We start from the raw sequence: 57,671 nt of genomic DNA on the forward strand, positions 1-57,671 counted from the left end.
TTCTTTTTTTATAGGTTTATTTGTCATATGTTTTTATCCCGGGTTTATATTATACCGAATCGTAAAATACTATTTAGTAAAACAGTAACCCCCAAAGGTTAGCTGGGGCCATCCTACAAGGGGACACCCTATAATTGCGTTCCTAAAATACAAAAGGCAACCCCTTGTGAGAATTGCCTAAATCGCTATATGTTTACTTTACCCATAACCACATCCTTGTGGTAATGGATAGATGATACTCCTTTGGTATTTATATGTCAATTGTCTAAGTGGACACCGTGTTCAAAGATGCCATCCGGATAAATAGTTGGTAAAAATAGTAAAATTTTTCGTCTCTTGGCGCAGGCGGAACTTTTCGTGCCCGCCGAAGCAAAACATCTCTGAATAGCAAAAGCTGCGAAGGCGAGGACCCCTGCCTTCTCTCACCTTTGCAAAAATCTCATTGCGGCTTTTACGAACAGGCCGGGGTTTTCTATGTGTATGCAGTGGGCCGCGCCTTTTACGGATCGGAATACGCTACCGGGGATATTTTTGGCGAGAGCTTCGGCCTCTCTGGGGAGGATCAGCGCATCCTCCTCCCCTTCGATGATAAGTGTCCCGGCCTTTATCCTGCATAGTCGTTTACGCGTATCGAACGAGGCGATGGCGTCTATCTGGCCCTTGAAACCTTTTGCCTGCTGCGGATAGGGGTAGTTTGACCCGTTTTTGACGAACGCCTTTATGAACGCCTTACGGGCAAGGCATCTCTTGGAGAATAGCCAGCGGGCCCATCTGCGGATCCATGCCTCCAAGCTCTTCCCTCCTTTAAGATCTTTATAGAAATCGAGGAAGAGGGCATTATTTCTTTTTGAAGAGACGGAAGAAGTGCTCTCCAGGATGAGCTTATCGACGCGTCCGGGATAACATATAGCAAGTTCCTGGGCGATATAGCCGCCCATGGAGTGGCCTATGATGTGCGTCTTTTTTATCTTTAAATGATCGAGTAACCGCACGGCATCGTCTGCCATCCGTCGGACAGTATATTTCCTATCCGGGATCTCACTGCGGCCGGTCCCGCGGTTATCGAAAGCGATGACCTTAAAATGCGCCGAGAGCCCATCGATGACGCCCGCCCAGCTTGAAATATCGGACCCGAGGCCGGCTATCAATAGGACGGGACGGCCTTTACCGCGGACCTCGTAGTAGAGCGATATGCCGCCGATCTTGGTTTTAGGCATGGCTACATTCTAAACCAGGCAGAAATCCTATGCAACAACAAACGCGGACGGTTTTGCTACGCCTGCGCTATGCGGTGGAGGATCTCTGAAATTAATGTCTGATATTTCACACCCATCTGCCGGGCTTTCTCTTTCAGGCTATTCAGGTCATGGCTATTTACGCGAATATTCAAAACAGCATCTTTCTTTCTTGCTGCTATAGCATTAATGATCTCTTCATATTCCTGTTTATCGGCAGGAACAAAGCGTTCAATGCCGTCTTCGATCATCTGCTCTTCTTTCGTTAATTTAATCCTTCTCATACTTCATCTCCTCTTGTAAAGTTTCATCAATTTCCTGCTTGGATATATTGTTTTTAAAAATATCGCTTCTCCTGCTATTACATACGGCACAGCCCAAAGATAGCCTTTATGTTGGTAAATAAGGATCTTTTGGTTCTCTCTGTTCGGATGCTTACGTATATCGATCAGCTTAGAAGCAATGATCTCTTCAAACGAAACGCCGCGGATCTTCTTAAGGCGCCTGCTCTTTGTCTGGCTCCAACGTATCTCTTTCATATAGTATATACAATTGTATTACTTTGTCAAGTCCTTTTTATATTCTCTCCCCCTATATATAAAGATGCTAAAAACGGCAAAATTATTGCAAACTATTTTAAAATTTTTACGCATACCGCAAAATCCCTGAAAATTGTGCCAAAAATCGCGAAATTGAAAATATTTGAAAAAGCATTGGTGGTGTGCTACAATTCTCGTGGCTCTTTGAGTATTACACTCCCCTGTAGCTCAGTCGGTAGAGCACGTGGCTGTTGGATGAGCACGCGATTTACGGAACGAAGTGAACGTAAATCGCTGTGCGAATTCAATCTCGCCGAAGCATTTAGTCTATTATGCGTTGAATGCGAAGGCGGATGAAAGTTAGCAGCCTCAGGCGGCAACGCCGGAGTGAAAAGCGGGCTAAGTCAGGGAAACCGCACCGTAAAGTCGGCGGCAATCCTGAGCTAGGGCCTTATCGGCCCGAGTGCAGAGACTATACACCCGCCATCCCATTGGGATGAAGAGATAGTCCGACTCTCCGGGTAACCGGAGTCAGATCGTAACCACGCTGTCCGAGGTTCGAGTCCTCGCGGGGGAGCCAATTCATCCTCTTATCAAACCGATGAGAGGCAGAGCCACCAGAAGCAGCTTTACCAACTGATTTTGGTGGCTTCTGTATTTCTGGGGGATTATTGAAGGTTATATCAATCTTGGAAAGGTCGCCATTGTATACTATCTTCTTTATTAAGAGATGGAGGAGTTCAGATTGGCGGTCAGGTGGTAAACTATCAAAGACCTCGGCAAAGCTTCTAAATGCTGCAAGAACATCCACATCCTTGATTTGTTTTTGCCTCTCCTCGTTAATATCGTAATCGACTTTGGAGAGCTGTGCACTAATCTGGTCAAGTCTATCTTGAAGAGGCTTTAGATGCTCTTCAATCATTGCCAGCTTACTCTTCTTTATTGCCTCCATAAATGGAGCAGCCTCATCTCCAATCTTCCGTTTCTCTGCTTCTAAGTGGGCCCGGTCCCTTAATAGCTCGGTGAGGCGTTTCTTAGATGATGAAATAGCTCTTTCAACGAGCTTTGTTGTTAACGGCTGATTGTTTGAAAGGTATTTTATACGGTCAACAACAATATGCTCGAGCTCTCGTGCAGGCACGCTCTTTATCTTGCACGCTGTTTTGTCGCCGTGTGATACGCTTGTGCATTTGTAGTATAAATAAACTTTTCCTTTCTTAATGGATTGATTTGGCGACATCTGGCATCCGCAATGACTACACCATACGAGACCGGTTAAGAGAAGGTTATATTTATTTTCACTTATAGACGACCCACGGGCCCGGTAATTTTGATTTAACATTTGATTTGCCCTATGGAATGTTTTCTCGGATACAATGCCTTTCCATTGCGCTTTATGGAACTCTTTATTGCCACCTTTTCCCGTAGATGTTTTTCCAATGTATGCTATGTTTTTCAAGAGGTTAAGAAGGTTCCCCTTGTTAAATCGTGTACCTCCACGCCATTTACCTTGTTCTGTACGCCACTTCTTGGTTCGATATCCTTTGGAGTTTAGTTCCTGAGCAACTTTTTGGACAGAACCAATGCGGAGATACCGTTCGAAAATCCATTTCACCAGCCGTGCTTCCTTTTGGTTGATAACCAAGATGCCTTTTTCACCAGTCTTGAAATCATACCCGAGCGGCGGATATCCGCCGTGAAATAAACCCTTAGACGCTTGGTATTGCATCTTCTCTCGTGTACGGTCGCTTGCCAGTTCTCGCTCAAATTGGGCAAATCTTAAAACCATATCGAGGTGAAGACGACCGGTCGGAGATGTAGTGCTGAACTCTTGAGTGGCGGAGGCAAGCTCTATTTTATATGCTTGTAAGACTTCCCATAAGGCATAGAAATCTTTCAGGCTGCGTGTAAGTCTATCCAAAGCCTTTACGACTATAAGTGTGAACTTGCCTTCTTTGGCATCTTGAATTAAATGCTTGAGAGCTGGTCTATTAAGGTCTTTGCCAGAGTAGTTTCTGTCCTCGTATCGTGTATTAAATACCTTCCATCCTTCCTCTTCCTTGAGTCCGATATATCTTTTGCATACTTCGTGTTGAAATTCAATCGTATCATATTTTGATTTCTCACGGTCTTCTTGGTGGGAAATACGAGTGTAGATGGCACAGATATGTTTCTTAGGAGGTGTCTTGCTATCCGAAATAATCATAGGGTTATTCCTTCGTTGACTTCGATTATATAGCAAAGTATAATGTTTATCAACAATATATAACTTTACAGGAGGATGTTATATGGTTATGCACGAACCACTTATGACGATTAACGACGTGGCCCAATTCCTGAAGGTTACGACGACAACCGTCAGGAGATGGACCGACACGGGCCTACTCAAGTGCTATCGCATAGGCAAGCGTAACGAGCGCCGATTTGATAAGAAGGACGTAATGAAATATCTCCAGAGGGATAAATAATGCCGATTCCTATGCCAGATTGGAGCGAAGCCAGAACCCGCAAGCAACTCATAGATAAAGAATTATCTGCGAGCGGTTGGGCGCCAATCATTCCTTTTCAAGAAGGCAAAACATATTCTCAGGGCTCAGTCGAGGAGTATCCTACGACCTCCGGCCCGGCTGATTATGTGCTGTTCAACAAGGCACGTGCGATAGCTGCTGTCGAAGGCAAGAAGGTTGCCGTCGGCCCGCAGAATGTCCTGCAACAGGCCCAGCGATACGCAAGAACTATCCAGAATACCAAGTTCAATCTCGGCGAATATAAATTGCCTTTCATCTACTCCACTAACGGAAAGGTATTCTGGTTTCAGGACCTCAGGCATCCCCTTAATCGTTCACGTGAAGTCGCCAGTATTCATACTCCAAATGCTATCGAAGAGATGTTGAATAAAGATACGGAATCCGCAAAGCGTTGGCTTATAGAGAATCCTATTAACAATGACAGGCTGCGTCTCTATCAGCGAGAGGCCATACAGAGGATAGAGCAAGCCACGATTAACCACAAGCGCAATATGCTTATAGCAATGGCGACGGGCTGCGGTAAGACATTTACAATCGTGAACCTGATTTACCGTATTATGAAATCCGGGTACGCTAAGCGAATATTATTCCTTGTCGACCGAAAAGCTCTGGCTGCTCAGGCGGTGACTGAGCTGGCAAGCTTTGAGCCGGAACCCGGCTTAAAGTTCGACAAAATATATGAGGTTTACAGCCAACGCTTTAGGCGAGAAGATTTTGAAGAAGGCGAACGATTTGACCCGAAGGTCCTTCCTACAGAATATCTTACCAATCCTCAGAGCCGTAATGCCTTTGTGTATGTATGCACTATCCAGCGTATGCGTATCAATCTATTTGGAAGACAGACGCAGGAAGATGTTTATATGAGCGAAGAAGAGGATGCCGAGCGGCTGAATATACCAATTCACGCATTCGATGTTGTTATAGCTGATGAGTGTCATCGTGGATATACGGCTCAAGAAGATAGTAAGTGGCGGGAAGTATTGAACCATTTCGACGCTGTCCGCATTGGCCTTACGGCAACCCCGGCAGTTCATACAACAGCTTTCTTTAAGGAGATAGTTTACCGTTATGAGTATGAGCGAGCCGTAAGAGAAGGTTTCCTCGTAGACTACGATGCGATAGGCATTGATTCTAATATTACAGTCAACGGAACGTTCCTGAAGGAAGGCGAAGAAGTCGGGATTCGTAACACCGAGACCGGTCAACTTGTCTTTGACTCTCTGGAGGATGAGCGTCTGTTGGCGCCTGAAACTAATGAGTCGGAATGGACGGCGCCGGACAGGAATCGCAAGATAATCAAGGAGCTCAAGACCTATCTGCTCAAGCAGGAGCAAGAGTTTGGGCGTTTTCCCAAGACATTGATATTCGCAGATAATGATTTGGCTCATACCTCCCATTGCGATATTCTCGTTGATATGCTACGGGACGAGTTTGGCCGAGGAGATGCTTTTGTCCAGAAGATAACGGGTAGCCCTACGGTAGACCGGCCCTTACAGAAGATACGGGAATTCAGGAATCGCCAGAATCCCGGAATCGTGGTTACGGTCGATATGCTTTCAACGGGCGTCGACGTTCCCAAGATTGAAAATATCGTCTTCCTCCGCTCTGTGAAATCAAGAATACTCTTTGAGCAGATGATGGGCCGTGGCACTCGCCTTTGTCCAGAAATCGGTAAGACACATTTCACGGTCTTTGATTGTTTTGGAGGAACACTGCTTGATTATTTCAAACAGACAACGAGTATCACAGCAGATGCCCCTCTTCAGCCGACCGTGACGATTCGTGATATCGTTAAACGCATTGCAAATAATCAGGACAGAGAATATAACATCAAAGTCCTTTCTAAGCGCTTGCTCAGGATATCTAAGAACATTACTCAGGAAAGCAGAAATCAATTCAATCATATTTTGAGTTGTGATATAGCGGAGTTCGCTACGACTTTACATCAGCGCCTTAGTCAGAACTGGTCTGGGACTATGAAGATTCTCCAGAGCGAAACCTTCTTTGACCTCTGTGATAATTACGAGCGGCCCCAGCGGATATTTATCGAAGCTGTTGGCGCCGAAGACACGGTATCGTCTAAGGTCCTGTTCAGAGCCAGCGATGGAAGTGAACTTAAGCCGGACGATTATATCCAGCAGTTCGAGCGCTTTGTCCGTGAAAATCCAGACCATATTCAGGCCTTAGAGATTCTTCTCAATAGGCCAAAGGATTTTCGCACAAAAGAACTGAAAGAGCTTCGCCTTCAGCTTGAGACTTCTCCGATATCTTTGCGAGATAAGTTTAATGAGCGTAATCTGCGCAGGGCCTATCATCAGGAGCTTGCTGATATCGTCTCTATCATAAAGCACGCAGCATCCGGAGAAGAGTTGTTTACGGCTGAGACACGTGTCAATAGAGCCTTTGAAGTTGTTAAGAACCATCGACGATTTACCCAAGAACAAGAGAAGTGGCTCGAGTTAATCAGGCAGCATATGATAGCGAATCTCTTGGTTGAGAGTGATGATTTTGATACCCTACCAATCTTTACCCGAGGTGGCGCATCCTACAATCGTTTGAATAGGATATTTGACGGCGACTTAGACAAACTTATCAATGAACTTAATGAGGCGGTGTTATTATGAGTGATATTGTCCAAAAGCTATGGGGATTCTGTAATACCCTCAGGCACGATGGAGTTGATTACGGCGATTACATCGAGCAGCTGACCTATCTCCTTTTTCTAAAGATGGCCGAGGAGAAAGGCGCCGACATCCCAAAGGATTATGCGTGGAAGGTCTTGAAAGAGAAATCCGGAACTGACCTGACAGACTTTTACGCCGATACATTAAGAGGCCTCGGTAAACAGAAGGGTGTCTTAGGCGATATATATGGGGGAGCGGTCTCCCGATTTAGTAATCCGGTGAATTTGAAGTTTCTTATCAATCTAATAGATGAGACGGAATGGACAGCGCTTAATGTCGATGTGAAGGCAGCGGCTTATGAGGGCTTGCTCGAGAAATCGGCATCGGAAGGCAAGAAAGGCGCCGGTCAATACTTTACTCCTCGTATTTTGATTCAGTCTATCGTTCGATGTATGAAACCGGACCCGATAAAAGTTAAAGATTTCACGATACACGACCCGGCAGCAGGAACCGGAGGCTTCTTAGTAAGTGCATACGAATGGTTATACGCTCAGACGAAAGGCAAATTCGACCGTGATGATGCAAGGCGGATATTGACTAAGACCTATTCAGGGACAGAGCTTGTGGCAAGGCCCCGGCGCCTTTGCCTTATGAACCTATATCTTCACGGCATACACGGCGCTATATATCTCGGAGACGCAATTTATGAGCCTCTAAAGAGTGATAGATATAGTTGTGTCCTTACTAACCCGCCATTCGGGACCAAAGGGGCAAATCAGGCTCCGACTCGAGATGACTTTACTATCGAAACAAGTAATAAACAGCTCAACTTTGTTCAGCACGTAATGAATATTCTTAAACCCGGTGGCCGGGCCGCAATGGTCTTGCCGGATAACTGTCTCTTTGAAGATAAAGCTGGCGAGGTAATGGAAATCCTGATGCAGGACTGCAATCTACATACGATTTTACGACTCCCTCGAGGGACATTTACTCCATATAGTCAGGGTGTTAAAGCGAACGTCATCTTCTTTCAGAAGGGTCTTAAGACACAGGATGTCTGGATATTCGATGCTCGCTCAAACGTTCCCGGAATCACTAAGAAAGACCGGCCTCTATCTCCGAAGCACTTCGAGGAGTTTGAGGCTTGCTATGGCGCAAACCCGGACGGTCAGAGCAAACGTAAGGACTTAGGTGAAGAAGGTCGCTTCCGCAGTTTCTCCATCAAGGAAATTAAGGACCGTGGGTATAAGCTCGATATCACTTGGCTCAAAGATGACTCGCTTGAGGATAGCGCTGAGCTTCCTGAGCCTCAGGATTTGGCAAGCGAAGCAATAACAGAGCTCGAGGCAGTAGTTGATGACCTGCGTGAAATCGTCGAGCTGATTGAAAAAGAAGAAGGCATAGAAAAATGAGTATCGATTTTCCACAAGGCTGGTCCGAAGTAGAATTACATAATTGTGTAGACGTGCTCGATAGTCAGCGAGTTCCTGTTAATTCAGATGAGAGAACTAAACGACAAGGCAAGGTTCCTTACTACGGAGCAACAGGACAGGTCGGATGGATTGATGATTATCTATTTGATGAAGAATTACTGCTTATTGGCGAAGATGGGGCTCCTTTCTTCGATAAGACAAAGCCTATTGCATATATAATCAATGGCAAAAGTTGGGTTAATAATCACGCTCACGTTTTACGTGCGATATCTAACATTACGTCAAATATATATCTAAAATATTTCCTTGATTGGTTTGATTTCCACGATTATGTGAATGGAACAACCCGGCTTAAATTAACTCAAGGGTCAATGAATAATATTCCAGTTCGTCTTGCTCCTATCAATGAACAAAGGCGTATTCTTGCTAAGTTTGAAAAGCTATTAGACAAGGTATCTGCCTCGCAAAAGCGACTCGAGAAAATCCCTATCATCCTCAAGCGCTTTCGTCAATCCGTCCTTGCCGCCGCCTGCTCCGGGCGACTGACTACTGATTGGCGAAAACATTATCAAGAGAAGGATAGTCAGTGCGTAGATTCAGACAATAATAATGACTTGCCTGAAGGATGGACTGAGACAGTATTAGGAGAAATTGGTAAGTGGTGTTCGGGTGGAACACCATCTCGACGGAATACAGAATATTTTGGACAAGGGGTTCCGTGGGTGAAAAGCGGCGATTTGTTAGATGGTCCAATAATAAGAACTGACGAGCAGATAACAGAGCTTGGTTTGCAAAGCTCTTCCGCTAAACTGATGCCAACCGGAACGATTTCAATGGCTTTGTATGGCGCAACAATAGGCAAGCTTGGTATAATGACATTTCCGGCAGCTACAAATCAAGCCTGTGCAAATGTTATTTCTAACGAACACATCATTAAGCCAAAATACCTTTTCTATTATCTTTTTTCCGAACGGCAACGTTTTATTGAACGTGGGCAAGGAGGCGCTCAACCAAATATTAGTCAGGAAATTGTTCGTTCTCATCCCATAAGTTTGCCTTCTATTGATGAGCAGGAAGAAATCGTTCATAGAGTAGAGGCATTGTTTGCACTGGCTGACCAACTCGAGGTTCGATATAACAAAGCAAAGTCACAGGTTGATAAGCTCACGCAATCCATCCTCGCTAAGGCGTTCCGTGGTGAGCTGGTTCCTCAGGACCCGGCTGACGAACCGGTGGGTGCGTTACTTGAGAAGCTTAGGGTCTCGAAAGAATCAAAGCCAACAGTCCGAATGAGAGGTTAATATGGAACTGATACGAATATTCGTTGATAAGGATTTCAATATCCAATGGACATTGAATCCGTGGGTGGTCATAACGGTTCTCATAGGCATTTTGGTCTTTATAAGAATTAGGCAGGGCATCTTGCATAAGGACTATGAGATTGATGAAGCAGAGTTGGGAATTGGCTCTGCAAAGGTAAAAATAAAGCCCAACTATGAGGACTTGCAAATCGCCTATAAGTTATTAGTCGAACTAAGCACAAGAAAGATTGGCCTACTCATTGATATAGAGCACGATGTTATTGTTGAGGTATATGATTCTTGGTACAAGTTCTTCGGCGTGACCCGTGAGCTGATAAAAGACATACCGGCTTCGAAGATACGCAAGAGTGAAAGCACTCGTAACCTTGTCAATATCGCCATCGAAGTATTGAATGTGGGTATACGACCCCACTTAACCAAATGGCAGGCGAAGTTTCGTCGATGGTATGAGAATGAGTCAAAGGCTGGAAGTAACGCCGGTCTATCGCCGCAACAAATACAGAAAAAGTTCCCCGATTACAAATCTTTAGTTGAAGATATGCAGAACGTTAACAAGAATCTCATTAAATATAAAGACGCATTAGATAGAATTGTTATGGGTAAATAGGAGGAAATATGAACTTTCCATTTGAAACCCCTTTGGAACGCCTGATAAGAGAATCTCGGGAAAAGCAAGAAGCAGAGAACAGGAAAAAGCTTCTGAGCGGTTTTCTTGGGTTAGCAGCAGGGTATCAGAGCAATCCATACAGTACAATATTGGGCTCCGGTCTTCTGCCTACCAAAAGGAACGTCTTTATCTCATATCACCACGGTGACGATGCGGAAGTTAAGACGTTTATTAAGAGATGGACTGAGGCTGAGTCAGTGTTTACTCCTAAGGGATTAGGATTGAGGTTCACCGATGATATAATAAAGAGCGACAATCCGGAATATGTAATGTCACAGATAAGAGCGAAGTATATTCAGGATGCCAGCGTAACCATTGTGTTGCTCGGAACGTGCACACATAGTCGCAGATATGTTGACTGGGAAATCAAGGCGAGCTTACGTCAAGAGAAGAATGGATTACCTAATGGCCTATTGGGCATCATATTACCATCCCGTGGCAACACAGCCCATCTTCCTGAGCGATTCGCAGCTAACTGGACAGATGGGCACATTAACTGCTATGCTCGTTTCTGGGTCGCCCCAAGCTCTGCAACGGAACTACGAGGATGGATTGAAGATGCCTATTCCTCAAGAACAAAGAAGGCACATCTAATTAAGAACTCGGCGGATATGATGAAGAATAATGCAACGTGTCAGTCTTGCGGATATACGCATCCTGCATAAAACAATCCGGCTACCTACCGTTAGTTTTGTCTTGACCTGAACAATATATCAATGTATACTATTAGTAATTACTAAATAACTATGACATCCTATCATCAGGTCAAATTCCATACAGTAAAGGAGCTGCTTCAGCAGGCCGGTGGAAAGGTCAGCAAGAAGATGTTTGAGTATATGAGAGATACCGTTAAGTTACTCCCATCACCCATTAAGACAAGTCGAGGTCGTGGCTTGATTACATATTATCCACAGTCAGTAGCAAGCTTATTCCTGCGGGTATTGAACGAGCAAAAGGATGGCTTCACGCTTCGGGAAATCAAGGAGAAGTTGAAGACAGAGATATCTGAAGCATTTGATGAAACGGAGTTCTGGCGTCAGGAGTTCAGCGCAAAACCCATCTCAGTAGCAGAATATTTGAGAGCAGCTGACCATCCCGGTTCTTCTTTCAAAATAAAGTTAAAGAAGGATGATATATTGATTTCGCAGGGTAAAACAGAGAAGGATAAGATAAATACGGAGTTAAAATCACTTTGTCATTCTTGGGATGGTAAATCGATGGGTACTCTGAAAGCAATCAAAGAAAATATCGAGGCGTTAGAGAAGATTGAAATCGCTGAGCGTGTATTTGTGAATGTGAGGCCATCGTGAAACGGCAAGGGATTCGGTATCTTATAACCGAACAGAAGCAGCTGTTACTCAAGACCTTGAAAGTTCGTAGGGATGCTATCAGGCAATATATGATGTATAGCCTGATGCTGAACACAGGTTTGCGTTTGGGCGAGGTCGTCGGGCTTAATGTAGGAGATGTACAAGGCAGAACTGTTCTCGAGGTTGTTGGCAAAGGTTCTAAATCTCGTGAGATACCATTGAACAAGGCTACGAGAGAGCATATACAGGCCTTCTTGGATTGGAGGAGAAGGAATTATGGGTTACCGCTTTCTGACGACCCTCTCTTCACCAGTCGGCTCGGTAAGCGCATTAGCAAGCGAGCCGTTCAAAGAGACCTTACCAAATGGATAAAGAAGGCTGGTATTGAAGGGCATTTTACGCCACACGCCCTCAGGCATACGGTCGGTACAGAACTACTGAATAAGACCGGGAACCTACGGGTCGTGCAGGAATTTCTCGGCCACGCTGATATATCTACGACCCAGATATATACACACGTCAGCCGGGAACAGATACAGCAGGCTGCGGAGCTGCTCGTATCGTAACGACGCTTTATATAGAAATAGCGGCGTTGTGATTCATCCGCAAGCTTGGAAATAAGCCAAAATTGCGGTATAAAGCGGCGTTCGAATCAATCCGAGGTGGACAAAGTGGACAATAATGGCCCGGTATGGAGACGTGATGAGAGCGGGATTGCCATTGATGTTGAGTTTGGCCCCATCGAAGTTGATGTCGAGTTCCCCATATCGGAACGTGAGTATGGATGCCATATCGATAGCTTTCTTGAATTAAGGGCCAAGCGGATTCAGAAGGAGCTTGGATATTACTTTGCTGAGCGTAAGCCTATCAGAGAAGTGGCCCGGATAGTCGGTGTATCGAAGTCGCAGGTCTTCAATGATATCTCATCGTATCGCAAGCGAATCGTTGGGGAAATCAAGGACGATGTTCGTTCAAATCGGGTAGCTATTAAGTTCTTGGTTGAGCTAATAGCTCAGGTCAATAGGCGAATAGAGATGCTCTTTGACCAGTATTACTATTTCGCAGACTGTATAACCCTTGAGAAGATACCGGTGGCAAAGGCAGCTCAAAGGATAAGGCAGAATCCGCAGGCCAGAATCCGAAATCGGGATGAGATTAGAGAGAGCTCTCGCTCTGTTCGTGTCTTTATGGATTCGCAGCGTAATATCGTTGCACAGCTTCGAGCAGAAACTCAACAGCTCCTCGATATATATAGCTCGTTCGGTTTGTGCTCTGGGGATGCGTTCGCTGAAATTCTGAAGGACGATTTGAACTTTGAAAAGAAGATTGAACAGTTCCGGGCCTTCTTCGCCAACGCAGCCGAGATAATCAAGGAAGAGGTTACGGATGCCGAGCAGAGACGGAGAATATTTAATCGCTATGCTCTGGCCGTTGATGACGTTATCAGGAAGACCAATACTGTAAAAGAGGAGCACGAGGAAGATGATGCTGGATTATTCGCCTAAGGAGCGCTTCGATAAAATAGTCGAGATATTAGCCGAAGGTACTATCAATCTCATCAGATACAAGGCTAAGCTATCTTTAACGATGAGACAGAGTATGCAGGAATGGCTGGGAAAGGTTATGGGGATAATGGCTAAGAACAAGTTCATCAAATCCTGCACCATTACCACCTCATTTGCTGAGACCAATATCGAGAAGAATAGGCAGAGACGCTATGTAGAGCCGACCGGTAAGACTTATTCCCTTTCCCAAACGATTGTTCGTGACTAAGATGAAGAATTTGATATTGTATGGGCTTATAATAACACTGCTGGTAACTGGAGGACTTGCTATGGCTACAACCATTCCATCTCAAGTTAAAGACATCGTCACTTTCATATTTATTAAGGCCCCTAACGGCCAACTCGTCCCTAATGGCACTGGATTTTTCGTAGGTGTCAAAAGCGAACAAGATACGGCAAAATCTTTTGTCTATCTTGTCACAGCAAAGCACGTATTACAGGACAGTAGTAAACAGTATTACGATTCAGTATATATTCGTCTGAATAAGAAGGATAGTGGCTCTGAATTTATCCAGATACCGGTGAAGGAGAACACGACCGTATTCTTACATCAAGACCCAACCGTTGACATTGCGGTCATCCCGGCCCTCCCAGACCAGAAAATATTCGATTTCAAAATGCTTCCAGAAGAAATGCTGACTACAAAAGAACTATTTGAAAAGAACCATATCAAAGAGGGTGATGAAGTGTTCTTCACGGGACTCTTTACTGGTCACGTAGGTGCAAAGAAGAATTATCCGATTGTGCGTTTCGGGCGTGTCGCAATGCTCACAGACGAAAAGATTGAGTGGGAAGGAGAGTTGGTCGACCTGTACTTAGTGGAAACACAGTCGTTTGGCGGGAATAGCGGGGCACCGGTCTTCTTTTATCTCGGAGCGATACGAGACCCCGGCGTTATAAGGGTGGGTACGCCTAAACTATTTCTTGCCGGTGTGATGAAGGGTAGTTTCAATAAAGGTAACCCCATAAGCGTGGTGCAAACCAACACAATCCCAATTGCGTATGAAAATCTGGGGATAGCCGCTGTTGTTCCGGCGTATAATCTGCACGAGATACTCTTTTCAGACAAGCTCAGGGCGATAAGGAAATCGGCGCAACCCGTACCTGATGCTCAAGACCCCTCAAAAGCCCCTACCGTTACAGATACGGCAAAGGAAACAACCTCTTCAGGTAAGTAGCCGGGATACGGTCCCTAATAACGTCTGGAAGGTCATTTGGGACGTGATACGTAGGTCTCAGGACCAGACGCTTCTGACCGTGAGCAGTCCTCAGGATATCGAACTCAAATTCATCCGTAAAAGCAGTTTGAATAGAGAACGTCTCGGGGAGCCATAAATTAAAATGCCCATTGTGTAAACAGTGGGCATTTTAATTACATCGGACCATGGCGAGACAAATTCCGAAGGAATTTGGCCGCCGCTTATGGTCCGATGGAACATAACCCTATGTAAGTAAAATACTTGCGTAGGGTTTTGTTTTGGAGTATTATAAAAATATGAGAATATGGGATATCGCTCCAAAAAAATTATGTCGTAATCATCTATTGGGAGAACACCGAGAATTACATGCAATATGGTCTGTTTTGACAAGGAATAAAAAGGGGTATTCTCGGCATCCGGAAACATTAAGATGGAAAGGCAAATTGGCAGCTCTATATGCAAGGCACAAGATGCTTACCAGTGAAATGAATCGTAGAGGATATAATCATTATAGCAATCTTAATCGTGGGCTTGCAACCGGCATCAGAAAACAATATATATTTGTAGATTCTCGTAAAAAACAAATAGAAATCTTACGGGATAAGAATTGCAGTTGCAAGGTTTAATTCACTAATCATTTTCTCCGCCTCCTCCGTATACAAAAACCTTATAGTCTCCTCACCATCCACAAAATACCCGCAAGTCGTAGCCGCCGTTTCAACGTCGGCTACTCTGTGGATAACTTCCCGGCTCGATCAAATACTAGAGGACAGCGGCCGTTTTTTGATGTAAAATGGCGATACAGTATAACGGAGGGTAAGATGGCCAATGTCAATGCCAGGAGAGAGATATCCGTCCTGAGCGTATCGCTCTGGCTCACCGTAGGGTTCACATTTTTAAGCGTCGCGGTAGCGCTGCTGAGCGATTCACAGACCCTGATGCTTGACGGCGTATACGGCGTCGTGGACGTCATACTCTACATATTCGCCATATTCGTCGCGAAGAAGATATACGAACCGCCTAACGAGAAGTATCACTTCGGTTACGCTAAATTCGAGCCTTTCATGACCGCGGTGGAAGGCGTATTGATCGTCTCCATATGCATAGCGAGCATCATGTCAAGCCTGCAGGATATAGCCCACCCCGACCCCATCAACAACAGCCGCGCGGTAATACTCTATGCGCTCGTCAGTTTCTTCATATGCGTCGGGTTCGGCAAATATATGCGGATGGTGGCGAAGAGGTGGCATTCCCAGATCCTTATGGTCGACAGCGAATTCTGGGTCCAGTCGGGCATCATAAGCGGCATCATATTCCTGGCGTTCGGGGTGACGCACTTCCTTTCAAAGACGACCCTGGCGGTATACGAGGACTATGTGGACCCGGTCCTCTGCATACTCTTTTCCCTCTTCCTCCTGACCAAACCTTTAAGCATCATCAGGGAGAGCTTCTTCGACCTTGTGGACGCGAACCCCGGCAAGGAAATGACCGCGACCATCAGGGATTTTATAAACGAAAGCAACAAAAGATACGACCTCGGGGGCGTCAAATGGGTAAAGATCAGGAAGGCCGGCCGTAAGGCATTCGCCATCGTCTCATTCAAGGCAGACGATAATAAGAGCGTAAAAGAGCTCGATCTTATACGGCTCAATATATGTAATGACGCCTCAAGGGTCAACCAGGCCCTGGAGATCATCATCCTCTTTAACCGCCATATATGAGATCGATACGCGTTTTGACATCGGCCGCGGCGGCGGTCATCTTCTTGTCCCTTCTCACGCCGGGGGCAGTCCCCGCGGAGGATAGATCCCCCGCCGACCTTCTACTATTACACGGCCGCATCTACACATCCGACCCGGGCACACCCTGGGTCGAGGCACTCGCGGTCCGGGGCGGCGTAATACAGGCGATGGGCGCGGACCGCCAGATCGAAAGATACCGCGGCCCGCATACCGGGGTGATCGACCTGGGCGGACGCATGGCCATGCCCGGGATCATCGACAGCCATACACACTTTCTACAGGGAAGCAGGGGCCTCTCATGGGCGCATCTCGACGGTGTCCGCTCGCCGGGTGAGATGAAAGAGCGCATACGCGGCTATGCCGCCGGCCATCCGCAGGAGAGCTGGATCCGCGGCGCCGGATGGACATACGACGTCCCCTACCCCTCCGGGCTGCCCGCAAGAGAGCTGCTCGACGAGGCCGTGCCGGACCGGCCCGCGGTGATGGAGTCGTGCGACATGCACAGTTACTGGGTGAACTCGCGGGCGCTCGAGATGGCGAAGATAACGCGCGATACGCCCGACCCCCGGGAGAACGGGACCGTCACCGGCCGGATAGTGCGGGACCCCAAAACCGGCGAACCGACGGGCGTGCTGAAAGAGGCGGCCATGGTGCTGATGCGTAATGTAATGCCCGAGCCTTCGAAAGAAGACGACCTCGCGTCTCTCCGCAACGGGATGGCGTATGCCAACCGTCACGGCGTTACGACCGTCGTCAACGCGAGCGGTGACATACGCGAGATGGAACTATACGATGAGCTTCACCGGCGCGGCGAGCTTACGCTCCGCATAAAGGCGGCCATGGGAGAGATCGCCGGCGCCAGACACCGCCTTACCCCGGAAACGATGGCGGCATTCGAAGAGACGAGGCGCCGCTTCCGTGATGATTGGGTGATGACGGGCCTTATTAAATTCTTCCTCGACGGCGTGGTAGAGACGCACACAGCCGCAATGCTCAAGCCGTATTCCGACGACCCCTCGCAATCGGGCGGCACAAATTACTCAAAAGAGGAATTCGACGCGATCGTCACGGAGCTGGACCGGCGCGGCCTCCAGGTGATGACGCATGCTATAGGCGACGCCGCGGTGCGGATGGCGCTCGATGCCTATGGAGCGGCTGAAAAGAAGAACGGGCCGCGCGACAGGCGGTTCCGCATCGAACATATCGAAGTGCTCGATCCGGCCGACCTGCCGAGGTTCGGCGGACAGGGCGTGATCGCCAGCATGCAGCCGCTCCATTTTGCCGGTGGCGCGGATTCGGAGCAGTGGCGGCGGAATATCGGCCCGGGGCGCCTGCAGGAAGGGTTTGTGTGGTACGACCTGGCCTCTGCGGGAGGCAGGCCGGTATTCGGCAGCGATTGGCCGATAGTGACGATCGACGCGTTCCAGTCGATGCAGACGGCCGTAACGCGGCAGACCGTTGAAGGGGACCCGGAAGGCGGATGGTTCCCCGCACAGCGCCTCTCCCTCGACCAGGCCCTCTCGGGCTATACATGCAGGGCGGCCTATGCCGCTTTCCTCGAAGACCGTACCGGCACAATCGGGCCGGGTAAGCTTGCCGACATCATCGTGCTGTCACAGAACCTCTTCGAGATACCCGCGCGCGATATCGGGAAGACAAAAGTCATGCTGACGATGGTCAACGGAAAAGTCGTGTGGCGCGATGGAATATAGGAAAGACCTGGGACTTTACCATAAAATTCTCTTCGCATCCTTTGCCGTCCTCGTCTTCGCCGCCAAGTTCGGCGTCCTGAATACGCCCTTCCACTGGGACGAGATCGGATGGGTGAACGCCGCCCACTGGTTCAGCGAGAACGGCCTCTACCGCTCCATGCCCGGGCTCTACCCAAAGGGCCTAATCTTTGGTCATCCGCCGCTCCTTTCCCTCACCGCGGCCGCCCTATATAAGGTATTCGGAGAATCGGTATGGCTGACCCATCTTTCCATATTGCCGTTCTCATTCATCGGCATGCTCTTCACGTATCTCATCGGCGAACATTTCTACGGGCGGCGTACGGGGATCCTGGCGGCCCTCTTCCTATTCTTCTCCCCCGTCTACTTTGCCCAGTCGGGCATGTTCCTCGGGGACCTGCCGGTAGCGGCGCTCGGGGCGGCAAGCGTATACTTCATGTTGAAGAAGAGATACGGATATTACCTCGCGGCCTCTCTCCCGATGGTCCTCATAAAGGAGACGGGGATAACCATCGTCATCGCGATCCTCGCATATATGCTCCTTGCGGAAAGGAAGAAGGCGAAAGCCATCCTGCCCGAGATACTGAAATACGGCGTGCCGCTCCTGGTCATCGCGATCTTCTTTGTGATACAGAAGGCCGCCGCAGGAAGACCGTTCTTCATAGTGTGGGATAAATTCAAATTCTTCGTCTTCGGCCTGAGGAACATAAAGCTCTTCTTCATGATAACAGAATGGATATTCTTCTCCCAGCTCCGTTTTGTCTTCACCATACTCATATGCCTTAACCTCTTCCTGCATGACGGGTCGGAGCGCAGGAAGGAGCTCCTCCTCTTCTCGCTCATCATATTATTCTCCGGATACTCATTCTCTTTCCTATTCTTCCTGCCAAGGTACCTGATGTCTGTACTCCCTTTCATATCTATAATGGGGGCGTGGTCGTTCACGGAACTGGTAAGGACGCGGGCGCTCCGGGATATTGCCGGGGCCGCCATGGTCATCATGCTGGCCCTGTCTATGGATAAAGCTGAGGACCCCGGTACGGGCGAATGCACCATGAAGTACCTCGACATAGTCAACGTACAGAAGGCGATCTCCCGATTTATAGAAGAAGGGTTCCCCGGTTCGGCCGTCCTGACCGCCTGGCCGCAGGCGGAAGAGCTTTCCAATCCTTACCTGGGGTATGTGGACAAACCGGTAAAGACCGTGAGATCGGCCGGGCAGGACGGCTTTGACCTCATACTCTATTCAGCCCCTTCGAGCGACGGGAAGGCCGCGTTAAGAAAGTACGCTTTGAAGAACGGATTTTCCCTGATCAGGCGCCTGGAAGGGCGCGGTGGTATAGTCGCGGAACTATACGGCAGAAATTATATTGCGGACGGGTCCTCTTTAAAGTAAAATGGATAGACGTTAAGGAGACGCTTGATGCTGGTAGGTATAATTGCGTTCATCAGCGAATATCTCGATTCCGGCCTCGGCATGGGTTACGGGACGGCGCTCGCCCCGATACTCATAATCATGGGTTACGATCCGATCAGGGTGGTCCCAGCCATACTCATATCTCAGCTCTTCACCGATATAGCGGCCTGCATATCCCATCACAGCTTATCCAATGTCGATCTCAATATAAGGTCTAAGGACTTCAGGATCGCCCTGACCCTCGGCCTGATAAGCTCCGTAGGTGTCATATTGTCGGTCGCGATAGCCGTGAAGATCCCAAAATGGCTCCTGACGCTCTATATAGGACTGCTGGTCCTCTCGATGGGCATACTGATCCTGGCCACCGCGGACAGGCCGATGAGCTTCTCCTGGCGGAAGATCATGGGTATCAGTTTTCTCGCCTCCTTCAATAAAGGGATATCCGGCGGAGGATACGGCCCGCTCGTCATGGGAGGCCAGATGCTCTCCGGTGTATGCGCCAGGAATGCCGTGGGGATAACGGCATTCGCGGAGGCGGTGACGTGTCTCGTCGGTTTCATCATATATCTGATAATGGGTAAGGCGATGGACTGGAAGCTCATAGGGCTCCTCATCGTCTGGGCTACATGCGCGGTCCCCGTAGCCGCCCTGACCGTAAAGAACGTCGATTCCGAGCGTCTGAAGAAGTATATAGGTGTGCTCGTGACGATCCTGGGCATCTTCACCCTGATGAAGATAAGCCAGGGGGCATAATAGATGACCGGGGGCGGGTGACCATGAAGAGCAAAGTATATTTCATCGGGGCGGCCGAAACGAAACTGGAGCCGAGGATATCCGACCTGGAGAAGGAACTCAAAACGGCTGACCCTTTCTCCCGCTATCAGAAGGGCGAGATCATACCGGTAAAGCTGACCATAGGCGATGCGCCCTGCATATATAACGTCAACCCGGAACTTGTCAGGACCGTCGTGTCGGGGATAAGGGCGGGCGGCGCCAAACCGTTCCTATTCGACACCTCCGTCATATACAGGGGCGAGCGCCAGAACGCCGTGGACCACCTGGCGCTGGCCAAAAATAAGGGGTTCTCTTACGCGAGGGTGGGCGCGCCGTTCATCGTGGCCGACGGCGTATTCGGACAGGACGGTAAAGAGTACGAGATCGGCTCAGCCGATCTGCCGAAGATAAAGATCCCTTCTTTCGTCGGCATGCTCGACAACCTCGTAGTCCTTTCCCACGTCACCGGACATATCGTGTCGCGTTATGCCGGCGCCATTAAGAACGTGGCCATGGGCATGGCCTGCCGTCCCACGAAACTGGCCCAGCACCATACGATAACGCCCTCCGTCAGGGCGGAGGCGTGCACGGCATGCGGGCGGTGCATAGCGATATGCCCCGTGAAGGCGATATCGTTCGTCAAGGGAAAGGCGCATATCGACAAAGAGACGTGCATAGGATGCGGGGAGTGCCTGTGCGCCTGTAAATTCAACGCGATATCGATAGACTGGACGATAGAGCCGGCCGTCTTCTGCAGGAGGATGGTCGACGTCGCCTCATTCATACTCTCGAAATTCAAGAAGGCCTTCTTCGTGACGTTCGCGTTCGACATAACGGAGGAGTGCGACTGCATATCAACGGAAGACGACAAGATGGTGGCCGGGAACATCGGGATCCTCGCCTCGAGCGACCCCGTAGCCGTCGATAAGGCGGCCGTAGACCTCGTGCTGGAGAAGGAGCGCGACTCTTTCTTCAGCAGAGACGCAAAACTGTACGACTCGATGCTCAAATATGCCCGCGATAAGGGTCTTGGAAATACGGATTATGACCTGGTAAAGGGCTGTTAACTTTTTATTACATTTACATTTTTTGCTTGCCATCTCCCATTTTCGATGGTATACTTTATAGGCGTATAAAAACGACATTAAGACGTATTTTAGAACAAAGGAGACATTTATGGCGGAACCGATCCCCGGAAAGAACAGAAGAGAATTCCTCAGATACAGATACGAAAAGCCGATCCATTACAGTATCGTCACCTCGAGTAAAGACCTGCAGCCGATCGCTTCCTCCGTAATGAAGGCCGTCTCGAAAAATCTGAGCGCCTGCGGCATACTCTTCAGCACCAAAGACGCGCCGGATATGTCGAGCGTCCTCATCCTCGACCTGGACCACAGGACGAGCAGGATCTGCCAGGAGATAGAAGAGAACGCCCTCATCATAAACAACAAACTGCTGGGTAAGGTCGTGCGCATAGAAGAGTGCAGCGACGGCATGCGCGACGTCGGGGTGGCATTCATCAAAAAATCGACAGACCTCTCCAAGGACCTGGTCAAATAAATCATAGATAATACGGCATTTGACACGAAGTCCGCCGAAGCAAAGCTCCTTTGAATGACAAAAGCTGCGAAGGCGGATAGATCCCGGGCGATTTTGCTTGGGATTTATCATTTCTGACGATATAATAAATACGATGAAAGATAGAGATATTGAAAAGAGGGCGTCCGTGCTCGGGGTCACGTTCCGGGCGCTCGGTTACAGGAACTTCCGCCTCTTCTTCATAGGACAGGGCATCTCCCTGGTCGGCACATGGGTACAACAGATCGCGATGGGATGGCTCGTCTACCGCCTAACCCACTCGGCATTCATCCTGGGGATAGTCGCCTTCGCGAGCCAGATACCCACATTCCTGCTCGGGCCGCTCGCGGGCGTGGCCAGCGACCGGCTGAACCGGCACCGCCTTATCATAACGACCCAGACGCTGGCCATGGTCCAGGCGTTCATAATGACCGGCCTCATGCTCACGGGCGCCATAAGGGTCTGGCATATAATAGCCCTCGGCACGGCGCTCGGGTGCATAAATGCCATGGATACGCCGGCGCGCCAGGCGTTCATAATCGACATGGTAGAAAAGAAAGAGACGCTCGGTAACGCCATAGCCCTGAATTCCATGATGTTCAATCTGGCCCGGCTGATCGGCCCTTCGATCGCGGGCATAATAATCTCGCTCACCGGAGAGACATGGTGTTTCTTCCTGAACGGGATAAGTTTCCTGGCGGTGATACTCTGTCTCCTTGCCATGAAGATCAGGCGCCGCGAGCTCCCCGCGAAGAGACAGCATATACTGAAAGACCTGAAAGAGGGTTTCGACTACGCCTTCGGGTTCGCCCCCATAAAGTTCATCCTCTTCCTCATAAGCGTATTGAGTTTGACCGGCATGTCGTATGTGGTGCTCATGCCGGTATACGCCAAGGACATACTCGGCGGCGGGCCGCGCACTTTCGGATTTCTCATGGCCTCGGTCGGCATAGGCGCGGTGATAGGTACGGTGTATCTGGCTTCGCGCAAACATGTCCTGCGGCTCGGGCCGCTCATCCCTTTCTCTTCATTCCTTTTCGGCGCGGGGCTCTTCGCCTTTGCCTTCTCGCGCAACCTTACGGCATCGCTCGTCATACTCGGCATCATCGGGTTCGGGTTCATGGTGCAGATGGCATCCTGTAACACGGTGATCCAGACGATAGTCGATGACGATAAGCGCGGGCGGGTGATGAGCTTATACACGATGGCATTCCTGGGGATGGCGCCGGTAGGAAGCCTGCTGGCCGGCATGATCGCATCGCGCTGGGGCGCGGCGAACGCCGTTGCCATGGGAGGCATATTTTCGATAGCCGTGGCCGCCGTCTTTGCCTCTCAGCTGGAGAACCTGCGGAAGATCGTCAACCCCATATACGAAAATATCCATAAAGGAGGAGCTCATGAAAAGAGAGACCAATAGGGGCAAGGTCCAGAAGATAGGCATATTGACTGCCGGGGGCGACTGCCCGGGGCTTAACGTCGTCATACGGGCCGTGACGAAGATCGCCATACACAGCTACGGCATACACGTCCTCGGTTTCAAGGACGGCTACGACGGGCTTGTCAAAGATAACTTCATGGCGCTAAAGAGCCCGGACGTATCGGGCATACTGACCCTCGGGGGGACGATACTCGGGACCTCTAACGTCGCCGACCCTTACAGGTACGCGGTGGCGGAAGGAGAGAAGACCGTAATAAAAGACATGTCGCGGGATGCGATAGCCACATACAGGAGGCACAACCTTGACGCGCTCATCGTGGTGGGCGGTGACGGCACGCTCAGCGTGGCGTCTAAACTCATTAAAGACGGTCTCAATATAATCGGGGTGCCCAAGACGATAGATAACGACCTCTCCGAGACGGACTTCACGTTCGGTTTCGAGTCGGCCGTGGTGACGGCTACGGAGGCGATCGATAAGCTCCACTCGACCGCCCAGTCGCACCACAGGGTGATGATAGTGGAGGTGATGGGCCGTTACGCGGGGTGGATCGCCCTCTATTCGGGCGTGGCGGGCGGCGGCGACGTGATACTGATACCCGAGATACCCTACGACATAAAGAAGGTCTGCCAGAAGCTGGAAGAGCGCCACAGGTACGGGAAACGCTTCAGCATAATCGTCGTTGCCGAGGGCGCAAAGCCGAAAGGCGGGAAGCTCACCGTGCGCAAGGTCATAGAGAACTCTCCTGAAAAGATACGCCTGGGAGGCGTCGCGAACTCGCTTGCCGATGCGATCGAGAAGGCGACCGGGATCGAGACGCGCGCCACGATACTCGGCCACGTCCAGAGGGGCGGGACCCCCACCCCGTTCGACCGAAATCTCGCCACGACCTACGGTGCCGGGGCGATCTACATGGCGGTCAGGAAGAAGTTCGGCCGGATGGTGGCCTTCAAGAAAGGCAGGATGACGGCCGTCCCCATACAGAGGGCCATCGCGAAATTGAAACTCGTCAAGCCGGGGAACGCCCTCGTAAGGGCTTCGAGGGCGATGGGCATAAGCTTCGGCGATTGAGCTAGGCCTTCAATACGCGCGCGAGCGACCTGAAGCAGAGATTGAATACCGGATTCGTGTGCCTGACATAGGCGTGCAGCGGGACTATCCTACCCCCCAGCCTCACCTTGGGATCATAATCGGTCTGCCCCGTCTGGTAATACGGTATCGAGTTCTTAAGGCATGTCTCCACATTGTGGAACCAGCTCAGGAAATAGAGGTTGTACCTGCGGGAGAGGTCGAAATCGAACCCGATGAACTTGTCTATGAAGAGGTCCTTGTGCACGAAACAGAGGTTGAAGGCGGCGAGCTTGCCGTTCACGTAATATAGAAAATACTTCGCGTGCGGAGAGAGATTTTTAGAGACGCTTATAAAAAACTCCTTCGTCAACTTCTCGAACTTTATCTCCCCCGCCTCATATGTCTTCAGGTACAACCTGTACACGTCGTCTATTATATGCGTTACGTCATCCGCTATCTTCACCTCGACATCAGCGTTCGCGCGCGCCTTCTTCACCTTGCGCCTGAGGTCTTTCCTCGTAGAGTAGCTGAGGGTCCCGAGATATTCATCCATCGAACCGAACTTCACGTCGGTGATGACCGAGGGTAAACTCTTCACCCTGAAGAAGCCGCCCTTACCGAGCGACTCGAGCATCGAGGCGTCGTCTTTCGAAAAGTCCTTGAATATTATGAAATGTATCCTGTTGCGCCTGCAGAATATCCGTATTATCTTGGAGATGCGGCTTATCATAAGGCGTTCGGATGAGACGCCCTTCCTTATCCCGACGAGGCCCTTCTCTCCGAACGGCGATCCGCAGAAGAGCGTCTTCTGTATGAGGAAACCCGGGAATACCCTGCGCATCGACCTGATGGCGTTCCTGGCCGCTCCGTCGAGAGTCGTGTCGAGGCCGAAGTCGGCGGTGAATAACGGCGCTATCGCCGCTATGCCCGAGGCGTTATACAGCAGTATATAATGAAAGGAATACTCCGGGAAGTTCGATTCCTCGAGGGTCTTGTAAAAATCATACCCTTCGGGCGTGAAGCCGAAGACGGTATCCCAATCCTGGCGCTTCACGTGGGCGATCGAATCTACGATCTTATATCTCATAGGACCTCTTTAACATGTCGCCGACCATTTTAGCTATAGAAAGGGATGCTGTCAAGCCGGGAGATTCTATGCCTATGAGGTTTATGAACCCGGGGACGCCGCGCGGCCCTTCGTCCTTTATTATGAAATCGCGGAACGGCTCCCCTTCGCCCTGCAGCTTGGGGCGTATGCCGGAGGTGTCCGGCGAAAGGTCACCGGCCGATATGAACGGCAGGAAACGCCTGACGCTCTCGTAAAATATCTTCTTCTTCGTCTCGTCTATATCGTAGCGTATCGAATCTATATACTCATCATCCGGGCCGAGACGCAGTCCTCCTCCGAGGTCGGGCGTAGCATGTACGCCCAGGCCCCCCTTCTTCTCCCCGGGGACGGGATAGACGAGACGTCTTATCATGGAGGCCTTATTGCCGTGGACACGGAAATAGTCGCCCTTGCAGTACTTCAGCCGGTAGCTCTCGTCGCGTACCCCGGCGAGCTCCGATACCCTGTCCGAACCAAGGCCCGCGGCATTGATCAGGCACCCGGTAAGAAAAGTGAACTCTCCTTCCTTCTTGTCATTAACCGTCACCTCGAAGGCGTCCGCCTTCCTCGCCGCCCTTATGAATTCCGTATTATAAACTATGGTGCCGCCCCGGGAGGCGATATCCAGGGTGAGCCGTTTCATGAAGCCGTGGGAGTCGAATATGCCGGTGGACGGGGAATATACGGCGCCTTCGGCCGCAACGTGCCCTTCCATGCGCCTGACCTCGTCTTTGGATAGATACCTGAGGTCGGAGACGCCGTTCTCCAGCCCCCTCCTGAGGAGCGCCTCCGCGTCTTTCGTCTCGGAGGCATCCGCGGCGACTATGAGCTTCCCGGTCTTCCTGTGGTTTATGCCGTTCCTTCCGCAAAAATCGTAAAGGAGCTCCCTGCCCTCGACGCACAACCGCGCCTTCAGCGAACCTTTCGGGTAGTAGATGCCGGCGTGGATGACCTCGCTGTTCCTCGAGCTCGTCTCCTGGCCGAATGAGGGGTTCCTTTCGATGACAAATATATTTTTGCGCCTCTTCGACAACTCCCCGGCTACCGCAAGGCCTACCGCGCCTGCCCCTATGACGGTTATATCCGTTTTATGCATATGCGATACGCCTCATTTGCGCTTACGGGGAGAAGAAGACGACTTTCTGCGAAACGATATCGGCCACCAGGCGGGCCTTCCCGGGTCCGGCATCAGCGACACGCACGACATCCTTATACTTCGCGTACTCGCCGGCCAGCTCCGGCAATATGTTGGGCATGGAGGATATGAGCTTCCTGTTGAAGACCGTGCCCTTCTCCCCGGGAAAGATGGCCGTATAGAATATATCCGACTCCACCAGGTCCTGGAAAAAATGGGTGCCGAAGGAGAGCTCCGGGATGCAGTTTGCCGTGGCGAACGCGAGTTCGCACAGCACCGCCATATTATCTATCTCCGAGAACGAGACCGGGACCCCCATGGAGGGCGTGGTCGTGCCCCATCGGCCCGGGCCGATCAATATGGCCGGGGTGTCGTCCCTCTCTTTGATCTCACGGTTAAGGACCCCTATGAGCCGGGCGATGTCATATTTTGACGAAAGCGAAAGTTTACTGTACCTTTCGGGCTCTACATATATGATACGCCTTATCGGCTGTGATATATTTCCTCCCATAAAATGGCCTATCGACTCGAAGAATATCTTATTCCTCCTGACCCCTTTCGGCATCCCCACCTTCCTGCCTATACCCTTCGTCTGGTGGGGCCTGCACTGCAGGAGGTTTATCTGGAATATGCCGCTCCCTTTGAAGTTGACCGTAAATTCTATATCTACGGGATAATCGTAGGCATCTTCCAGCACCCCAAGCATCTCTTTCATATATTTTACGAAAGGCCCTTCGCCCAGGAGTTTATCGAACGTTATCACCCACTTCTCTCTCTCCTCATCTTCCTGCCTCCGGGACGCCTCCGCGTCGCCGTAATCCCTCACGGCTATGAGGTCCATCGCCATATCCGCCCCGGCCGAGACCAGCGTCTCAAAGGGGACCGTCTGTAATACATTCTCCTTTATATTTATCAGGTCGACATAGTGCTGGAAAAAACGCCCGATCTCCTTCATGTCGGCGTGCGGCTTCAGGAGCGGCGCATCCAGGGCGACTATCCTCGGATAATCCCCCTCGACGCGGTTGACCGCCCTCGTCCCAAGGCCCGCCACGATCCGCAGGGCGCCGGCGGACGGGTCCATATCGCTCTTCCATACGAATGTATTATATGATATCCCGACACCGGAGACGTCCGGGAAGAAGAAATGCTTCCGGTACGACCCCGAGACGCGCTGGACCAATAAGGCCATCTGCTCGTCCTGTTTGTCAAGCCCCCGCTGGAGCCGGTAGTTGAGGGCGTCCTCGTTCATGGTGCTCGCGTATATCCTCCGCACCGCCTGGATGAACTCCTGGTAACGCTTTTCCGGGCTCCCCTGGTTGGCGCAGAATATGCTCTCATACTTGCCGGCAAAGGCATTGCCGAAACTGTCTTCCAGGAGGCTGCTCGACCTGACGATCATGGGGGACTGGCCGAAATACTCTATTATCTCCCTGAACTGTTCCTTTATCTCATCGGGGAAGTCGCCTTTTAATAAGAGGTCCTTCATGCCGGCGGCCACGGTGAAATAGAGTTCCTCCGTCTTCTGGTCCATGCGCAATTTCCACCAGCCGTTCTGCACTATGTACGTGTAGAAGACGTCCGAACCTATGTAAAAGGAATCGTGCGGCTCAAGCCGCTCCTTCCAGCCCTGGGAAGCTCTATCGAGCAGTATCTTGCGCGACAGCAGCATGCCGACCGCCTTGCCGCCTATGAAGCCGGTCCCTATGAGGCGGGAGTTTATCTCTATAAGGTCCTCGAGCGTGAGATATCTCTTCGCAAGCGCCCGCATCTTTTCGTCGCGGGCGATCATGATACTACAGAGACGTTCGGTCATCTCCTCCCTCTCGCGGGGAGACGGCTTCTTCTTCAGGAGCTCTTCCGCCTCCAGGAATATCAGGTCCCAGTAGTCGAGGTTGCGGCTCGCGTCCTTCTGGCCCTTACGGCCCATATATGCGAAGAGCTTCGAAGCATCGACGCTGTTCGTGAGAGGCACGAACCGCTCGCCTTTCCTGATGTGAGGCAGGAACATGGTCGGCGAATACCTGTTCCAGACCTTCAGCGGATGTATGAAACGGCTCCCCTCATGGTCATATACGTCTATCAGGAGCTGCGTCGTCTCGCGTATGCGCGCTACGGTCTTGAACGAATGTTTATTACGTATTATGGAAAAGTACGCTATGGTATTCAAGGCGAAGAGGTACGGGCAGATGATCCTGAAGAAGTTCCCTATCATGAGGTCTGTCGCCCAGGGCTTCAGGAGGTAAGAAAGGCAGTCGAAGACGTAATATATCCCTTCGCCCTTATGCTCGATTATCTTGTTCAGGGCGGTGGAGAACGATTCGAACCCGCTGTATGGGTCCAGCTTGTGGATGACGACGTTCTTCCCGGGTTTCACGAGAGGCTCGTGGCCTGCAAACCGTATATATACGACCTTCTTATCGTCCCTTACTGCCCTCTTCACAAAAGGCGCGACAAAAGAACGGTACTCCTCTATGGCGTCTATCTGCCATACGACGTTATCGCCTATCTGAAGGCCGTTCAGGACGGCATCGAGGCCGGGTATGCCCGTACTCACGTTACTCATATAGACCCCTCTGTCTGGCTACAATTATACCGCGCGGCGGGCCAAAATCCAAATGGGAATAAAAACGCCCCGATAATATATCAGGGCGTTTTTTTGGAACGGTATTTTTCCGCGGGAGATTACACCAGACCCTGGTCCACCATCGCGTGGGCCACCTTGATGAACCCGGCGATATTGGCGCCTTTTACGTAATCGATGTAATCGCCCTGTTTCCCGTACTTCACGCACGATTCGTGTATGCTTACCATTATCCTCTGGAGCTTCTCGTCGACCTCTTCCCTCGACCACGCGAAGCGCTGGCTGTTCTGGGACATCTCGAGGCCGCTCGTCGCCACGCCGCCCGCGTTTGACGCCTTGCCCGGCGCGTACAGTATCTTCGCCTTCTGGAATACCTCGATCGCCTCGGGCGTGGAAGGCATGTTGGCGCCCTCCCCTATGCATATGCAGCCGTTCTTCACCAGTTTCTTTGCGTCGGCTTCGCTTATCTCGTTCTGCGTCGCGGACGGGAAGGCCATATCGCACTTCACTTCCCACGGCCGCTTGCCCGGGAAGAACTTGCAGTTGTACTTATCCGCGTATTCCTTTATGCGGCCGCGCCTCTCGTTCTTCAGCTCCATGACGAAGGCGAGCTTCTGTTCATTTATGCCGTCCGGGTCATAGATGTATCCGTCGGAATCAGAGAGCGTGACGCATACGGCGCCGAAATGTATCAGTTTCTCTACTGTGTACTGAGCGACGTTGCCGGACCCGGATATGGCGCAGATCTTCCCTTTGAGCGACTGGCCCCTCGTCTTCATCATCTCCTGGGTGAAGTAGACACAGCCGTAACCGGTCGCCTCCGGCCTTATGAGGCTCCCGCCCCATGCCAGGGCCTTCCCGGTGAGTACGCCCGTGAACTCATTGCGCAGCTTCTTGTACTGGCCGAAGAGGAAACCTATCTCGCGGCCGCCGGTGCCTATGTCGCCTGCCGGGACGTCCGTATCCGGGCCTATGTGCCTGAAAAGTTCGTTCATGAAACTCTGGCAGAACCTCATCACCTCGTTGTCCGATTTTCCCTTCGGGTCGAAGTCGGAACCGCCCTTGGCGCCGCCCATCGGAAGCGTCGTGAGGCTGTTCTTGAACACCTGCTCGAACGCCAGGAACTTCAGTATGCCGAGGTTGACGCTCGGGTGGAGACGGATCCCGCCTTTATACGGCCCGAGGGCGCTGTTCATCTGTATGCGGTAACCCCTGTTTATCTGCACCTCTCCCTTGTCATCGAACCAGGGAACGCGGAACATTATCACCCGCTCCGGCTCCACCATGCGCTCGAGCACCTTATGTTTGGCATACTTCATGTTCTTTTCGATGTACGGCATTACAGATTCCACCACCTCACGCACCGCCTGGTGGAACTCGGTCTCGCCGGGGTTCTTCTGTATGACCTTTGTCATGAACTCTTCCACTCTCTTCGCCGACATATCCCCTCCTTTTTTATTTCTTCTTAAGATATTCTATGATCGCGCGGGATGCCGACTTCGCCATCCCCATAGCCTCGATCACCGTGCCTTCGCCGCCCACTATATCACCGCCCGCATAGACGCCCTTTATCGATGTCTCCATCGTCTCCGGGTCGACAACGACATCGCCGTACTTGTCCGTCTTGATCTGCGGCGTCACCTTCGTAAGTATCTCGTTCGCCTTGAGACCTATGGCTATTATGGCCATATCGCAATCGGCCTCAAAATCGCTCCCTTCTACCGGGACCGGGCGCGGCCTGCCGGATGAGTCCGGCTCGCCCAGGCGGCATTCCTTGCATATTATCCCGGTGACAAGACCCTTTTCATCGCCGGTGAACTTTTCCGGCTTGACCAGGAACCTGAACTTGACCCCCTCCTCTTTGGCGTGCTCTATCTCGAGGCGCCTTGCGGGCATCTCCGTCTCGGTACGCCTGTAGAATATGCTCGCGTCCGGGGTCAGGCCGTTCATCCGCTGCAGCCGCAGGGCCGCCCTTACCGCATCCATCGCCGTATTGCCCCCGCCTATAACCACGACGTGCTTACCTATATTGACCGGCGTGTGGAACTCCGGGAACCTGTAGGCAGACATGAGGTTCACCCTCGTCAGGAACTCGTTGGCGGAATATATATTACAGAGGTTCTCTCCGGGTATCCCCATAAAAGAGGGTATCCCCGCGCCGAGGCCGAGGAATACCGCCGAGAAACCTTCCCCGAACAGCTCCTCGATCGTCCTGACCCTCCCTACGATGAAATTGTCCGCTATCTCCACCCCCATGCTCTTCAGGGACTCTATCTCAAAGTCGAGGATCTCCCTCGGGAGACGGAACGGCGGTATGCCGTATCTCAGGACTCCGCCGGGCCTGTGGAGACCCTCGAAGACGGTGACGCGCACCCCGTGCCTGGCCAGCTCGCCCGCGCACGAGAGCCCTGCCGGACCCGATCCTACGACCGCGACTTTGAATTTCGAGAGCTTCGCGTCTTTTGCGGGAGAGGCGAGCGCCGTCTCCTTCATGCCGTAATCGCCGGCGAACCTTTCAAGAAAATGTATGTTTATCGCTTCGGGAGACGCGAACGGGAGGCCCTTCTTCGTCAGGACGCAGGCCAGACGGCACTGGTATTCGGCCGGGCAGACCCTGCCGCATATGGACGGGAAGTTATTCTTCTCCCTTATGGTGGAATACGCGCTCCTGTAATCCTTGAGCGTTATATGGCGAATGAACGTCTTTATGTCTATACCTACGGGGCATCCTGCTATGCAGAGCGGCTTCTTGCACTGGAGGCAACGCGCCGCTTCCAGGAGCGCCTCTTCTTCGCCGTATCCCGAGACGACCTCGCGGAAGTTTGCGGCGCGCTCGGAGGCGGGGACTTCCTTTGCCTTTACGGGTATCTTCTTCATAGGTTATTGAGTTTACAGATGTGTTTCTCTTTGTCGCAGTATACGGCGTTCCTCTTGGCCAGCTCATCCCAGTCGACCAGAGCGGCGTCGAATTCCGGGCCGTCGACGCAGCTGAATTGCGTACGGCCTCCTACGGTGACCCTGCAGCAACCGCACATGCCGGTGGCATCGACCATCAGGGCATTCAGCGACACGATCGTCTTAACCCCGGAACCGGCCGCGGTCACGGCGACCTTCCTCATCATGGGGATAGGGCCTACCGCGTATATGAGATCATAGCCGCCTTTTGCCAGGAGCTCTTTAAGGACGTCTGTCGTAAATCCCTTCCTGCCTGCTGTGCCGTCGTCTGTGGTAACATAAAATTCTTTGGAATGTCTCTTAAGTTCCTTCTCGAGTATCAGGAGCCCTTTGGTCCTCGCCCCCAGTATGGTAGCGACATGGCAGCCTGCGGCTTCGAACGCCTTTACCACAGGGTATATCTCCGCCGCGCCGACGCCTCCGCCGATGATTATGACCTTGCCGTGGTCCATGATCCCGGTCGCGTGGCCGAGGGGTCCGACCAGGGCATAGAGGGTCTCCCCCTTCTCCATCTTTCCCAGGAGCCGCGTGCTGAGCCCCGCCTCCTGGAATATTATGGTGACGGTGCCCTCCCGGCTGTCGCTCTCGACTATGGTGAGCGGTATCCTCTCCCCCTTGTCCGAGACCATCAGCACGACGAACTGCCCGGGCCGCGCCCGGCGCGCTATGTCCGGCGAGGATATGGACATCCTTACGACGCGGACCTGGCCGTCCGTGCTCAGGACTTCCTTCTCCGTTATCTTCATACCTGTATTTGTCGGCATAATTATTGGACAGATTCTGCCCATTTTATGAGCATTGTTCAGGAAAAATAAAAAAGCGTCCACACATAGCAAAGCTTTTGTGGACGCCTTTGTCCGTTCTATATCTTCAGACCCATCATATCACAGAAAGGACTATTGTCAAGAATTTTTCCCCCGTATCACCCGGGAAGGTTCTTGAGCGCCGTATCCACCTCTTTCTGTGAATATTCGAAATCCTCGAGCTTCCCGGCAAGGTAATTATCATAAGCGGCCATATCGAGATACCCGTGGCCGCTCAGGTTGAAGAGTATCACCTTCTCCTCGCCGGCATGTTTTGCCTTCGCGGCCTCGTCTATGACGCACTTTATGGCGTGCGCGGATTCGGGGGCCGGGACTATACCCTCCGCCTTGGCAAAGGTGAGCGCTGCGTCGAATACCGGTATCTGATTGTACGAAACGGCATCGATGATCCGCTCTTTGAATAAGAGGCTTATTATGGGGGACATGCCGTGGTACCTGAGGCCCCCCGCGTGTATGCCCGCCGGTATGAAATCATGGCCCAATGTATACATCTTGAGGAGCGGCGTCATCCTGGCGACATCGCCGAAATCGTAGACATACTTCCCCTTGGTGAGCGTAGGGCACGCGGACGGCTCTACCGCGATGAATTTTGTCTTTTTGCCGCTGATCTTATCGGCTATAAAAGGGAACGCTATGCCGGCAAAGTTACTGCCTCCGCCGACGCAGCCTATGACGGTGTCCGGATAGTCGCCTACGAGGGCGAACTGTTTCTTCGCCTCCTCGCCTATGACCGTCTGGTGCAGTAGTACGTGGTTCAGGACGCTGCCGAGCGCGTATTTCGCTTCTCCGCCCGACTTGACCGCCTCCTCTATGGCCTCGCTTATGGCTATGCCCAAGCTCCCCGGCGTATCCGGGTGGGCCTTCAATACACCCCTTCCGGCATCGGTGAGGTTACTGGGGCTCGCTATGACCTTGGCGCCCCAGAGGTTCATCGCGGACTTCCTGTAAGGTTTCTGCGTAAAACTGACCTTCACCATGTAGACGGTGCAGCCCAGGCCGAAGAAATTGCATGCCAGGGCGAGCGCCATCCCCCACTGGCCGGCGCCCGTCTCGGTGGTGAGCCGTTTCACGCCTTCCTTCTTATTATAGTAGGCCTGGGCGATAGACGTATTCAGCTTGTGGCTGCCTACCGGGGAGGTGCCTTCGTATTTATAGTATATCCTGGCGGGCGTATCTATGGCCGCCTCGAGACGGCGCGCCCTGAAGAGCGGCGTAGGCCTCCAGAGCCGGTATATATCGACGATCTCGTCCGGTATCCTTATGAAGCGCTCCGAAGAGACCTCCTGCTCTATCAGGCCCATCGGGAATATGGGGGCCAGGTCCTGCGGTCCCACCGGATCTTTGGTCCCCGGGTGCAGAGGAGGCGGCAGCGGCACAGGCAGGTCTGCCAGGATGTTGTACCAGCACTGCGGCATGTCTCTCTCTTCCAAAAGGATCTTCGTCCTGTCCATAGAACCCCCCTTTGATTTCCCATTAGTATATAGCATCGATTTTTGTTATTCAAGATTAAAATTTGACCTGTTAATTTCCAATGCCAAATGTCAAATTCCAAATTAATTCCCAATGACAAATGTCAAATGGGAGATTATAATAGGAACACTATGAAGAAGGTCCCGGCGATCGATTGGAAGTGGGTGAAAGAGGAATTATTCCGGCAGGAGCGGATAAGGGGCTCCAAAGAGATAAGCGCGCATGCGGGTGAGTGCCTTGATAAGGCGAAGGCGCTGGCCAGGCCGCGCGTCATATCCCTGGAGAGAAAGATCATCTCGCTCTCTCCGGGATCGTTCACGATAGACGGCCCTATCACATTCAAAAGCCCCAGGGTCTCCTCGCATATCGCGGGGGCCGTCCGGCTCTATATCTTCCTGGCGACGATCGGTCCGGACCTTGAGCGGCAGGCAGGCGCATGGATGTCCGGAGGAGAGGAGCTGCGCGGGTATATGCTCGACAGGACCGGCTCGATAGCGGTCGAATCGCTCGCCGAAGATACGGAAAGAGCGCTCAGGTCCGGCCGCGCCGGGCAGGGCGAAAGCGTCTCGATGCGTTTCTCACCCGGCTATTGCGATTGGCCCCTGGAGGAGCAGCGCACGATGGATACGGCCCTCGATTTCTCGAAGGCGGGCGTCAGTTTGACCGGAGCATATATGATGGTGCCGCGGAAATCTGTGTCGGCCGTAATGGCCATAGGTCCCGGGGGGTTATTTAAAGAAGATCTATCGCCTTGCGCGGTCTGCGGAAAAGGAGATTGCGATTACCGGAGGGGACTTACCTGATATAACCTAGGCCTTCGGCGCGCCCTGGGGCACGCTGGCGGCCGGCGTCATACCTTCCTTCTTCAGAAGGCCTTCCCAATTCTTATCTACGAAACCCTGCAGGTCATCCACTATCGGCTTGTTCTCCGCCTTGAGGAGGTGGCGGAACCGGCCCTGGGCATTGATCCATTCCGTTATGGGTTTCTTGACCTTAGGCTTATAGGTGATCTTATACTGGCCGTTCACCACTTCGTACAGAGGCCATACGCAGGTATCGGCCGAGAGGCGTCCCAGCTCGCATGTGAGCTCCGGCTTATAGCTCCACCCGAGCCGGCAAGGCTGGAAGACGTTGATGAACTTGGGCCCTTCTATGGCGAGCGCCTTTTCGACCTTAGACATCAGGTCGCGCCAGTTCCCGATCACCGACTGTGCCGCATACGGTATTTTGTGGGCCACCATGATCTCTGTGAGGTCTTTCCTGTACTGCTCCTTGCCCTGTTTCACCTTTCCCGCCGGGGCCGTCGTAGTATCTGCCCCCCTGGGCGTGGCGCCGGAGCGCTGTACGCCGGTATTCATGTACGCCTCATTATTATAACAGACGTACAGTATATTATGGCCGCGCTCGAGGGCCCCGGAGAGCGACTGCAGGCCTATGTCGTATGTGCCGCCGTCACCGCCGAACGCTATGAAATTGATCTTCTTATTGATCCGCCCCTGCTTCTTCCATGCCTTATACAACGACTCTACGCCGCTTATGGTTGCGCCGGCGTTCTCGAAAGCGCTGTGGAGGAACGGGACGTTCCAGGCGGTATACGGGAATATGGTCGATACCACCTCGAGGCATCCCGTGGCATTCACGACTATCGTATCGGGCCCTGCGGCCATTATGACCTGGCGCGCTATGACCACGGCGCCGCATCCGGCGCAGGCCCTGTGGCCGCCCGTGAATAACTCTTTACCCTTTGAAAGTTCCTTAAGATTGGCCATATTTATTCTCTCACACCCAGATAAGTGATCCGCTCTTTCTTCTTCCCTTTTACCGCGTCAAACAGGTCATTATATACGGACTCTATATCATCCATCTTTATCTCGCGGCCGCCGAGGCCGTAGATGTAATTGAGGAGCGCCTTGTTGATGCCGTTATCGTAAAGCGCCGCCTTTATCTCCACGCAGAGCGGCCCTTCCTGGCCGTTCATGGAATCGGACCTGTCCATCACCGCTACCGCCTTCACACCCTTGAGGGCCGAGGCGATCTCATCCTTGGGGAACGGCCTGAAGACCCTCGGTTTGAGGAGCCCCGCCTTCAGCCCCTTCTCTCTCAGGTTGTCCACAACGGCCTTCGTGGTGCCCGCGGTCGAACCCATCGCCACTATGGCGCATTCGGCGTCGTCCATCTTATAATTCTCAAAGAGTGAGTATGAGCGGCCTGTCAGTTTGCCGTACTCCTTACCTATATCTATGATGTGCGGGACGGATTTCTTCATCGCCTCGATCTCCTGCATCTTATGCTCAAAATAGTAATCTGTGAGGTCGAGGGCGCCGACGGTTATCGGCTTTTCGGTGTTAAGGAGATAATATTGCGGCCTGTATGCGCCAAGGAAATCTTTGGCATCCTTATCGTCGACTATCTCGATACGCTCCATGCCGTGGCTTATTATAAAACCGTCCGTGGTGACTACTACGGGGAGGCGGACCGTCTCGGCTATACGTACGGCCTGCAGCATATTATCATATGCCTCCTGGGCGTTCTCCGAGAAGATCTGTATCCATCCGGCATCCTTCACCATCATCGTATCGGAATGGTCGCAGTGTATATTTATAGGTGAGGACAGGGCCCTGTTGACATCGGCCAGCACTATCGGTAAACGGAGACCCGCGGCGATATAGAGCATCTCTGCCATAAGGGCCAGCCCCTGGCTTGAGGTGCCCGTCATCACCCTGCCGCCTGCGGCCGAGGCGCCTATACAGGCCGACATGGCCGAATGTTCGCTCTCCACAGGGATGAACTCCGTGGAGACGATGCCGTCCGCTACATAACCGGCAAATATCTGCACCACTTCCGTGGCCGGCGTTATGGGATAGGCCGCGACGACGTCCGGATCCACCTGACGCATCGCCTCTGCCATCGCCTCGTTACCGGTCCTCGCTACTATGTTCGATTTCGCCATATTACTTTTTTGCCTTCGCTTCCCGCTCCGATACCATCTTTATCGCCTTGCCCTTGACCGGGCATTCGTGAGCGCAGATGCCGCAACCCTTGCAGTGATCATAGTCGAACCCGACGACCTTGCCGTCCTTGACGATGACCGCTGAGTCCGGGCAGTATATCCAGCAGGTGAGGCAGTGTATGCACTTCTCCGGGATATGGACCGGCCGCTCACTCCTCCAGTCGCCTGTCTTGAACTCCCTGGCGGTGCCGCCCCCTATTATGAGGTCGCCCTCGGGAAGCGTCTTCCAGCCCGGTTTTATCTCTTTTTTTGCGCGCATTTCCATCTATGCCTTAACCTCGTTATATGCCCGCTCTATCGCTTTCAGGTTGCCCTCGATAACTTCCGGCTTCGACTTGAACTTCTTCTGCAGCTTCTTCTTTGTGTCCTCAAGCATCTCTTTAAAATCCAGGAGGCCCGTCGCCTTTATGAGGGCTCCGAGCATCGGTGTATTTGGGATATCTCTTCCTATCGTCTCTTTGGATATGGTGGAGGCATCGACCGTGAATACCTTTATCCCGCCGGGGACCTTCAGCTCATCCTTTATCAGGGAGGGCGCCTTATCGGTATTTATGAGCAGGACCCCGCCTGCGGGCATGCCTTCGGTCACATCGACGGCCTCCGTCAATGTCGGGTCGAGTACTACGACGACATCCGGGCTGAGTACGCCTGAGTGGAGCACTATGGGCTTCGATGATAGGCGGTTAAAGGACGTGACCGGCGCCCCCATCCTCTCGGGGCCGTATTCCGGGAATGCCTGTATGTACTTTCCTGAAGTGAGGGCCGCATCGGCAAGCAAAAGAGCGGCCGTCTTCGCACCCTGGCCGCCCCTGCCATGCCAGCGGATCTCTATCAAATCTTTCATTTTAAAATTTAAAATACTTTCTGCGCAGCTACCTTCTCTTTTCCCGCAAGCGCGAGATATATCGTCATGAAGCTGGCCATCATAACAACTCCCAGATAGCCGTTGAAGGCGCTATTGATAACACCTATGACGACCTGGCTTACCTTTACGGGCATCGCCGCGGTCGTTATCCCGATAACGAACCCGATAAGGAAACCTATGCCGAGCGATATCAGTATGAGGACGACCAGGAGCAGCAGCACCCTCCCTATCGCCTTCCTTACGACCTCCATGCTCCTCTTCATCGAGGCTACCACACCGGACTCCTCGCATACGAGGACATACGGGGACATCATAAGAAGCAGTATACAATACAGCCCCACGGCGCCTATCGTTATGGCTATTATGGCGGCTACGGCCGTCACGACCGGGTTATTGATGGGGGTGGTCGCCGCTATGATTATGGTCGCGATCAGCGCAAAGACGGCTATGACCAATATTATAAGGAGCCCCAGGCCAAAGAGCTTTATGTAATACTTTAAGCCGTAGGAAGCGAACTTGCCCAGTTTCGCCGACCCTTCCTTTATAGAATCCCTTACGATACCCAGGGACCCACCCTGGACGAATATGCTCGCAAGGATAAATACTATGCTTAGAGCCATCGCTGACGCGGTGGCCTGCGGGGTGACCGTAGTACCGGGCGCCTGGGCGAACGGTATGCTTGCCAGGTTCCATATCAGGTTAAACGCAAATATGACCAAAACAAGGCCTAAATTCTTAGTAGCTACCGAAAAACCCTTCTTAACAGCCTCGATAGTCCCCATGATCCCTCCATTTTTATTATGGCGCAGGAAACGCCCTGGGCCATACATACATCGGAATTATATCACAGGATAGCGGTGAGGTCAAGGTTATTTGTCTTTTGCCTCGCGGCGCCCCTCGAATGCCTTCGTTATCGTCGCCTGGTCTGCGTATTCGAGGTCGCTCCCTACCGGTATGCCGTAGGCGACCCGCGTAAGCCGGGCGCCGGACCCCTTGAGGACCTTTATAAGGTAGAGGGCGGTCGCCTCACCTTCCGTATTGAAGTCCGTCGCTATCACTATCTCCCTGAAACGCTCTTTTTTGACCCTCTCGAGCAGCTCCTTTATCTTCAGGTCTTCCGGTCCTATACCGTCCAGGGGTGACAGGGAGCCCAGGAGCACATGGTATATGCCGTTGAACGTCCCGGAACGCTCTACCGCGACGATATCGTTCGGCTCTTCCACTATGCAGAGGAACGACTTATCCCGCGACCTGGCAGAGCATATATCGCATATATCGCCGTCGCTCAGGTTATTGCATATCCCGCAGAACCTTACCGACTCCTTGACCTTTATGACCGCCTTTGCCAGCGCATCGGCGTCGGCCCTGGTGGATCTCAGTATGTGGAATGCGAGCCGCTGGGCGGTCTTGGGGCCGATCCCCGGCATCTTTGAGAATTCGCCTATAAGCACCTTCATGGAAGGCGGGAAACCGCTCAACGCGCCCTCCCCTTATTAGGCCTGGGCTCCGATACCTCTCCGCCGAATATCTCAAGGGCCGTCTCTATGATAGGGTCAACCCCTCTCTTTGGGCCGTCACCGGACGGCGCGCCGCCACCCTCACCGTCATCCGTTGACCTTTCGCCGTTATGCGCCCGGTCCCTGCCCTGGCTTGGTTCCGCCAGCGTAAGGGATATCTTCAGGTCATTGTTCAGCACGTACTTCAGGGCCTCCTCTATCAGGCGCCTGTTCTCGGGCGACTCCAATACCTCTTTATGGAACTGGCATTCTTTCGGAAAACCTACCGAAAGGGTGCGGCCTTCTACGGCCACCGGGTACCCTTCCTGGAGGTAGGAAGCGACCGATATCTTACGCGACTTTATGTAGTCGATGACACCGTTCCAATAGCTCAATATCTCGTCTATCGCGACGGCATGGCCGGGTGACGGCGGAGGGTTCTCCGGCCGCCGCTCCTGCTTCTTCTCTCTCTCCTGAACGGGCGCCTGCTCTGCCCGCGCGGGCGGGGTACGTATCTCTTTAGGCTGATGCGGCTGATCGGCGGCCATCGGCCGGGCGCAGCCGAGCTTCTCTTCGAGGCGGCCGATCCGCTCCATGATATCCGAGATCCGGATGCCGGGGCCGCGTCTTGTGAGCTTCACCAGGGCGATCTCGAGAGGTATCCTCGCCATATTCGACTTCCTCATGAGGTCTATCGTATTTGACAGCGTATATAATATATAGAGGATGTCCTCTATCGTGAAATTCTGGCCCTGGTCCCTGTAACGCTTTATCTTGTCGGGACCCGCCTCTATAAGCAGGTCCGGCTTTTCGCTTATCCTGGTGACCGAGATATTACGGAAATGCTCTATGAGCCCCGAGACCACCTGGAAAGGGTCCCTGCCGTCGTCTATCAGGCGGTCTATCATACCGAGCGCGCCGGATGCGTCCCGTTTTTCGATGCAGCCGGCAAGGCCGAAGAGCATCTCTTCATCCACGCCGCCCAGGATCTTCAGGACATCTGCGGTATCGGCCTTCCCCTCGGTAAAAGAGATTATCTGGTCAAGTATCACCTGGGCGTCCCTCATACCGCCGTCTGCGTATTTCGAGATGAGCATCAGGACGTCGTCTTTGACGGAGAGCCGTTCGTCCTTCGCTATGGCCTTTAAGCTCCCGAATATCTCTTTGGTGGAGATACGCTTAAAATCGAACCTCTGGCACCGCGACAGTATCGTCGGCGGGATCTTATACGCCTGGGTCGTGGCAAATATGAATATCGTGTGCGGCGGCGGCTCTTCGAGCGTCTTCAGCAGGGCATTGAAGGCGGGCTCGGTGAGCATGTGGACTTCGTCTATTATATATACCTTGAACTTGCCTTTGGACGGCGCGAACCTTACATTATCGCGCAGGTTCCTTATCTCATCTATCCCCCTGTTCGATGCGCCGTCTATCTCGAGTATATCGAGGCTCGTCCCGTCCGTTATCTCGTTACAGGAAGGGCACGAGTTGCACGGTTCCGGGCCCTTCGGCTTCGCGCAGTTGAGCGACTTGGCGAGTATACGCGCGGTCGTCGTCTTCCCCACACCGCGCGGCCCCGAGAAGATGTACGCGTGGGCGACGCGGTCCTGGGCTATGGCATTCCTGAGCGTGGCCGTTATATGCGTCTGGCCGATTATCTCATCGAATGTCTTCGGCCTGTACTTTCTTGCGAATACTATATAGCTCATTTTTTGTATTTGTTCAGGACGGCCAGTACCCTGTCGGCGGATTTAGGCATCTGGGCCTTCTTCCCGATAAGTATCTCCTGGGCGGACAAGCTCTTGCCGTACATCTCCTTATTCCCGTCCCAGTGCTGTGCGAGCGCGGCGCCCTCGAGCTTCACCCCGGCGAAAAGGCCGCGGCTCCTCGAATATGACAGGATCCCGCCTTTTAACTGGGCATCGGTAGAGGCCTCGGCGGCCCTGCCGACCGGCCCTCCGGCTACGGAGGCATCGGCCCCTAGCTTGAACTTGCCCTGCAATATCCCGTCGACGCTGCGCCTGTTCATCACCAGCAGCACAAAATCGGTCGCCTGGCCGCCTATCTGCCAGCCGAGGCTGCCGCCCACTATGGTGAATATGGCGGGGGCTGACCAGCCGCTGCCCTTTTCGTCCCTGACCATGATGATCCCCTGGCCGTACTTGCCGCCTATCCCGAACCCGGCGGATATGGTGGAAGGGAATATCGCGATCGCCGAACAGTCCCTCATAAGGTCTTCCGGTATGCTCTGGTCGGGCATCTGCTGGATCTCGTCGAGCACCTTACCCGATTCATCCACCAGCGCCGTCCACTTGTTCTCCACGGCATTGCCCTGCGGGGCCGACATTAAGCCCGCCAGCAATATGATAGCGGTCAATATACTTATCTTCCTCATATACACTCTCCTTTTTTTGGATTTTTTCCTCTGCCTGAGCATGTTACACCCGCCATTATTTTTTGTCAATAAGTTAAGGGACCGCGGCCTCTACCCCATGCTCTTGCGGAATTTGGAAGCGCTGAGCGTTATTATAAATAGCCCCATTATAAGGAGCGGCAGGAGCTGTATCCATAGGACTTCGATGCCAACCCCCTTCAAAAATATGCTCCTTATGACGACCATGAAATATCTCAGGGGATTTAAAAAGGTGAACCACTGGATGATGGGCGGCATGTTGGCGATCGGATACGCGAACCCGGAGAGGAGCATCGTCGGCATGAAGAAGAGGAATACCGACATCATCGCCTCCTGCTGGGTCGAGGATATTGTGGATATGAAGAGCCCTATGCCTAAAGTGGTGAAGAGGTATATGCATGTGGAGAAGAGCAATAATACGATGCTCCCCCGGAGAGGCAGATGGAACCAGAAGACCCCGAGCAGCGTGATCAGGGTGATCTGGACAAGGGCGATTATCGCAAAAGGGAGGAGCTTCCCCATGATGAGTTCGATCGGTTTGAGCGGGCTCACGATAAGCTGTTCCATGGTGCCTATCTCCTTCTCTTTGACTATGGCCATGGCCGTCAGGAGAAGGGACATCATAGTGACTATGATAGATATGACACCGGGGAGGTAATAGTCCCTGGATATGAGGTTGCCGTTGAACCACGGGCGGTCCCTCAATTCTATGCTCGGCACGTTGCTCACTTCCCCGCTCGCGGCGGCCTTATTCTTCATAAGCTCATAAGAGTAATCGCTTATGACGGTATCCGCATAACCCATGACGACCATCGCCGTATTCGAGTCGGTGCCGTCGAATGCCAGCTGGACCTGGGCGTCCTTGCCTGCCTTGAGGTCACGGCCGAAGCCGCGGTCGATCTTTATGACTATGCTCGCCTGCCCCTTGTCAAGGAGCAGGTCCTCTTCTTTTGAGCTCGATATATAATGTTCGGGCACGAAATATCTTGAATACGTGAACCTCCGCAGCAATTCCCGGCTTTCGACGGTGTTGTCCCGGTCATATATCGCCGTCGGGACGTAGTTGATGTCTTTATTGGCGGCGTAGCCGAAGAGGATTATCTGGACGAGCGGGGTAACGAATATGACCGTCTTCATCCGCGGATCGCGGAAGACCTGTTTGAATTCTTTTATGAGTATCGCCAGGGCCCTCTCGAACATTATTATGTCACCTTCTTCTTGAATTTCCGCACCGCGAGGGTCAGCATCAGCGCGGCGAACATGACCAGGAAGACCGCCTCATCCCACACGACATCTATGCCTCCGCCTTTAAGGAAGAGGTCCCTCAATATGGTGATGTAATAACGCGCGGGGATAAAGTAAGTCACCGTCTGGAGCGCCTTGGGCATATTAAAGATAGGATATATGAACCCCGACAGTATCATGGTCGGTATCATGGTGGTCAGGGTCGCCAGCTGGCTTGCCATGAGCTGAGTCCTGGCCACCGTGGAGATCAATATGCCCTGCGACAGGGCCCCCGTCAAAAAGAGGAAGCTCAGGGTGACAAGTAAAAAGTAACTGCCCCTGAAAGGGACGCCGAACAAAAATATGGCCATCAGCACCCCGACGGAGAGGTCGAAAAAACCGATCGCGAAATAAGGCAGGAACTTTCCTATGACGAGCTCCTTCCCTTTTACCGGGGTTGAGATGAGCTGTTCCATGGTGCCCCTCTCCCACTCCCTGGCTATGCAGATCGACGTCAGGAGCGCCGCGATTATCATGATGATCATCGCTATGACGCCCGGGGCGATGAACCACGTGCTGGTGAGGCCCATGTTATACCAGATCCTGGAGCGGGCATCGAGCGATTTGGAGGGCTCGAGGCCGCGTGACGCAAGCGCCCCGGTCAGGAGCTTCACGTTGTAGCCGGAGACGACTGCCCGCACATAACCCCTGGCTATCGTAGCGGTGTTGGCGTCGCTCCCGTCCATCAGGAGCTGTAACGGCGCGGTGGCGCCGGCCTTTATATACCGGGAGAAGTCCTTCGGTATGACGAGCGCCATGATCACCTTGCCGCTGTTTATCATCCGCTCTATGTCCCGGTAGTTATCGGTATATCCGACTATCTTGAAGTACCTGGAATTCCTGAAATTGAGCAGGAAATCGCGGGAGAGCTCCGAAGAGGCGTCCTGGTTCCAGATGACGGTCGGCACCTTATCTATATCCAGGGATAGGCCGTAGCCGAAGATCAAAAGGAGGAATACGGGGATCCCGAGGGCCAGGGTGAGCGAGCGCGGGTCCCGCTTTATCTGGATCAACTCCTTCCAGGCTATGGCCTTAATTCTTCTTAAGCTCTCTTTTGTCATATTCTTCTATAGAGGAGACGAATACGTCTTCGAGCGAAGGCATGATCTTATCGACCGAAAAATCCCCGATCTTCGCGCCTTCCAGGGACCTCTTTATCGCCGGTATCGCCTTTGAACTGTCATAGACGACCGCGTGTATGGCCGCCCCGAAAAGGGCCGCTTCCTTGACGCCGTCTATCCTGCTGATCCTGTCGAGCCAGTCCTGGGAATCTGCCAGCGTTATCTCAAGCACCTCGTCCTTCATGCACTTCGTCTTCATCTCCTGCGGCGTGCCCGCGGCGATGATGGTGCCGTGGTATATGAGGACCATGCGGTTACAGTTCTCCGCCTCGTCCATATAATGGGTGGTCACGAAGACGGTCACCCCGTCGGCGGCCAGGGCCTTTATGACGTCCCAGAAATTGGCGCGGGTTATGGGGTCGACCCCCGAGGTCGGCTCGTCGAGGAATATGATCCGGGGCTTATGGATGAGAGCGCATCCCAGGGCGAGACGCTGCTTCCATCCGCCCGCGAGCGTCGAGGTGAGGCTCGAGGCCATCCCTTCCAGGCCCGCGGTGCGTATGGTGGCCTCGAAACGCTCCTTCTTCTCGCCGGCCGGTATCCTGTATATGCCGCTGTAAAAGTTGATATTCTCTTCCACCGTCAGGTCATTGTAGAGAGAGAATTTCTGCGACATGTATCCGATATTCTCTTTTATCCTGGCCTGCTCTTTTATTATATCGTAACCTCCCACGCGGCCCGTGCCCGAAGTGGGGCTTATTATGCCGCAGAGCATCCTTATGGTGGTCGATTTACCGGCGCCGTTCGGGCCGAGGAATCCGAATATCTCGCCCCGGTTGACCTCAAAATTGATCCGGTTCACGGCGGTGAAATCGCCGAACTTCTTCTCGAGGTCCTTCACGCTGACCGCGATATTATCGGGGGTTTGTCCGCTCATATTCCTTCACTATTATCACGAACGCCTCTTCCAGCGTCTTTACGTTGCACTCCTTCTTGATCGCCTCCGGAGGGTCGCAGCGGAGGAGCTTCCCCTTGTGCATCAGGCCGACCCTGCGGCAGCGCTCGGCCTCGTCAAGGTAGCAGGTGGAACAGAATATGGTGACCTTCTCCTTCAGGAGATCGTACAGGATATTCCAGAAGTCCCTTCTCGAGACCGGGTCGACGCCGTTGGTGGGCTCGTCGAGAAAAAGGACGCGGGGGGTGTGGATGAGGGCGCATGCCAGGCCGAGCTTCTGTTTCATGCCTCCGGATAACTTGCCGGCGAAACGAGCCTTGAAAGGCAGGAGGCCGGAGAAGCCGAGGAGGCGGTCTATCGTCTCGGTCCTATGCTCTTTGCCCACCCCGTAAACATCTGCGTAAAAATTTATATTCTCCAGGACGCTCAGTTCCTCGTAAAGCCCGAAGCGCTGGGACATGTAGGCGATATTATCCTTGAGCGTCTCCGCCTCTTTCACTATATGTTTGCCATATACCCACCCCTCCCCGGAAGTGGGATCGAGGATGCCGGTGAGTAGGCGCATAGTCGTCGTCTTCCCCGCCCCGTCGGGACCGACGAGGCCGAAGATCTCGCCTTCGGGTATATCGAGGTTGAGGTTGTCTACGGCTGTGAGCGGTCCGAATTTGCGGGTGAGGTTTGTCGCTTTTATTACGGACATCGTCATTCAACCATAATGTAGGCGTCGGCAGGCATGCCCGGTTTCAGGTCGAGAGAGGAGTTGTCCGCTTTGACCTTGATCCGGTAGACGTACTTCACGCGCTCTTCGTTCGTCTGGATATATTTGGGAGTGAATTCCGTCTGCTGCGATATAAAAGAGACCCGGCCGTCATATCTCTTGCCCGGGTAGGTGTCGGTCATGATATATGCCTTCTGGTTGTACTTCACCCTCCCCAGGTCCCGCTCCTCTACATAGGCGGTCACCCAGACATTGTTCAGGTCTATGGCGGTGAAGACCGGCGCGCCCGGCTGCACCACTTCGCCCTGCAGGGCGCTCTTCACTATGACGTAACCGTTGAGCGGTGATGCGAGGTCCGCCCAGCCGAGCTTCGTGTCCGCCAGCTCCAGAGACGCCTTCAGCTGCTCGACGTTCGCATTGTCGGTATCGGACCTTGTCTTCGCCGCGTCGCGCTCCTGGGCGGAGATGGCGCCTTCCTTAAAGAGGTTCTCCGCCCTTATGTAATCCAGTTTGTCGAGGGCATACTGGTATTCCGCCAGCTTCAGCGCCGCCTCCGCCTCGGCCTTCACCTTGCCCAGCTCGTCCTTATTGAGCCGCGCTACGATATCGCCTGTCCTGAGGACGGTCCCCTCATCGGCGATCAGCTCTTCTATCTGGCCGTTCACCCTGAAAGATATGCGGACGTCATCCCCCTCGATCGAGCCGGATACCTTTATGACCCGCGACTTCTCATACGCGTTGTACGTGAAATACAGGACGAGCGCGAGGCCTGCAAATATGACGAGCGCGAGGCCTGCCATGACGGCCTTCTTCCTCTTATTCACCAGGGCGGTGACCTTCTCTTTCATTTTGGGATCTATATTCACTTTCATATCTATTCTCCTTTGAATTCTCTGCCCATAGTCCTGTCGAGCTCGGCCTTTGCCATTATATGATCGTATATGCCCTGGGCCAGGCTCTGTTCCACCTGGGCCAGCGAAACCTGGGAATCGAAGACATCGAGGTTTATCCCTACCCCGTTCACGTACCGCACCTCGGACAGCCGCAGGGCCTCTTTCGCGTCATCTATGGAATCCTTTTCGGCGTCTATTATCGCTTTCGCCTCGCGGAGGTCAAGGCAGGCGGTCTTTATATCGACGGCTATCTGCTCTATGATGTCCTCTTTCTGGAGGAACGCCTGCGTATACCGGGCCTTCGCCTCGTCGACCTTCGCCTTGGTGGCGAAACCGTCGAAGAGGGCTATCGTCGCCTTTATGCCGATATTCCAGTTGTTGTGCCTGGGGTTGACCATATCGCTTACATCGCCGGAGCGGTAACTGTAATCGGCTGTGGCGCTCACCTGCGGAAGCCACCCTGCCTTCGCGAACTCTATCGCCCATCTGTTTATATCTATGCCCAGTAATTTCAGGACCATGCCGGGGTTCTTCTGGTAGGCCTCATGCAGAAAATCGTCCTCTTTTATCTCTACGGGCGAATATGACAGGACGCCTTCGACCCTGACCGTCTCGGACATGTTGATGCTGAGCAGCTTCTTCAATTCCGCCATTATCAGGTCTATCGAATTATCGGCGTTCACGAGCTGCGGGATGAGGCGCGACACCTGTGTCTTCGACTGGAGTACATCGAACTTCGAGGAGGTCCCCTGTTCGAACCTGGCGAGCACCTCTTCGTAGTGGGCCTTTGCCTGGTCTACCAGGTCCTGCGCTATACGTCTCGTCTCGTACGCCAGGAGCAGCCCGTAGAAGAGGCGCTTCGTCTCGAACTCCACCTCGAGCCGCGCGGCGCGCAGCGTCTCCTGCTGGGCCTTAAGCTGCAGCTTCGCCTGTCTCAGCGTGGCGATATTGGCGCCGCCGTTATAGATCGATTCGTCCAGGGATAGGTCGAAAAGGTTATCGTTCTTATACCCGGAGAATATGCCCGGGTCTTTCCTGCTGGCGGCCGGCTGGGACAGCGCAAGGGTGGCGTCGTTAAGCGTATAGCCAAAGCCGGCGTTCACCTGCGGCAGGAAGAGGCTCCTTGCGTACATGATATCGGACCTGGCGAACGCGACCTCCTCTTCCTGTATCTGTATGGACTTGTTGTTGAGCATGGCTACCTGTATGGCGTCCTTTATAGTAAGGGACCTTACACTGCCCCCTCCCGCGGAAAGTTCGGTTTCGCAGCGCGGCGAGACGGGCGCGCATACGCAGAGAGCTATGAGCGGTACGGCTGCGATAAGGACCTTCCCCGGATATATCTTCGGCACCGCTTGTTTTGTCATGGGCATTCTATCTTCCGCAGGAATCCCGCGCTCTCTTCCGGCAGAGCTACATTCACGAATATGCCGGACCCAAGCTCAAAACCGGCAGGGTTCGTTATGCGGGGTATTATGCTCAGGTACCAGTGAAAATACTTGACCTCTTTTTCGCTCACGGGGATCGACCGTATCGTATAATTGAAGTCCGGGTTCTTCAGGCCGTGATAGAGCTTGGCGAGCGTCACCCGCAGTATATGGGCCAGGTCGCCCGTCTCCCCATCATCTATCTGGTTGAACGATGACATGTGCCTGCGCGGGAATATCCATACGGAAAAAGGCGCGAACGAGGCGTAAGGCATGAAGGCGACGAACTTTTCCGTCTCCAGCACTATCCGTACCCGCGAACGGAGCTCTTCCTCAAGCATATGGCAGAACGGACATCTGCCGGTGGCATCGAAATAGGTCGTCGCGCTCTCTATGCGGTTTCTCACATTGGGAGGGACTATAGGCGTGGCTATAAGCTGCGAATGGGGATGTTCGAGGGACGTGCCGGCCCGCGGACCGTGGTTCTTGAATATCGTGACGGCCTCGATGTCCCTTGTGTCCTGGACCGCCAGATACCTCGCCCGATACGTCCGGATTATATCTTCCACCTCCGCATCGTTCATCAGGGCGATGACGGCATCATGGCGGGGGTGCTCCACTATGACCTCGGCGATGCCGAACCCGGTTATCGAATGGCAGGTGCCGTTATCCCGCCGCTCAAGCTTTTCCCTGTGCGAGAGGGCGGGGAATTTGTTGTATATCGAGCGTGTCCGCCAGGATCTTGGGTCACCGAGACGGAACGTCTCGTCGCTCCTGTCGCCTTCGTTCCCGGGACAGAAGGGGCAGCCTTCCCTGTATACGGGCAGCGCCGGCGCCGCCTTGAGGTCTTTGGTGAAATCTTCGGGACGCTTCGCCCGTTCGGTGGCTATGACCACCCAATCGCGCGTAATGATGTTATAACGCAGTTCTGACACGCACACTCCCTCTTACCATCACAGCCGCTCTATTCGTACTTCCGTCTCATCTCGGTGAGATATATTATATGCTTCTTCTCCTCTTGTATGAGCATCCTGACCTTCTCCTCATAAGGGGGCATCATATATCTGAGGAGCTCATCGAAGAAGAGTATCGCATCCTTTTCAAATCCTATGCCGTACTTTATGGCCGTGAGCTCCGACTTCACGTTCCTGGCGAACCATTCCGGGGAGACCTGCTTATAGAGAATATCATCCACAACGGACTTTATGTACGCCTCGAATTCCCCCTGGTACGATCCGGCTATCTCAAGGTCTTCCACGCTCGCCCTTATCTCGGTGAACTTCTTTATGTGCTCGTCCTCCCATCCCTCCAGGCGCGTGAAGAGTTCGTGCATCTCTTTATCTTTGAATTTTTTAGCCACTAGGGCATAGAAGTCCCTGCGCTTCTTCTCTTTTTCTATCCCCATGTCTATGATCTCGGCGGCATTGAATATGTTCGTCATCTTATTCTCCTTTTATCTCATCGTCTTTGACGATTATATGATATTAACACATGTAAGGTACACCGGGCAACGTGATTCTAAATGACCTTCAGCACCATCAGGGTTATATCGTCAAATTGCGGCTCGTCTCCCGTGAAGGACTTAAGCTCATCCTGTATCTTTTCGATTATAGCGCGCGGCGGAAGGGAGCGGTTCTCGGTGACCGACCTCGAAAGCCGCTCCGTCCCGAACTGTTCATTATTACCGTTCAGGGCCTCGACCACACCGTCCGTATATATCGCGAGCACATCGCCGCTTTCGAGCCCTATCTCTGCCGTAGAGATGCTCGTCTGCGGGAAGAGCCCGAGAGGGATCCCCTGCGCTTTCAATAAGACGATATCGTTCTTCGCCTCCCTTATAAGAAGCGGCGGGTTATGGCCTGCGTTCACGTACTCGAGGCGGTTATTCTTCGAATCGAGGAGCGCGTAAAAGAGCGTTACGAAAAGGTTCGTCCTGCTATCCTCTACTATCAGCTGGTTCGCCTTGACTATGGCATCCGCTATGGAGAGTTTTCCTATGGTGCTTGCCCTGAGGACCGTCCTGCAGAGGGCCATGAAGAGGGCTGCGGGCATGCCCTTCCCGGATACGTCCGCCACCGTTATGCCCCACTTCTCCTTTTCTACCGGTATGAAATCATAAAAATCTCCCCCGACTATCCGCGCGGGGAATGTCGAGGCCGCTATATCGTACCCGTTTATGACGGGAGCCGAGAGGGGAAGGAAGCTCTGCTGGATATCTTTGGCTATCTCCAGCTCTTTGAGAAGGCGCTCTTTTTCGGCGGTCGTGCGTTCCAGCTCTCCGATGTATTTTTTCAGGCGCCGGGACATGATATTGAAGGACTCTGCCAGACCGGCTATCTCATCACCGCCCTTTATCCCGACTTCATAATAGAGGTCCCCTTCCGCCACATGCCTTGTGCCCTCCGCCAGTTTTTTTATAGGGCCCGTGACCCTTGCCGACATCGGTATCCCCAGGACTACGGCGAAAAAGACCGCCAGGGCCAGGACCGCCGCCGCCCTCTTCCTGACCTCTTTCTGGATGACGGCAAGGTCCGAGGCGGACATGTCAAGCCCCAGGATGGCCGCGGTCGTGCCGTCCGGGCGTCGAATGGGGGCGTACGCGGAAATGGACGCACCCCACTCGTCGGACGTTATCTTCTTATCTGCCGAAGGGGCGTTAAAACCCTCGAGCATCTCCGGGAAACCGGACGCGTCGTATTCATCCCCGTGGGAAGCCGGCGCCCTCTTCTCCTGGCCGGTCCCGCCCGACCTGATATCTATCACGAATTTAAGTATGCCCGGACGGTCCGTCTTCTTAAGCACATATATATACGAGATGGCGGGGATGATCTTCCTGATATTCGAGAGCTTCTCTTCTACTATTTTGTACTGGGGGCTATATATCCCCTCCCTCTCAGCCGGGATCATCTCAAGCACTGCTGGGTCCACCGACAGGGCGACTGTCTGTGTTATGACCGTCAGGATGCCGCGGAGGAATTTGAATTGGGAGGCGAGCGAGTGCTCATATACGATAAAATTGCTCAATATACCCGAGAGGAGGACTGCCCCTACCAGGGCGAGCATAAGTTTTGTGCGAAAACTCCTGAATAGGCCGCCCGGCCATTTCATATTCCCGCTCTTTTTCGAGATCACATTACTCCTTCTTCGCCCCTAATGGATTTATGATCATGCCGCTTAACGCCTTCGCCACGCTCTCCGCCTTCTCTACGGTCTTTCCCGCCACTTTCCCGGCCTTGTCCAGCGTACCGGAAACGGTGCCTTCCAGTTTATTGAGATCGAAGCTCGTAAAATTGGAAATGGCGGTATTCCTCAGCGACCTCACGACTATCAGGCTCACGAGAGAATACGGGTCCGTTATGTCAGTATACTCTTCATGATGATCTATGTCGTACACCTTGACTGACGGAGAGGGGCCGACGGAGTAATCCTTGAAAATGACCTTTCCTATATTGAGCTCCAGGACGTCGATCTGTATCCTGGGTGTTTTCCCCTTATCCATTTCGGACGGCCTCTCGCCTTTCCTCCCGGCCTGCACCACCTTGAGGGCATCCAGGTTCAGCTCGCCTTTTTTATTCTTCACGACATAGAACTCCGTCAAAGATAATCTAAGCTCGGCCAGATGCACGGTGCCTTTCATGATGGACTGGATGTCATAATCGACATAGATACGGGGCATGTCGAGCATGACCCTGTCGCTGAACTCTCCCGGGTTGAATAACCTCAGGTCCCTGATCTCCACTACGGTCCTGACGAGGCCGACCCTGAAGCTTCCTATATCCATCTTCAGGCCCGTGACCATCTCAACTCCTTTTTCGACAGAGGCCTTTATTATCATGTCCTTCGTTACGGCCAGGATAAAGACCGCTGCCGTAATGGCTATGATCACAGTGAATATCTTCTTCATCTTAAGGACTCTCTTTGCCGGTGACGTCATTCATACCTCAGCGCTTCTATGGGATTCAGCCTGGAGGCCTGACGCGCCGGCCATAAGCCGAATGCTATGCCCACTATCACGGAAAATATAGTCGCGAGCAGGACGGAAAAGAGCGATACCTTCACCGTCCACCCGGCGAAGACCGACAGGAGCAAAGCTATGCCGGAGCCGAAGATGACACCCAGCGCTCCGCCTGTAAAGGTCATCACCACCGCCTCTATCAGGAATTGTGTCATTATGTCCGCGTCGCGCGCGCCTATGGCCTTTCTGAGGCCTATCTCCCGCGTCCTCTCGGTAACCGATACGAGCATTATATTCATGATCCCTATGCCGCCCACGAGGAGCGATATGGCCGCGATCGACCCCAGGAGCCATGACATCGTCTGGGCCGTCTTCATCATCGTCTCCTGGATATCCGCCATATTACGGATCTCGAACGAATCTTCGCTCTCTTTTGTGTTAAGACGGTGGTTCTTTATGATCGTCTCTTTCACGGAATCCTGGACCCCGTCCATCAGGGCGAGGTCGCTCACCTCGATATCTATGGAATCTATATATTCCTTGCCCAGGACACGGTACATGGCCGTTGTGACAGGGATGACTATAAGGTCATCCTGGTCATGCCACATATTGGCCCCTTTTGCGGGTAAGAGCCCTATCACCTGGAATACTATCCTGTTCACCCTGACCAGCGAATCGACCGGGTTATCCTGGCCGAAGAGCTCTTTCGCCACGGTCGCGCCCAATAAGACGACGCGCTTACGCGACTTCAGCTCGTCCTCCGTAAAAAATCTGCCTATGGTAGGCACGGATGCGCGCATCTCGCTGTAACCGACGCCCGTGCCCTGGACCTGGGTATTCCAGTTATTGTTGGCATAGACGAGCTGTGCCTTGCCGCTTACCGTAGGTGATACCCTCTTCACGCCGGGAAGTTTGGTAATGGCGTCTACGTCCTGAAAAGTGAAACGCGTCACCGTCCCGGCTTCCATCGATACGCCATGGACCCTGTGGGAACCTGCCCTTACCATAAGCAGGTTCGATCCGAGCGAGGCCAGCGTCTGCGATATCGATTCCTTGGCGCCCTGGCCCAGGGCGAGCATCGCTATAACCGCCGCCACGCCTATCAGTATGCCGAGCATGGAGAGCATCGAACGCATCTTGTGGGAGACGATCGACCAGACGGCCTGTTTCAGATGGTCGGTGAGTTCGGCGCGTTTTATCTTGGAGCTTCCTTCGGATAATATGTGGTCTATCGAGATCGGTTTTGAGGCGACGGGAGACGCGCCTGCGGGGCCGCCTTTTACCCTCTCATCGGACACGATCCTGCCGTCCCGCATCTTTATGACCCTGCCGGCATGCCCGGCGACTTCCTCCTCGTGGGTGACGAGTATGATCGTCTTGCCCTGTTTATTCAGGTCGCCCAGGATAGCCATTATTTCGTTCTGGCTCCTGGTATCGAGATTGCCCGTCGGTTCATCGGCCAGGATGATGGGCGGCTCATTCACAAGGGAGCGGGCTATGGCAACGCGCTGTTGTTCGCCACCGGAGAGTTCATTCGGCCGGTGGGATGCCCTGTTCAGGAGGCCCACGCTCCTGATCTTCTCCGTTGCCCTCTCCTTCAGGTGGCGTTTTCCAGCATAGATGAGGGGAAGTTCCGCATTCTCAAGAGAGGTTATCCGCGGGAGGAGATGGAACTGCTGGAATATAAAACCCATCAGGCTGTTCCTCAGGACTGCAAGTTCGTCATCGGCAAGCTTCGTCACATCTTTTCCCGCCAGATGATACTGCCCGGAATCGGGACGGTCCAGGAAGCCCATCAGATGAAGAAGGGTCGACTTGCCGGAACCGGAAGGGCCCATTATGGCCAGGAACTCTCCCGCATCCACCGACAGAGATACTCCCTGCAGGGCCGCTACGCCCACCTTGCCCGTCCTATACGTCTTGTTTATATCTCTCAACTCTATCATGTATGGTCTACCTGCCGCTGCGTCTCCTGGAAGGCATAAGAGGGTTTGTGCCGGCAGCCGGGGCGGTCGGCAGTACATACTTCTGCCCTTTGACCAGTATCGTATCCTGCTCCGACAACCCGGATACCACCTCCGCGTTCTTTTCGTCCGAGATCCCCAGCTCGATCTTCCTTTCCTCCGGCGCCCTGCCGGCGCCGCGGCTTATGAGCACGTAAGGGCCTTCGTTATTCCTTTTGACGGCCTCAAGCGGTATCAGTAAAGCGTTCTCTTTTGTCTTCTCCGCGATGTTCACTGTGGCGGACATCCCCGAGCGGAAGACCTCCGGGACGGTCTCAGGCACTATATCGACCTGGTAGATGGTCACATTATTGACCACCGTCGATTCGTAATATATATGGTCCACCCTGCCGTTCACCTTTATCTTGGGGTAGGCGTCGAGATTTATGACGGCCTCCTGACCGACGCGCACGCCGCCTATATCGGTCTCGTCGACCTGGGCCTGGACGATGAGGTGGTCCGAAAGGACCATCACCGCTTCCGACGCGGTCACGGTCTGGCCGGGGTCATCGGTGCTGACTATGACCTCCCCGTCTATCGGAGATATCAAGGGGGTCGCCTTATACACATCTTCCCAGTACTTCATCTCCTCCTCGCCGCGGCCGCGCGCCGCGTCCAGGAGGGCGGCCCTTTCGGTGGAGCTCATGAGCGCAAGCGTCTGGCCGACCTTCACCTTATCTCCCTCCCTGACCAGTATCCGGTCTATGCGGCCGCTTATCGGCGGTTTCACCTCCAGCCTGTTCTGCGGCTGGACGGTGGCCGTTGAAGTTATCGTAGTACGTATGCTGCCGAGGGCGGGCCTTATCTCCCTGGTGACCTCGCCGGAGGGCTTACCCTTCAGTTTCACCAGGAATATCAACGCCATTATGACTATCGCCGATCCGAGATATATCTTCCATCTTCTATTTTTTATCATAATCCAGTGTTCCCCCTTTTGCCTGTATCCACGTCGCCTCGGCGATCAGGGCCCCCAGCTGCGCGCTCACGAGCGACTTCTTGGCCGAAACGAGATTATCTTCTATTATTATCCAGTTATCGAACGACATGAGGCCTACGGAATATTCCGCCTCCGCTATCCTGGCGCGTTCCTCCGTCGCATAAAGGTACTTCTTCCTGACGAGCACGTTCTCGACGGCGTCCTGCAGCGCGGCCCATGTATTCGATAACGTATATATGACGCCGTCGCGGCCGGACCTTTCGTTCTCTTTCGCCTGGCCCAGCACCGCCTTCGCCTGGGAGACGGCGGCAAACCTGTTCCCCCCGTCGAATATGGGAAGCGATAAGCTGGTGCCGAGAGACCATTCATTCCTGTCCGGGAACCACCGCGTATTGGTGTTCCCGATATTGGCGTTGGCATAGACCTGCGGGAAGAAGTCGGCATAAGCGGCATTCAGCCCGAACTTCGCCGACTCCTTCTTCGCTATGAGCTGTTGTAAAAGCGGCGTCGTCTCCGCCAGATCTTCAAAATCGGTCAGGGATACGTCCTGGTCCCTTACCTCAAAATCGCCCTGGGCGGTCATCGGCACGAATAAGGAACGACCGAGCTCTTTTGTAAGCTGCCTCTGAGCTACATAAATATCCCTGGTCGCCTGCCGCACTTCGTAACTGGCCTCGGCGAGGTCCGCCTCCGAAGTCAGGAGAGATCCCCTGTGCTCCCTGCCGCCTTCATATCTCAATTTTACGAGCTCCAGGTTCTGCTTGCGGCGCGCCTCTATCCCCTGGGCGACCTTCAGGAATTCCTGGGCGGTCAGGAGATTTGCAAATGCGGTCCTCAGGCTTAAGCGTATATTTGACGAGGTGACATCATAATTATATTTCGAAGATATGATGTTCCGTTCGGCGGCGGAGAGGTCGAATGAGGTCTTGAAACCGTCAAAGAGGAGCTGCTGGCCCGTCACGCTGTAATCGTACGTCGTGCTCCTGGCCCCGCCGGCCGACTTGGCGGTGCTCTCGCTCCCGCTCCCGGATACCTGCGGCATCACCGCGCTCCTGGTGACCTCTTTCGCCGCTTTATACTGTTTGATATTCTCAAAGGCGGATATGAGGGCGGGATTCTGCCTCTTCGCCTCATCAACACACGCCTTCCATTCGAGCGTCTCTTCAGCCGCCAGGGAGGCCGTGCTTAAAAGGAGTACGGCCAGAAATGACAAAATTACACGTTTACTGCTCTTCATCGTTCTTTAACCTGTCTTATATTTGTCCGGTAGATCATATTTTTCGGAAAACGGCACCGATCTCACTATGGTCCACTTATATTTTTTGGTCCCGTTGTCCTTCTCCAGCAGGTTGATGAAATACGGCTCTTTCTCCCTCTCGCCCTTAGGATTGTAAAGTATCTCCACCTGGGGCCTTCTCATCTCCAGGGAACTCTCCTTCACCACCAGGCCTATCGCGTTGTTATCGAGTTCCACAAGCGTCCCCGGAGGATAGACCCCTATCCTCCTGAAGAAGATATCCAGCAGGAGCGGATGGAAATTCTTTTCGGAAAGCTCCGTCATCTGCTCATACACCTTTTCGGGCGGGAGCGGCTCGTGATAGGACCTCTTGCTCCTGAGCGCGTCATATACATCGGCGATCGTTATCATCATGCTTACGACGTTTATCTTGTTCCCGTAAAGACGCTCCGGGTATCCCTGGACGTCGTACTTCATGTGGTGCTCGAACGAGGAGAGGGCCGCCAGCAGAGGGACATCCGGCGTCTCCAGCAATATCTCGGCGCCGTCGATAGGGTGGGATTTTATCTTCTCCGCCTCCTGGGCATTAAGCTTACCGGCCTTCTTTATGATGTGGGCCTCCATCACCAGTTTGCCGGTGTCGTGCAGAAGGGCCGCTATCCCTATATCGGCCAGGAGGTCTTCGCCGATGCCCAGGGCTTCAGCCTGTACCAGGGTGAATATGGCCACGTTTATGGAATGGACAAAGGTGCCCTCGTCGCGCTTCTTCAGCGATGACAGGATGAGGAACGAATGGACGTTCCTGAGCAGGTTGCCCACGATCTTCGTGACGACAAAACGCGCGGCCGCCATGTCGACGGGCCTGGACTCGCTTATGTCGGCCGATATCTTGCGTAAAAAACCGAGCCCCTGTTCGAAACTGGCATCCGCCTCCGCGTATCCGGTACCGCTATCCGCCGGAGGCGCAGGGCGCTCATCCGGCGCCCCTATGGTCCCTATTATGATGCCTGTTATGCCGCGCGATTCGAGCGCCTTCGCCGCTCCGCCGTCCTTCTCCGCCGCCCTGGCGTTCTCGGAGAGGAGGTCGAGGAAATCCGTCAATTCCGCCCTGGTGACACCTTTAAGGAAACTTATCTTCTCTATCTTCATCTTCTTCAGGCGGGAGATGAAGTTGCCT

General features: G+C 53.0%; 55 protein-coding genes (2 of these 55 cut by a window edge). 21 read left to right on the plus strand and 34 right to left on the minus strand.

Going from position 1 to position 57,671, the window contains the following annotated elements:
- The 5 genes from WC515_06250 to WC515_06270 all read right to left on the minus strand — a co-directional run.
- On the minus strand, positions 1–27 hold the 5' end (the start) of the coding sequence (locus tag WC515_06250) for a hypothetical protein (protein ID MFA5146952.1). 1,473 nt of this gene lie to the left of the window's left edge; 27 of the gene's 1,500 nt are visible here — the first part of the coding sequence; the start codon lies at positions 25–27; its stop codon lies off the left edge, out of view.
- Positions 28–422: 395 nt separating this feature from the next.
- Complete coding sequence (locus WC515_06255; GenBank protein MFA5146953.1) at positions 423–1,217, minus strand: alpha/beta fold hydrolase; 795 nt, start codon at positions 1,215–1,217, stop codon at positions 423–425.
- Positions 1,218–1,273: 56 nt separating this feature from the next.
- Positions 1,274–1,519, minus strand: coding sequence for an antitoxin (locus tag WC515_06260; protein MFA5146954.1), 246 nt, complete (start codon positions 1,517–1,519; stop codon positions 1,274–1,276).
- A gap of 3 nt (positions 1,520–1,522) precedes the next feature.
- Positions 1,523–1,774, minus strand: a complete 252-nt coding sequence (locus WC515_06265) for a toxin (GenBank protein ID MFA5146955.1) — start codon at positions 1,772–1,774, stop codon at positions 1,523–1,525.
- A gap of 472 nt (positions 1,775–2,246) precedes the next feature.
- Positions 2,247–3,980, minus strand: coding sequence for a recombinase family protein (locus WC515_06270; GenBank protein MFA5146956.1), 1,734 nt, complete (start codon positions 3,978–3,980; stop codon positions 2,247–2,249).
- 88 nt (positions 3,981–4,068) lie between these two features.
- On the opposite strand from WC515_06270, the gene WC515_06275 reads away from it, so the two are divergent.
- The 20 genes from WC515_06275 (at position 4,069) to WC515_06370 (ending at position 24,170) form a co-directional block, all read left to right on the plus strand.
- The gene (locus WC515_06275) at positions 4,069–4,242 is read left to right on the plus strand and encodes a helix-turn-helix domain-containing protein (protein MFA5146957.1); all 174 of its coding nucleotides are present in this window, start codon (positions 4,069–4,071) and stop codon (positions 4,240–4,242) included.
- Positions 4,242–6,926, plus strand: coding sequence for a DEAD/DEAH box helicase family protein (locus tag WC515_06280; GenBank protein MFA5146958.1), 2,685 nt, complete (start codon positions 4,242–4,244; stop codon positions 6,924–6,926). The genes WC515_06275 and WC515_06280 overlap by 1 nt, the downstream gene beginning before the upstream one ends.
- Entirely contained in the window at positions 6,923–8,338 is a 1,416-nt protein-coding gene (locus WC515_06285) for a class I SAM-dependent DNA methyltransferase (GenBank protein MFA5146959.1), read from the plus strand. Before WC515_06280 ends, WC515_06285 begins: the two co-directional genes overlap by 4 nt.
- Positions 8,335–9,660 (plus strand): restriction endonuclease subunit S, encoded by a 1,326-nt coding sequence (locus WC515_06290; protein MFA5146960.1) that lies wholly within the window; start codon positions 8,335–8,337, stop codon positions 9,658–9,660. Before WC515_06285 ends, WC515_06290 begins: the two co-directional genes overlap by 4 nt.
- 1 nt (position 9,661) lies before the next feature.
- Complete coding sequence (locus tag WC515_06295; protein ID MFA5146961.1) at positions 9,662–10,288, plus strand: hypothetical protein; 627 nt, start codon at positions 9,662–9,664, stop codon at positions 10,286–10,288.
- Between the two features lie 8 nt (positions 10,289–10,296).
- Positions 10,297–11,013: a TIR domain-containing protein gene (locus WC515_06300; GenBank protein ID MFA5146962.1), complete on the plus strand. Its 717-nt coding sequence runs from the start codon at positions 10,297–10,299 to the stop codon at positions 11,011–11,013.
- A 324-nt stretch (positions 11,014–11,337) separates the two neighbouring features.
- Positions 11,338–11,658 (plus strand): hypothetical protein, encoded by a 321-nt coding sequence (locus WC515_06305; protein ID MFA5146963.1) that lies wholly within the window; start codon positions 11,338–11,340, stop codon positions 11,656–11,658.
- Positions 11,655–12,224, plus strand: coding sequence for a tyrosine-type recombinase/integrase (locus WC515_06310; GenBank protein ID MFA5146964.1), 570 nt, complete (start codon positions 11,655–11,657; stop codon positions 12,222–12,224). The genes WC515_06305 and WC515_06310 overlap by 4 nt, the downstream gene beginning before the upstream one ends.
- A 96-nt stretch (positions 12,225–12,320) precedes the next feature.
- On the plus strand, positions 12,321–13,163 hold the full coding sequence (locus WC515_06315; protein ID MFA5146965.1) for a hypothetical protein: 843 nt from the start codon (positions 12,321–12,323) through the stop codon (positions 13,161–13,163).
- Positions 13,141–13,431 (plus strand): hypothetical protein, encoded by a 291-nt coding sequence (locus WC515_06320; protein MFA5146966.1) that lies wholly within the window; start codon positions 13,141–13,143, stop codon positions 13,429–13,431. Before WC515_06315 ends, WC515_06320 begins: the two co-directional genes overlap by 23 nt.
- Before the next feature lies 1 nt (position 13,432).
- Entirely contained in the window at positions 13,433–14,401 is a 969-nt protein-coding gene (locus WC515_06325; GenBank protein ID MFA5146967.1) for a trypsin-like peptidase domain-containing protein, read from the plus strand.
- Positions 14,402–14,718: 317 nt separating this feature from the next.
- Positions 14,719–15,048 carry a pyrimidine dimer DNA glycosylase/endonuclease V gene (locus tag WC515_06330; GenBank protein MFA5146968.1) on the plus strand — a complete coding sequence of 110 codons (330 nt, stop codon included), beginning with the start codon at positions 14,719–14,721 and terminating at the stop codon, positions 15,046–15,048.
- A 195-nt stretch (positions 15,049–15,243) separates the two neighbouring features.
- Positions 15,244–16,143: a cation diffusion facilitator family transporter gene (locus WC515_06335; GenBank protein ID MFA5146969.1), complete on the plus strand. Its 900-nt coding sequence runs from the start codon at positions 15,244–15,246 to the stop codon at positions 16,141–16,143.
- On the plus strand, positions 16,140–17,876 hold the full coding sequence (locus tag WC515_06340) for an amidohydrolase family protein (protein MFA5146970.1): 1,737 nt from the start codon (positions 16,140–16,142) through the stop codon (positions 17,874–17,876). Before WC515_06335 ends, WC515_06340 begins: the two co-directional genes overlap by 4 nt.
- The gene (locus WC515_06345; GenBank protein ID MFA5146971.1) at positions 17,866–19,290 is read left to right on the plus strand and encodes a glycosyltransferase family 39 protein; all 1,425 of its coding nucleotides are present in this window, start codon (positions 17,866–17,868) and stop codon (positions 19,288–19,290) included. Before WC515_06340 ends, WC515_06345 begins: the two co-directional genes overlap by 11 nt.
- 27 nt (positions 19,291–19,317) lie before the next feature.
- Positions 19,318–20,064 (plus strand): sulfite exporter TauE/SafE family protein, encoded by a 747-nt coding sequence (locus WC515_06350; protein ID MFA5146972.1) that lies wholly within the window; start codon positions 19,318–19,320, stop codon positions 20,062–20,064.
- A 23-nt stretch (positions 20,065–20,087) separates the two neighbouring features.
- Positions 20,088–21,152: a DUF362 domain-containing protein gene (locus WC515_06355; GenBank protein ID MFA5146973.1), complete on the plus strand. Its 1,065-nt coding sequence runs from the start codon at positions 20,088–20,090 to the stop codon at positions 21,150–21,152.
- A gap of 109 nt (positions 21,153–21,261) precedes the next feature.
- A complete protein-coding gene (locus WC515_06360; protein ID MFA5146974.1) occupies positions 21,262–21,645 on the plus strand; it encodes a hypothetical protein in 384 nt (127 codons plus the stop codon).
- Positions 21,646–21,778: 133 nt separating this feature from the next.
- On the plus strand, positions 21,779–23,080 hold the full coding sequence (locus WC515_06365; GenBank protein MFA5146975.1) for an MFS transporter: 1,302 nt from the start codon (positions 21,779–21,781) through the stop codon (positions 23,078–23,080).
- Positions 23,061–24,170 (plus strand): ATP-dependent 6-phosphofructokinase, encoded by a 1,110-nt coding sequence (locus tag WC515_06370; protein MFA5146976.1) that lies wholly within the window; start codon positions 23,061–23,063, stop codon positions 24,168–24,170. The genes WC515_06365 and WC515_06370 overlap by 20 nt, the downstream gene beginning before the upstream one ends.
- 1 nt (position 24,171) lies before the next feature.
- On the opposite strand, the gene WC515_06375 is transcribed toward WC515_06370, so the two are convergent.
- The 7 genes from WC515_06375 to WC515_06405 form a co-directional block, all read right to left on the minus strand.
- A complete protein-coding gene (locus WC515_06375; protein ID MFA5146977.1) occupies positions 24,172–25,257 on the minus strand; it encodes a GNAT family N-acetyltransferase in 1,086 nt (361 codons plus the stop codon).
- A complete protein-coding gene (locus tag WC515_06380; protein ID MFA5146978.1) occupies positions 25,247–26,374 on the minus strand; it encodes an NAD(P)/FAD-dependent oxidoreductase in 1,128 nt (375 codons plus the stop codon). The genes WC515_06375 and WC515_06380 overlap by 11 nt, the downstream gene beginning before the upstream one ends.
- A 22-nt stretch (positions 26,375–26,396) precedes the next feature.
- Positions 26,397–28,976 carry a PEP/pyruvate-binding domain-containing protein gene (locus tag WC515_06385; protein ID MFA5146979.1) on the minus strand — a complete coding sequence of 860 codons (2,580 nt, stop codon included), beginning with the start codon at positions 28,974–28,976 and terminating at the stop codon, positions 26,397–26,399.
- Between the two features lie 119 nt (positions 28,977–29,095).
- Complete coding sequence (gene gdhA / locus WC515_06390) at positions 29,096–30,436, minus strand: NADP-specific glutamate dehydrogenase (protein ID MFA5146980.1); 1,341 nt, start codon at positions 30,434–30,436, stop codon at positions 29,096–29,098.
- A gap of 13 nt (positions 30,437–30,449) precedes the next feature.
- Positions 30,450–31,871 (minus strand): NADPH-dependent glutamate synthase, encoded by a 1,422-nt coding sequence (gene gltA / locus WC515_06395; protein ID MFA5146981.1) that lies wholly within the window; start codon positions 31,869–31,871, stop codon positions 30,450–30,452.
- The gene (locus tag WC515_06400; GenBank protein MFA5146982.1) at positions 31,868–32,695 is read right to left on the minus strand and encodes a sulfide/dihydroorotate dehydrogenase-like FAD/NAD-binding protein; all 828 of its coding nucleotides are present in this window, start codon (positions 32,693–32,695) and stop codon (positions 31,868–31,870) included. The genes gltA and WC515_06400 overlap by 4 nt, the downstream gene beginning before the upstream one ends.
- A gap of 176 nt (positions 32,696–32,871) precedes the next feature.
- Positions 32,872–34,224: a TrpB-like pyridoxal phosphate-dependent enzyme gene (locus WC515_06405; GenBank protein ID MFA5146983.1), complete on the minus strand. Its 1,353-nt coding sequence runs from the start codon at positions 34,222–34,224 to the stop codon at positions 32,872–32,874.
- Between the two features lie 126 nt (positions 34,225–34,350).
- On the opposite strand from WC515_06405, the gene WC515_06410 reads away from it, so the two are divergent.
- The gene (locus WC515_06410; protein MFA5146984.1) at positions 34,351–35,046 is read left to right on the plus strand and encodes a vitamin B12 dependent-methionine synthase activation domain-containing protein; all 696 of its coding nucleotides are present in this window, start codon (positions 34,351–34,353) and stop codon (positions 35,044–35,046) included.
- 6 nt (positions 35,047–35,052) lie between these two features.
- Here the strand turns inward: WC515_06410 and WC515_06415 are convergent, their stop codons facing one another.
- From WC515_06415 to WC515_06520, 22 genes are all read right to left on the minus strand, one after another.
- The gene (locus WC515_06415; protein MFA5146985.1) at positions 35,053–36,012 is read right to left on the minus strand and encodes a thiamine pyrophosphate-dependent enzyme; all 960 of its coding nucleotides are present in this window, start codon (positions 36,010–36,012) and stop codon (positions 35,053–35,055) included.
- 2 nt (positions 36,013–36,014) lie between these two features.
- Positions 36,015–37,193, minus strand: a complete 1,179-nt coding sequence (locus WC515_06420) for a transketolase C-terminal domain-containing protein (GenBank protein ID MFA5146986.1) — start codon at positions 37,191–37,193, stop codon at positions 36,015–36,017.
- 1 nt (position 37,194) lies between these two features.
- A complete protein-coding gene (locus WC515_06425) occupies positions 37,195–37,512 on the minus strand; it encodes a 4Fe-4S binding protein (protein ID MFA5146987.1) in 318 nt (105 codons plus the stop codon).
- A 6-nt stretch (positions 37,513–37,518) separates the two neighbouring features.
- Positions 37,519–38,097 carry a 2-oxoacid:acceptor oxidoreductase family protein gene (locus WC515_06430; GenBank protein MFA5146988.1) on the minus strand — a complete coding sequence of 193 codons (579 nt, stop codon included), beginning with the start codon at positions 38,095–38,097 and terminating at the stop codon, positions 37,519–37,521.
- An 8-nt stretch (positions 38,098–38,105) separates the two neighbouring features.
- Entirely contained in the window at positions 38,106–38,900 is a 795-nt protein-coding gene (locus WC515_06435; protein MFA5146989.1) for a hypothetical protein, read from the minus strand.
- Positions 38,901–38,987: 87 nt separating this feature from the next.
- Positions 38,988–39,575 (minus strand): recombination mediator RecR, encoded by a 588-nt coding sequence (gene recR, locus WC515_06440; GenBank protein MFA5146990.1) that lies wholly within the window; start codon positions 39,573–39,575, stop codon positions 38,988–38,990.
- Positions 39,576–39,592: 17 nt separating this feature from the next.
- Positions 39,593–41,320 carry a DNA polymerase III subunit gamma/tau gene (gene dnaX, locus WC515_06445; protein ID MFA5146991.1) on the minus strand — a complete coding sequence of 576 codons (1,728 nt, stop codon included), beginning with the start codon at positions 41,318–41,320 and terminating at the stop codon, positions 39,593–39,595.
- Positions 41,317–42,006 carry a lipid-binding SYLF domain-containing protein gene (locus WC515_06450; GenBank protein ID MFA5146992.1) on the minus strand — a complete coding sequence of 230 codons (690 nt, stop codon included), beginning with the start codon at positions 42,004–42,006 and terminating at the stop codon, positions 41,317–41,319. The genes dnaX and WC515_06450 overlap by 4 nt, the downstream gene beginning before the upstream one ends.
- 90 nt (positions 42,007–42,096) lie before the next feature.
- Positions 42,097–43,224 (minus strand): ABC transporter permease, encoded by a 1,128-nt coding sequence (locus WC515_06455; GenBank protein MFA5146993.1) that lies wholly within the window; start codon positions 43,222–43,224, stop codon positions 42,097–42,099.
- Between the two features lie 2 nt (positions 43,225–43,226).
- A complete protein-coding gene (locus WC515_06460; protein MFA5146994.1) occupies positions 43,227–44,369 on the minus strand; it encodes an ABC transporter permease in 1,143 nt (380 codons plus the stop codon).
- Positions 44,341–45,306: an ABC transporter ATP-binding protein gene (locus tag WC515_06465; GenBank protein ID MFA5146995.1), complete on the minus strand. Its 966-nt coding sequence runs from the start codon at positions 45,304–45,306 to the stop codon at positions 44,341–44,343. Before WC515_06465 ends, WC515_06460 begins: the two co-directional genes overlap by 29 nt.
- Entirely contained in the window at positions 45,284–46,024 is a 741-nt protein-coding gene (locus WC515_06470) for an ABC transporter ATP-binding protein (GenBank protein ID MFA5146996.1), read from the minus strand. Before WC515_06470 ends, WC515_06465 begins: the two co-directional genes overlap by 23 nt.
- A gap of 2 nt (positions 46,025–46,026) precedes the next feature.
- Positions 46,027–46,914, minus strand: a complete 888-nt coding sequence (locus tag WC515_06475; GenBank protein MFA5146997.1) for an efflux RND transporter periplasmic adaptor subunit — start codon at positions 46,912–46,914, stop codon at positions 46,027–46,029.
- A 2-nt stretch (positions 46,915–46,916) separates the two neighbouring features.
- Positions 46,917–48,302 (minus strand): TolC family protein, encoded by a 1,386-nt coding sequence (locus WC515_06480; GenBank protein ID MFA5146998.1) that lies wholly within the window; start codon positions 48,300–48,302, stop codon positions 46,917–46,919.
- A complete protein-coding gene (gene galT / locus WC515_06485; GenBank protein MFA5146999.1) occupies positions 48,299–49,297 on the minus strand; it encodes a galactose-1-phosphate uridylyltransferase in 999 nt (332 codons plus the stop codon). The genes WC515_06480 and galT overlap by 4 nt, the downstream gene beginning before the upstream one ends.
- Before the next feature lie 29 nt (positions 49,298–49,326).
- Positions 49,327–49,803: a ferritin family protein gene (locus WC515_06490; GenBank protein ID MFA5147000.1), complete on the minus strand. Its 477-nt coding sequence runs from the start codon at positions 49,801–49,803 to the stop codon at positions 49,327–49,329.
- A 77-nt stretch (positions 49,804–49,880) separates the two neighbouring features.
- Positions 49,881–51,494: a PP2C family protein-serine/threonine phosphatase gene (locus tag WC515_06495; GenBank protein ID MFA5147001.1), complete on the minus strand. Its 1,614-nt coding sequence runs from the start codon at positions 51,492–51,494 to the stop codon at positions 49,881–49,883.
- A gap of 1 nt (position 51,495) precedes the next feature.
- Positions 51,496–52,296 carry a hypothetical protein gene (locus tag WC515_06500; protein MFA5147002.1) on the minus strand — a complete coding sequence of 267 codons (801 nt, stop codon included), beginning with the start codon at positions 52,294–52,296 and terminating at the stop codon, positions 51,496–51,498.
- Complete coding sequence (locus WC515_06505) at positions 52,293–54,263, minus strand: ABC transporter permease (protein ID MFA5147003.1); 1,971 nt, start codon at positions 54,261–54,263, stop codon at positions 52,293–52,295. The genes WC515_06500 and WC515_06505 overlap by 4 nt, the downstream gene beginning before the upstream one ends.
- Positions 54,264–54,270: 7 nt before the next feature.
- Entirely contained in the window at positions 54,271–55,236 is a 966-nt protein-coding gene (locus tag WC515_06510) for an efflux RND transporter periplasmic adaptor subunit (protein MFA5147004.1), read from the minus strand.
- A complete protein-coding gene (locus WC515_06515) occupies positions 55,223–56,494 on the minus strand; it encodes a TolC family protein (GenBank protein MFA5147005.1) in 1,272 nt (423 codons plus the stop codon). The genes WC515_06510 and WC515_06515 overlap by 14 nt, the downstream gene beginning before the upstream one ends.
- Before the next feature lie 6 nt (positions 56,495–56,500).
- On the minus strand, positions 56,501–57,671 hold the 3' portion of the coding sequence (locus WC515_06520; protein MFA5147006.1) for an HD domain-containing phosphohydrolase. It continues 233 nt past the right edge of the window; only the last 1,171 of its 1,404 coding nucleotides appear in the window; its start codon lies beyond the right edge, outside the window — the gene reads right to left on this strand; its stop codon occupies positions 56,501–56,503.

This window comes from Candidatus Omnitrophota bacterium (assembly GCA_041650805.1).
Taxonomy (GTDB): Bacteria; Omnitrophota; Gorgyraeia; order 2-01-FULL-45-10; family 2-01-FULL-45-10; genus JBAZKM01.

Excerpts from the sequence above, each read along its gene's own strand:
- WC515_06255 (MFA5146953.1), bottom strand. The coding sequence starts at position 1,217 with ATGCCTAAAACCAAGATCGGCGGCATATCGCTCTACTACGAGGTCCGC.
- WC515_06260 (MFA5146954.1), bottom strand. The coding sequence starts at position 1,519 with ATGAGAAGGATTAAATTAACGAAAGAAGAGCAGATGATCGAAGACGGC.
- WC515_06265 (MFA5146955.1), bottom strand. The coding sequence starts at position 1,774 with ATGAAAGAGATACGTTGGAGCCAGACAAAGAGCAGGCGCCTTAAGAAG.
- WC515_06270 (MFA5146956.1), bottom strand. The coding sequence starts at position 3,980 with ATGATTATTTCGGATAGCAAGACACCTCCTAAGAAACATATCTGTGCC.
- WC515_06275 (MFA5146957.1), top strand. The coding sequence starts at position 4,069 with ATGCACGAACCACTTATGACGATTAACGACGTGGCCCAATTCCTGAAG.
- WC515_06280 (MFA5146958.1), top strand. The coding sequence starts at position 4,242 with ATGCCGATTCCTATGCCAGATTGGAGCGAAGCCAGAACCCGCAAGCAA.
- WC515_06285 (MFA5146959.1), top strand. The coding sequence starts at position 6,923 with ATGAGTGATATTGTCCAAAAGCTATGGGGATTCTGTAATACCCTCAGG.
- WC515_06290 (MFA5146960.1), top strand. The coding sequence starts at position 8,335 with ATGAGTATCGATTTTCCACAAGGCTGGTCCGAAGTAGAATTACATAAT.
- WC515_06295 (MFA5146961.1), top strand. The coding sequence starts at position 9,662 with ATGGAACTGATACGAATATTCGTTGATAAGGATTTCAATATCCAATGG.
- WC515_06300 (MFA5146962.1), top strand. The coding sequence starts at position 10,297 with ATGAACTTTCCATTTGAAACCCCTTTGGAACGCCTGATAAGAGAATCT.
- WC515_06320 (MFA5146966.1), top strand. The coding sequence starts at position 13,141 with ATGATGCTGGATTATTCGCCTAAGGAGCGCTTCGATAAAATAGTCGAG.
- WC515_06325 (MFA5146967.1), top strand. The coding sequence starts at position 13,433 with ATGAAGAATTTGATATTGTATGGGCTTATAATAACACTGCTGGTAACT.
- WC515_06330 (MFA5146968.1), top strand. The coding sequence starts at position 14,719 with ATGAGAATATGGGATATCGCTCCAAAAAAATTATGTCGTAATCATCTA.
- WC515_06335 (MFA5146969.1), top strand. The coding sequence starts at position 15,244 with ATGGCCAATGTCAATGCCAGGAGAGAGATATCCGTCCTGAGCGTATCG.
- WC515_06340 (MFA5146970.1), top strand. The coding sequence starts at position 16,140 with ATGAGATCGATACGCGTTTTGACATCGGCCGCGGCGGCGGTCATCTTC.
- WC515_06345 (MFA5146971.1), top strand. The coding sequence starts at position 17,866 with ATGGAATATAGGAAAGACCTGGGACTTTACCATAAAATTCTCTTCGCA.
- WC515_06350 (MFA5146972.1), top strand. The coding sequence starts at position 19,318 with ATGCTGGTAGGTATAATTGCGTTCATCAGCGAATATCTCGATTCCGGC.
- WC515_06355 (MFA5146973.1), top strand. The coding sequence starts at position 20,088 with ATGAAGAGCAAAGTATATTTCATCGGGGCGGCCGAAACGAAACTGGAG.
- WC515_06360 (MFA5146974.1), top strand. The coding sequence starts at position 21,262 with ATGGCGGAACCGATCCCCGGAAAGAACAGAAGAGAATTCCTCAGATAC.
- WC515_06365 (MFA5146975.1), top strand. The coding sequence starts at position 21,779 with ATGAAAGATAGAGATATTGAAAAGAGGGCGTCCGTGCTCGGGGTCACG.
- WC515_06370 (MFA5146976.1), top strand. The coding sequence starts at position 23,061 with ATGAAAAGAGAGACCAATAGGGGCAAGGTCCAGAAGATAGGCATATTG.
- WC515_06375 (MFA5146977.1), bottom strand. The coding sequence starts at position 25,257 with ATGAGATATAAGATCGTAGATTCGATCGCCCACGTGAAGCGCCAGGAT.
- WC515_06380 (MFA5146978.1), bottom strand. The coding sequence starts at position 26,374 with ATGCATAAAACGGATATAACCGTCATAGGGGCAGGCGCGGTAGGCCTT.
- WC515_06385 (MFA5146979.1), bottom strand. The coding sequence starts at position 28,976 with ATGAGTAACGTGAGTACGGGCATACCCGGCCTCGATGCCGTCCTGAAC.
- gdhA (MFA5146980.1), bottom strand. The coding sequence starts at position 30,436 with ATGTCGGCGAAGAGAGTGGAAGAGTTCATGACAAAGGTCATACAGAAG.
- gltA (MFA5146981.1), bottom strand. The coding sequence starts at position 31,871 with ATGAAGAAGATACCCGTAAAGGCAAAGGAAGTCCCCGCCTCCGAGCGC.
- WC515_06400 (MFA5146982.1), bottom strand. The coding sequence starts at position 32,695 with ATGAAGATAACGGAGAAGGAAGTCCTGAGCACGGACGGCCAGGTCCGC.
- WC515_06405 (MFA5146983.1), bottom strand. The coding sequence starts at position 34,224 with ATGGACAGGACGAAGATCCTTTTGGAAGAGAGAGACATGCCGCAGTGC.
- WC515_06410 (MFA5146984.1), top strand. The coding sequence starts at position 34,351 with ATGGGAGATTATAATAGGAACACTATGAAGAAGGTCCCGGCGATCGAT.
- WC515_06415 (MFA5146985.1), bottom strand. The coding sequence starts at position 36,012 with ATGGCCAATCTTAAGGAACTTTCAAAGGGTAAAGAGTTATTCACGGGC.
- WC515_06420 (MFA5146986.1), bottom strand. The coding sequence starts at position 37,193 with ATGGCGAAATCGAACATAGTAGCGAGGACCGGTAACGAGGCGATGGCA.
- WC515_06425 (MFA5146987.1), bottom strand. The coding sequence starts at position 37,512 with ATGCGCGCAAAAAAAGAGATAAAACCGGGCTGGAAGACGCTTCCCGAG.
- WC515_06430 (MFA5146988.1), bottom strand. The coding sequence starts at position 38,097 with ATGAAAGATTTGATAGAGATCCGCTGGCATGGCAGGGGCGGCCAGGGT.
- WC515_06435 (MFA5146989.1), bottom strand. The coding sequence starts at position 38,900 with ATGGGGACTATCGAGGCTGTTAAGAAGGGTTTTTCGGTAGCTACTAAG.
- recR (MFA5146990.1), bottom strand. The coding sequence starts at position 39,575 with ATGAAGGTGCTTATAGGCGAATTCTCAAAGATGCCGGGGATCGGCCCC.
- dnaX (MFA5146991.1), bottom strand. The coding sequence starts at position 41,320 with ATGAGCTATATAGTATTCGCAAGAAAGTACAGGCCGAAGACATTCGAT.
- WC515_06450 (MFA5146992.1), bottom strand. The coding sequence starts at position 42,006 with ATGAGGAAGATAAGTATATTGACCGCTATCATATTGCTGGCGGGCTTA.
- WC515_06455 (MFA5146993.1), bottom strand. The coding sequence starts at position 43,224 with ATGTTCGAGAGGGCCCTGGCGATACTCATAAAAGAATTCAAACAGGTC.
- WC515_06460 (MFA5146994.1), bottom strand. The coding sequence starts at position 44,369 with ATGACAAAAGAGAGCTTAAGAAGAATTAAGGCCATAGCCTGGAAGGAG.
- WC515_06465 (MFA5146995.1), bottom strand. The coding sequence starts at position 45,306 with ATGAGCGGACAAACCCCCGATAATATCGCGGTCAGCGTGAAGGACCTC.
- WC515_06470 (MFA5146996.1), bottom strand. The coding sequence starts at position 46,024 with ATGTCCGTAATAAAAGCGACAAACCTCACCCGCAAATTCGGACCGCTC.
- WC515_06475 (MFA5146997.1), bottom strand. The coding sequence starts at position 46,914 with ATGAAAGTGAATATAGATCCCAAAATGAAAGAGAAGGTCACCGCCCTG.
- WC515_06480 (MFA5146998.1), bottom strand. The coding sequence starts at position 48,302 with ATGACAAAACAAGCGGTGCCGAAGATATATCCGGGGAAGGTCCTTATC.
- WC515_06490 (MFA5147000.1), bottom strand. The coding sequence starts at position 49,803 with ATGACGAACATATTCAATGCCGCCGAGATCATAGACATGGGGATAGAA.
- WC515_06500 (MFA5147002.1), bottom strand. The coding sequence starts at position 52,296 with ATGACGTCACCGGCAAAGAGAGTCCTTAAGATGAAGAAGATATTCACT.
- WC515_06505 (MFA5147003.1), bottom strand. The coding sequence starts at position 54,263 with ATGATAGAGTTGAGAGATATAAACAAGACGTATAGGACGGGCAAGGTG.
- WC515_06510 (MFA5147004.1), bottom strand. The coding sequence starts at position 55,236 with ATGATAAAAAATAGAAGATGGAAGATATATCTCGGATCGGCGATAGTC.
- WC515_06515 (MFA5147005.1), bottom strand. The coding sequence starts at position 56,494 with ATGAAGAGCAGTAAACGTGTAATTTTGTCATTTCTGGCCGTACTCCTT.